This window comes from Chloroflexus sp., assembly GCF_056331925.1.
Genome location: NZ_JBWGQH010000003.1, coordinates 29,615 through 87,285 on the forward strand (window position 1 = coordinate 29,615; position 57,671 = coordinate 87,285).

The window sequence follows — 57,671 nt, forward strand, 5'->3', positions numbered from 1 at the left end:
GGATGCTCGCCAAGCCAAGGGTGGTCTGAATTATGCCGATGCCCAAAACGCTTTGCGTCCTTTGCGCCCTTCGCGCCTGGATGCTCGCCAAGCCAAGGGTGGTCTGAATTATGCCGATGCCCAAAACGCTTTGCGTCCTTTGCGCCCTTCGCGCCTTTGCGTTTACTCCCTCTGCGTCTTTACTCGCTTTGCGTCTGAGTGATAAGCCGTGCGGCATTTGACTACCGCACTCCAGATTCCAGCCAACGTGACTTTGTCACTGATCGACGCTGGCCGTTTGGCTATAGTAGTAATAGGCATAACAGGAATACTATGACGAGGAGGAAAGCAATGACACCAAATATGGGGAATGTTGACCGGATCGCGCGCGTCGTTATTGCGCTTCTGTTCATTGTGATGATCGTGACCGGTGTGTTGTCGGGTGCGCTGGCATGGATCGGCGGTATTCTCGCTATCGTCTTCCTCGTCACCAGTGCAATTGGTTTCTGCCCACTCTATTTGCCGTTCGGCATCAAAACACGCTAATCTTGCTGCGATCCCGTGAGCGGCGCGAGGCAACTATCGCCTCGCGCTATTTTTTTTGATTAGAGGTGCGTAGTTCGGTAACGGTATGGTCTCCTATGGTTCGGGGGCTGATCGATGGAAGGTTATCGGTTCACCTCAAGCGCATCGACAAAGACTGTGAATAGCCGTGGATGATGACTTCAGATGTTCATTATCTTTGTCAAGCCGATCCACAACTGCTTCACAATTGCCTTCTAAAGTAGAAGTTAAGAAGAACACAGCATGACAGAGGTGGGATATGAAGCAAACCAATCAAAACTGGCGCAATTTTCTTATCGACGGTGTGATGTTTGTCGCCTTATCTGATCGCGACTGCACCACGCTTTAACAATCCGCTTTGGTAGCAGCACAGATCGAAGAGGTGACGTAATGAAACGATTGGACGAATCCTGATTATTGTGGGTGTGGCGGTGTTGGTGGCGATGGGATTTAACTGGCTGCGGGTGAATAATCTGTTGCCGGTGACGCAGATGGTGAGTCGTGAAGAGGGGTTTCGTGGGCGTGAACGTGGTGAGTTCGTATTCGGTGGAGAGCAGGGTGGCAGGGAGTTCGTCGGGCGCAGCGAGCACCACATCGACGAAGTGCCGTCGTTGGCTCATATAACCGATATGGGTGAGGTGCTGATCAAGATCGTAGTTATTACCATTATTGTGGTGCTCATTGACCGAATCAACCGGTTCGTCAAACGTCGCCGGCGTCCGGTGGAGGCCACACCATAAATTGTGTGGGGTGAACAACCATCACCACCGCATTATGCTGCGGCCCTCCCGTTATGCTGAAGCCGTCGCCACAAACCAACCGGATAGCCAACCATCTTGGCCGCGTCGCCGACCAGCCGGATCAGGGGGACCAATGCCAGCGCGAAGAGCCTTTCGCCGAGCGGTCGGCCGCGGAGCTTCGACCAAAGTCGGCGATAAGGACCACGGGTATACGCAGCGACCCCTAGCCCGATCAACGCTCCAATCGGTGCTCGTAGGCGCGGTTGGTTTAGGGCAATCCCCATTAGCCCACTGAGCGTCAGATAGACGGCGTATCGCAGCGCGTGACGTTGTGACCACAACCCGGCCCGACCATCTCCGCGAGCGTAGAGGTAATACTGGCGAATAAAGGCTCGGAGGGTGGAACGCGGTGCAAAGTGTACCACCGCTTCTGGGACAAAAACGCGGCGAAAGCCGGCGCGCTCAACGGCCAAATCGAAGAGCAGGTCTTCGCAGTGGCTGGCCCATTCGGGAAAGCCGCCTACTGCTTCCCATACCTCTTTGCGAAAAGCCATTGATTTACCGAAGGGTAAGAATGCGAGCGGATCGATCTCGCTGCTGCGACGATAGTTGGTTTCGCCTAGGACAAGCGCAAACAGTGAGCTCGGCGTGGGATGGAAGAAGCCGCCAACCAGATCGGCGTCGCCGGTTTCGAGCGGGGCGATAATGCGGGCGAGCCAGTGCGGATCGAGGATCAGACCGGCATCGGTACTGGCGATGAGCAAACCTCGTGCGTGACGTATCGCGTTGTTCCGCCCTGAGGAAATATTGTGTCCGCCACGAACCAGTTTGATCCGAGGGTAGCGCGCAGCGTAGGCGGCAACGATGGCCGGTGTCTCATCAACACTCTGGCAATCATTAATCACGATCTCGTCGGCAGCGCGTGTCTGCATTAACATTGAATCAAGCAGCGCGGCAATGTTATCGGCTTCGTCACGCACGGTGCAGATAATCGAAACGGTGTGTTGTTGCATAGGTGCCACAAAGTAAAGCCTTCTGGTACAATACCATTGAGCACACCAGGAACGTATTGTACCAGATGAGGTTGTCATGACGAATCTGTACGGATTTGAGCTACTGCGCGATGAATTCATCCCCGAACTCAATACACGCGCTCGTTTGTATCGTCATATCAAGACCGGCGCTGAACTGCTCTCGCTGGAAAATGACGATGAGAATAAATGCTTCGGTATCACCTTTCGGACTCCACCCCGCGACTCGACCGGCATTGCCCACATTCTCGAACACTCGGTCCTCTGTGGCTCGCGTAAGTATCCGGTTAAAGACCCATTTTTTACCTTGGTGAAGGGATCGGTGCATACCTTCCTCAACGCCATGACCTACCCGGATAAAACAACCTATCCGGTTGCGAGCACCAATTTGAAAGACTTCTACAATCTGGTCGATGTCTATCTCGATGCAGTCTTCTTCCCACGTATCACGCCCGAAGTACTCAAGCAAGAGGGTTGGCACTTCGAACTGCCGGCGCCCGATGCACCGCTCACCATTAAGGGCGTGGTCTACAACGAGATGAAGGGCGCCTACTCGTCGCCCGATGGGATGCTCTATCGCTACTCGCAGCAGTCGCTCTTCCCCGATACAACGTATGGCCATTCATCGGGAGGCGATCCTCTGGCGATCCCTGATCTAACGTATGAAGCGTTTAAGCGCTTTCACGAGACTTTGTATCATCCTTCCAATGCGCGTATCTTCTTCTACGGCGATGATCCGGTAGAGGAGCGATTGCGCAAACTCGATGAGTATCTGAGCCAGTTCGAGCGCATCGATCCACCCTCTCAGATCGAAAAGCAGCCCCGTTTCAGCGAGCCACGTGTCTTGGAGTATACCTTTAGTGCTGCCGATGAGTCCCAGCAAAAGGGCATGGTGATGCTCAATTGGCTCCTCGATGATAATCGCGATCCGACCGAGCTGATGGCGCGCGAGTTGTTGGGCTACATTTTGCTGGGGAATGCAGCAGCGCCGTTGCGCAAGGCGCTGATCGATTCCGGGTTAGGCGAAGAGGTCATTGGCGGGTATGAAAGTGATTTGCTGCAACAGACCTTTTCGGTTGGAATGAAAGGGATCGATCCGGCAAATGCAGGGCAGGTTGAAGAGCTGATCCTGCGTACCCTCAACGAACTTGCCGAGCAAGGGATCGATACCGAGACGATAGCAGCAGCCTTTAATACCTTTGAGTTTAGCCTGCGCGAAAACAACACCGGTAGCTTTCCGCGTGGTTTGGTGTTGATGCTGCGCGCGCTGAGTACATGGCTCTATGATGATGACCCGATTGCACCGTTGCGCTTTGAGGCTCCACTGGCGGCAGTGCAGACTGCCGTAAAGAACGGCGACCATCTCTTTGAGCGTATGATCCGTGAGCTGCTGCTCAACAATCCACACCGGACGCGCGTGACTTTACGCCCTGACCCCGAACATGCTGCCCGTTTGGCCGCTGCCGAGCAGGCCCGGATTGACGCCTTCGCCGCGACCCTCGATGAGGCCAAGCGCGTGGCGCTGGTCGCCGAGACGCAGGCGCTCGTCGAATGGCAGCAGACGCCCGATCCGCCAGAGGCGTTGGCGACGATTCCGACCCTGCGTTTGTCAGATCTCGACCGGACGATCAAGCGGATTCCGACCGATATTGATGAGCGAGGTGGCGTAACGCTTCTGCGTCACAATCTATTTACCAACGGCATCGTTTATCTCGATCTGGCTTTTGATCTGCGTGCCTTACCACCGCACTTACTGCCCTACGTGCCACTCTTTGCCCGTGCCCTCACCGAAATGGGTACGGCCACCTCCGATTTTGTCCGTTTACTCCAGCGCATCGGGCGTGAGACCGGCGGGATCGCCGCTGCGCCGATGACGGCAACCGACCTTGTTTCGGGGCAGCCGGTTGGTCGGTTGATGGTCCGTGGCAAAAGTACGCTCGGCCAAGCCGGCGAGCTATTCCGCTTGCTCAGCGAGATTCTGTTAACGGTGAATCTCGATAACTGTGAGCGCTTCAGGCAGATCGTTCTGCGCTCACGGGCCAACCGCGAGTCGTCACTCATACCAGCAGGCAATGCGTATGCTCGCCAACGTCTTGCTGCACGGTTTGCTCCGGCGGAATGGGCCGAGGAACAAATGAGTGGGGTTTCCGCCATTTTCTTCTTGCGCGAGCTTGAGCAGCGTGTGCAGCACGATTGGCCAAGTGTGTTGGCCGACCTTGAAGCGGTGCGGACGGTACTGATCAATCGGCACGGGTTGGTGGCGAACCTGACCCTTGATGCCAGTGGGCAAGAGATGATCATGCCGATGCTGACGGCATTTCTTGCCGAACTTCCTGATGTGCCCTATACGCCGGTGCAGTGGTCGGTAAGTAGTGTTGACGGTGGTGAGGGGTTGATCATTCCGGCACAGGTGAATTACGTTGCCAAAGGGGTAAATCTCCATGCCTACGGCGTTCGGCCCGGTGGCTCGGCGATGGTGGTGTTGCGCCACCTGCGCATCGACTACCTGCTCGACCGCATCCGTATTCAGGGTGGGGCGTATGGTGCCGGCGGTAGTTACGACCGCAGCACCGGCCTGTTCATTACTACCTCGTACCGTGACCCCAATCTCTTGCGCACGCTCGATGTGTACGACGAGATGGCGACCTTCTTGCGTGAAACGGCGCTCGATCCGGCGACGGTCGAACGGGCGATTATCGGCACTATTGGCGATATGGATGCCTACCAGTTGCCGGATGCCAAGGGATACACCGCGCTGGTGCGCTACCTGACCAGCGTGAGCGACGAGTATCGCCAGCAGATTCGTGATGAAGTGTTGGCGACCACCCCGGCCGATTTTGTTGCCTTCGCCGAAGCTGCCGCAGCGTTGCGTGATCACGGTCACGTTGCGGTGTTGGGTTCCGCCGAGGCGATCGAAGCGGCCAACCGTGAACGACCCGGTCTGTTGAACCCGGTCAAGGTTTTGTGACACTATTATGCGTAGTCCGGTTACATCTCTGCATTGTGGCAGCGGAGCTAGACGCTAGGCTTTACAAAGGTACATTTTAGGGTGTCATTAAACTCACCGAACCTTTTAGGTGTATAGGGCAAGTGGCAAAGCTGCACGGTGTCACCGTCACGACACGGTAACAAAACAATGGGAGTACGAGGGGCGATTGATGCCGGTTGTACGAACGGACCGCAATCGTCGCTGTCCCTGCGCACGGGCGATGAGCGACGTGAGCGATGGGGCATAGTGAAGCTACGGCGAACCGCTCCGGGACGCACCTCGGTATCGCGGATCGCTCCTTCCCCACAGAGCTGTCGGTGTTCGGTCGATGGCATAACGAACGAAACGCGCACGGTGCATAGTCGAACCTGGACGTGCCTGGCGTGTAGCGCTGTTCGTGGTCTGGACCACACCCCAGCGCGCAATCGCAAACGGCTGGCAACTGCACCTGCCCTCCCTATGACGAGTCTGACCGATAGCAGGGAGAGGTGGGTGCTCTCGGCAGCAGCAACGTGGCGGTTGTCAGCGACGATTGCTTTGTGCAATCGGGGCAGGAACAGGCCGTCGCGCATGTTCTGGATGGCAGAAAACTATGAGTAACCTGGATCCAACTAATGCGATAGGTGTGCTCGCCTATGAAGCGACCATTGCCCAGCTGCAAGCGGCTATGGATAGCGGCGCGATCAGCGCTGAAGCCTTGACGATGGCCTGTCTCGAACGTATTGAAGCGCTTAATCGGGCGGGACCGTGTCTTAATGCGGTAATCGAGATCAGCCCGTCAGCACTCAAAACGGCGATTTCCCTCGATACCGAGCGTAATGCGCAAGGGCCACGCAGTCCATTACACGGCATTCCAATCCTCCTGAAAGACAACATTGACACGCTCGATGATACCGCCACAACGGCCGGTTCGTTGGCCCTACTCGGTTCGCGACCGGCAACCGAGGCGACGGTTGCGTCTCGGTTACGGGCTGCGGGGGCGGTGATTTTGGGCAAAGCGAACATGAGCGAATGGGCCAACTTCCGCAGCACCGCATCCTCAAGTGGGTGGAGTGCGCGCGGCGGGCAGGCACGTAATCCGTATGTTCTCTCGCGTAGCCCCTGTGGGTCAAGCTCAGGCTCGGCAATTGCCGTCGCTGCCAGTATGTGTGTGGTCGCTATCGGTACCGAGACTGATGGCTCGATTTCGTGCCCGTCGGCGTTGTGCGGAGTGGTGGGGATTAAGCCGACGGTAGGGCTGACCAGTCGTGCCGGGGTTATTCCGATCAGCTTTACGCAGGATACCGTCGGGCCACATGCCCGTTGTGTCGCCGATGCCGCCACGGTGCTAGGTATCATTGCCGGGCCTGACCCGCGTGATCCGGCGACAGCAGCAGCGGCCGACCATGTTCGCCCCGACTACCGCACCTGTTTACAAGCCGATGCGTTGTGCGGGGCACGGATTGGCGTGCTGCGCAGCGAACGCTTTGCCGGCTTTGGTCGTCACGTTGAACAGGCCTTTGCGAACGCATTGACTGCGATGATTGATGCCGGCGCGCATATCGTTGATCCGGTAACGTTACCTAATGAACTGCTCGCTTTTAGTGAGGCCGAATTGACGGTGCTCATTTACGAGTTCAAAGATACGCTCAACCGGTATCTTGCCTCTCGTGTACCCGATCCGCAGGCTACCGCTCCGCCACCGCGTTCGCTGGCCGAACTGATTGCCTTCAATGAGCGGTATGCCGAGCACGAATTGCGGTTCTTTGGTCAAGAGCTGTTGTTGCAAGCAGCAGCAGTCGGTGATCTGAATGATCTGGCGTATCAGCAGGCGTTAGCCGCTAGTCGTGATACTGTGCGGCAGGCGCTCGATACCGTACTTTACGAAAAGCAGCTTGATGCGTTGGTTGCGCCGGCCACAGGTTTGGCCTGGCCGATTGATCTCATTGCCGGTGATCGCTATCCCGGCGGCAGCAGCTCGCTCGCTGCGCGAGCTGGCTACCCGATGGTTACGGTGCCGGCAGGGATGGCATTTGGTTTGCCTATCGCTATCAATTTCATCGGTGGAGCGTGGTCAGAACCAATGCTGATCAGATTAGCGTATGCCTTTGAGCAGGCAACTCGTTGGCGTCATCCACCAACGTATCGGCTGTGGCTCGAAGGAGACAATGAGCTGCCTACGGTGACCGCATAGTACTCGCCTTAGTATAGGGCGCAGCATCGCGTGGTGTGCTACCGGACGATGCCGTCGGCATGCCACGGTATCCCTCCTTTTCGACAAAACTGTTGCGATGAGTCCTATTGACGTTCCCGCGTATTAGATGTACAATGTGCATCCGGTTGAGCCAATCGACCGGGTCATTCGCGCCCCCCGTTACGTTTGGGTTACGGGTTTCGCGTTTCGGGAAGGCACCCGACACACGTAACACGCAACACCGAACGCCGAGCGGAAAGCGCCGTTGTCGCGACAAGTGTCGCCTTGGATGGGAGACGGCGTCGGGTGGGCTAGTGTGAGGCAGTATGGACGGCGCATACAACATACGCGCGATTCAGCGCTTCCCAAACTGCACACATGCATGCCGCGTATTGGTGCGCATCGCCTGCTAGCCGCGCCCGAGTGACGCTGCGCACTCCTGCTCCCCCGGCCACTGCATCAGGTGCAGGGCCTTTTTTGATCCCCAAGTGCTGAATCGCTTGCTAGCCAAGGGTTGATCGTTACCGTGGTTGCGGTGACGGTAGTCGCTGTGTGTCAATGATCTTGCCCGCGAACGGTGGGAGAGGGCTCGTCTTATCGTGTGTTCGCTTTGCGGGTTATCGCCCGCTGCTATGATGGAGGAATGTGGTACAGTTGAAGACGCTAACTTTTGCCGACCTGATTACACAGCAGACCGGCTTTGCCGGTGAGGGCCGCCTGACCGATTTCGTGAGCCGCTACGACGGTGAGCTCTACTTCGGCGATCGTCTCAACTTAAACCGGTTGGTGCACCAACACGGTGCGCCGCTGGAAGTGGTGTACACCCCGCAGATTACCATGCAGGTGCAGCGTATGCTCAACTGGGCTGCGCAAGCACGTAGTGCAACCGAGTATCCAGCAGTATTTCACTATGCCTATGCCACGAAAGCTAATTTTGCTGCTGAGGCTGTTCAAACAGCGCTGGCTGCCGGTGCTCACTACGAAACCTCCGCAACGACCGATCTGATTATTGCCCATGGCCTCTGGCGGCAAGGAATCTTGCCCCGTGATCGATTTATCTTTTGCAATGGCTCGAAAGAGCCGGCCTACCGTGAAGCAATCCGCAATATCCGTCTCGACGGTTGCGAGACGGTAATCCCAGTTCTCGATGATCTTGCCGAACTGCGTGATCTACTGGATACGCCGGTGCCACTCCAGTTTGGCGTGCGCGAGCGGGCGGCCGGTAATCGCGATGGGCGTCACCCCGGCAATGACCGGTTCGGTCTTACGGCAGCCGAGATCGAACAGGCTGCCGATCTTATCGCCGATACTCATCACACGTTGGTGCTGTACCACGCCATGGTTGGTAGCCAGATCGAAGACGAAGACCATTTTCTAAATACATTGCGTGCCTCGGTGGAACATTACTGCCGTCTGCGTCGGCGTGTGCCAACCTTGCGCTACTTCAATTTCGGCGGTGGGATGCCAACAGCGGGGTATCAATTAACCTTCAGCTTCGATTACCGGCGCTTTCTGAGCCGGCTGATGATCACCGTGCGTGACCTCTGTGCTGAATATGGCGTACCGACCCCTGAGTTGATCGGTGAGTTTGGGCGCTATACAGTCGCGACGCACAGTGCCTATTTGGTAGAAGTCGGTGCTGTCAAAGCTGGACAAGCAGGTCAACCTGATTGGTATCTGGTCAACGGTTCGCTGATGGTGATGCTCCCTGACACACTCTTTGTCAGCGGACAAGAGTTCGTGATCTTGCCGTTAACCGATTGGGACAAGCCGATACGTCCGGTGCGGCTAGCCGGTCGGCGTACCTGCGATAGCGACGATATCTATCCACGGCCCGAACAACCACCCCTCTGGTTGCCGACGACCGATGGTGGTCTGATCTTGGCGATCTTCGGGATTGGGGCGTATCAGCAGATGATTGCGGGACGTGGTGGTGCGCACCATTGCCTTACTCCAGAAGCGGCACGTTTCATCGTCGAAGAGCGGAACGGTCGGCTCAGCTCACGTCTCACCCCACAGCAAGATCAGGTGACGATTATGCGGTTGCTCGGGTATCGTCCGCAACCGACAGCGCTGCCGGCACCGTTGCCGTTCCGTCAGCCGGTGCGTCCGGCGGTGTTACCGGCTCGACGGCGGGTCCGCGAACGGGCATTATTGGTGTAGCAGTCGTCACAGTTACAATTGTCGGTGGGTCGAAAGGAATATTTCGGCCCACCTTTTTTTGTTGCTTCGGTACTTTTGAATAAGCAGGTTTATTTCACAGCTCCTGTGGCACGGTGTGTTTATACTACAAAAATAGTAAGCATGTCACTGCGCCTACCGCTACCGAATGCGGTAGCGGGTACACGAGTTGTAATTTTCACCCTAGCCAAAATCGCGTTGTGAGTGGTACAATGAATAAGCTGTAATGTACGGAGTTGATCGGTGTCTCCAATAATGTCAAAGAGGATGGTCCTATGAATATTTTAGTTGTTGATGATGATGTTCCAAGCGCCAAACTAACCTCTTACGTTCTCGAAGAGGCAGGCTACCGTGTCCTGCGCGCACATGATGCGACCAGCATTATGCAGATGATCGAGCAGCACAATCCTGACCTCATCCTGCTTGACATTATGATGCCCAAGATCGACGGCTTCGATGTCTGTCGGCAGATCCGGCGCAGCTCTGAAGTACCGATCATCTTCCTCTCAGCGCGTTCGCAACTGCAGGATCGCGTCATGGGGTTGCAAATCGGGGGCGATGATTATTTGGTCAAACCTTACGAACCGTCGGAGTTGCTGGCCCGTGTAGAAGCGGTATTGCGGCGGCGGAATGCCGATGTGCTCAACACCTCAACCCGCCTCAGCCAAGGTGATATTACACTCGATCCCGTCGAGCATAAGGTTATCTTTACCGATGGACGCACGGTTGAACTGACTCCCCTCGAATTTCGCCTCCTCTATTATCTGATGAAAAATGCGGGGCGGATTTTGAATGTCTCCCAAATTCTCAGTAAAGTCTGGGGCTACGACTACGAAGGTGAAAGCAACTTGGTGGCCGTGTACATTCGCCGTCTCCGCACCAAAATCGAGGAAAATCCCAACAATCCCCGCCATGTGATCACCGTTCGCAATCTTGGTTACAAGTTTGAGCCATAAGGTAAGAGTAGTTTGACTGACACCATGTGGTCTAATACCGAACGACTACAAACATTCCTTCGTCGTCTCCTACCGTTACCGGCATTAGGTTTAGGCTGGATACTCACACAACTCGAATTCTCATCGCTGCTATGGTGGGGCATCATCGCATATGGGGTGTTTACTATCGTCTGGTTACGGTTGCTCCGCCAAGAGCGCCTGAATGCCGGGCGGCTCTTGATCGGTGCGGCAATTGGTGATCTGCTAACAATTATCTGGTTTGTCAGCGTAGCCGGTTTAACGCCAGCACTGGTTATTGTGCAAGGTGTTGGTGCTCTACGTGCATGGCGTTACCGGTTTGTTTCATTTTGGCCGGCATTGATCCCGATTCTGATCGGGGTTGGGTTTGTGCCATCTGTAACTGCTCCACTCGTGGCCGTCTCGCCGAAAACCCTCTTTTCGTTTGGCAGTGTCTTGCTAAGCGGGCTCATGTTGATCGCTGTGCTCTTTGTGGGCAATCGGCGTAATCAGGCGGCGCGCGAATGGCGGATACGTTACGACCAGCTCCGGCGTGAGCAGAAGCAACAAGTGACCAATCTCGAGGCCGCGAACAACGATCTGCGTGATCGTTTACGGCGAATGGAGGCCTTAGGCGAAAGCCTGCGGGCAATTAGTAGTTTGCTGAGCCTTGATGATGTCTTACGCCAGATTCTTGATTCACTCAGCTATATGGTGGGGTTGCAGCGGATTGACGATGCTGCGTTGAGTCTGATCCATGGCGACGCGCTCGAACATCGAGTATTATATGCCGATCGCCATACCACCGATTGGGCGGATTCCTTGGCACAAGCTGTGATGACCAATAAGTGTACCGTCTCGATTGATCTGCACGAAATAGGCCTGTGCCCAGAGTGGGTGACCCTGACCGCCCACAATTTCCGCTCAGCCCTAAGTGTCCCCCTCTTTGATCCAGATCAACCCAATTGTGTGCGTGGTGCGTTGAGTATTGTGAGCCGGCAAGAAGGGGCTTTCTCACCAAGCGAAGAACGCCATCTGATATCGTTTAGCATTCAGGCGATGATCGCTATTCGCAATGCCGAGCTGCACGTCCAATTGAGTAAACAACGTGCTATGTTGAGTGCTGTCTTGCACGACATGGCCGATGGCTTGATCGTCTATGACGATCACGGCGAGATCTATCTCGACAATGCAGTTGCGCGGCGTGCGCTCCAGTACAGTGCCGAACATCAAGGTATACTTCACACCCGACTCGCTGCATTTGCTACTCAGTTGTTCCAACGCGGCGAGTCACTGAGTGAGGAAGTAGAAGTAAAAGACGCTGATGGTGCGCAAGCGCGGTATTATCGGATCCAAGGTACCCTTGTCAATCCATCATCGGAGACGCGCCTGGCAGTCGTTGTGCTGCATGATATTACCGATCAGAAATTACGGGAACAGCAACGACGCGACTTCATGGCGAAGGTATCGCATGAATTGCGAAATCCATTACATACATTGCAAGGTTTTCTGAATCTGTTTATCAAGGAGAGTAATAAGGTCAGTAATCTTAATGAACGACAAACTGAGCTGTTGCAAGAAGTCAACGATAGCGTTAATGTGCTCAAGAAGCGCATCATCGACTTGATCGAATTAAATCGCTTAGAAAGAGGTCAGTTTACTATCACTCCGATGCGCACAAATATCATTGATATTATTATTACCAGTTGTATCCAACAACGACCGAAAGCGCTAGAATACGAAGTTGAGCTGATCACAGATATACCGGATCAGTTACCGCAGGTTATTGTCGATGCAGATCGGATCAGGCAGGTCTTGACCAATTTGATCGAAAATGCAACGAAGGCAACACCACGAGGTGGAAAAATCATTGTGAGTGCAGAACAACAGCAGGATAAGATTCTGATTCACGTTACCGATACCGGTAAGGGTATTGCGCCTGAGTATTGGGATAAGATTTTTGCCCCCTTTTATAGCAGGGGCAATGGTATGTTGGTCGGTGAAAATATGGGTGTTGGTTTGACGATTTGTAGACAGTTAGTCGAGGCGCATGGTGGTAAGATCTGGGTTGCGTATAGTGAGGTTGGGAAAGGGACACGTTTCTCGTTTTCCTTGCCGCTAGAACATGAACGTAGTTTTGGTAGTACCGCCTCGTCGTAATCTTTGCTTGAACGGTGGAAACGGACCGTTGGCGTAGGTGTCGAGCTATACGTAATGGCGTTCTCCTCTGACAAAATTGTTACATGAATAAACGGTTACAATGTGCTACACTTTTTGCAGACTGATTTTGAGCGCATCAAAACCGGTAAATCGCAAGAAATCGGCAAGATGGTATCTCACAAATGGTTTCGTTGTTACCGTTCTTGTTCACACAGCTTCTGTATCGGAACGATATGATGGTTGCCTAAAACATCATTCGGGACAGGAGAGTCGGTGTGAAAGTTGCTATTATTGCACTACCTAGCACACACGACAACCATCTACCACCGTTAACTGTTGCGTATGTAGCGGCAATGCTTGAGCAGCGCCGTGCGATTGTACGGATCTACGACCGTGCCCTCGATCCGCAAGGGAGTTGGGAGGATATTCAGCGCCGTCTCCAGACCTTCCAGCCGCAGCGCGTGATCGTTGCCGGTGACGATACGAACGCTATCGAGCAGGCTGTTAGTCAGCTTCACCAGACCTACCCCGATATGTTACCGCTCTTCGTGCGCCGGACCGGGAGTGAAGCGATCGCAGCCGTGACCAGTGTGCTTGCATGGTTTGACGGGACAAATCACTCGGCTGAGGTGTCGGCTGATGAGCTGGCCTACCCGGCTCGTCATCTCCTTTCGCTTGAACACTATGCATTACGTGCGCCAGGTAGCGAAGTACAAACACCGGTCGTGATTGGTTGGCGCTTCCACGGACGTTGGTATCTTCGTGAGCCACGACAGATCGCTCAGGAGCTACGCACGCTGAGTGAAGAGCTAGGTATTCGCCACGTTCTGTTTTATGAACCGGAACTGACCCTTGATACGCAATGGTTCGCGGAATTTGTTGACTACCTCGCCCGTGCCAATCTGCCGGTTAAATGGCAAGCTACTGTATCGATAGTTCAGCTCAGTGAAGAGCAGATTCGGCATCTGGAACTAGCCGGTTGCGAGGCACTCACCTTTGTATTGACGGCGACGAGCGTCTTTGATTCGGCAAAGAGTCGTGCCCAGGTGCGTAAACTGATCGCAGCTATCCGCGAGCAGGGCATCTATACTCACGCGACGGTGTTGCTTGAGCCGCCATACGAATCGATCGGTCGTCTTGTTGATGTTGCGGCAACACTGGGTCTTAACGATGCCTCGTTTCAGCTTATGCAAACGCTCCGGGTCGGCAATGATGAGCAGGAAATTCAAAACTTTGCTCGTCAGCGCTATAACGAGGGCCGTACTCGCCAACGACTGATTGAACGGTTTGGCCCGGCGCTCGGAGGGCTGCTCTGGCAATTGCGGGTTCAGCATCTGGCCAAAGAGTGACGGTGTAGATGGCTATCCTCGTTGTTCCTCGGTACAATCCAACCCAATGTCGAGTGCGCGTACCGAATGGGTCAAGGCTCCTACCGAGATGTAATCAACACCGGTTTCAGCAATCGCGCGCACTGTCTGTAAAGTGACGCCACCGCTGGCTTCGGTTTTCGCCCGTCCACCAACCGCCTGTACCGCTGCTCTGAGCTGGTCGAGTGGCATGTTGTCGAGCAGGATCAGATCGGCTCCGGCTTCAGCAGCAATAATGGCATCGGTCACGCACTCTACCTCAACTTCGAGCCGCACCATTGGCCCGATCTGAGCGCGTACACGGGCGATAGCAGTCGCCAGATCAACCCCGTGTGCGGCAAGGATCGCCAGATGATTATCTTTCAGCATCACGCCATCGTAGAGACCGAAGCGGTGATTACGACCACCCCCCATTCGTACTGCATACTTTTCGAGCACGCGCAGACCGGGGGTTGTTTTGCGGGTGTCAATGATCTGTGCGCGGGTACCGGCGATAGCCGCCACATAGTGGGCGGTAAGGGTGGCGATCCCGCTTAGCCGTTGCAGCAGATTGAGGGCCACCCGTTCCCCACTGAGAATCGAACGGGCCGATCCGGTGAGGGTTGCAACTGTTGTGCCGGCGGAGACGGGGGTGCCGTCGGTGATATGGCACGTGACCCGTACCGTCGGATCGAGCTGGCGGAAGACTGCCGCAACGAGGGGTAAGCCGGCAATAACACCGGCTTCGCGCGTCACAATGTAGGCTGTGGTTGTGATATTGGCCGGAATAGCAGCCAGTGTGGTAATGTCGCCGTTACCAATGTCTTCAGCGAGCGCTTGGCTGACAATGGTGTCGATCAGGTGAAGTGGTATATCCATAATCTATCCTTGCGTCTCAAGCTATGCCGTCTTCCGTTTTCCGAATTCGCTACATCATCGCGACTTGGGGGATGGCTCGCTCATCGTTGCTCCGCTCTGGCGGTGGTGCAATGGTTGCGGCAAAGCACGGTGGTGTGCGACGGCGAAGGATGGTGTGTCTACGCCAAGCTTCATCGCTCTGGGGGTAATCTTGGCGAAAATGACCACCGCGACTTTCGGTGCGGAGCAGGGCTGAAGCCACGATCAGACGTGCAGTCAGTCCAGCATTCACTGCGGTGATCGCTTCGGGATCGAACGGATCGGCGATCATTGGCCACGCCTCTAATTCGATCAATGCCTGACGTAACGTATCGCCATGGCGCAGGGGACCGGCAGCACGCATGATCGTTGCCAAGTGTGCCCGCCACGCTACCGGTACTGCTGTAGTTGTCAGATTCACCGGAAGAGGATCGGGCAACGGCAACGGTATGCGGCGCCACGTTGCTGCTACTTCACCGGCTCGCCGCCCAAACACCAGACATTCGAGTAACGAATTACTTGCCAGCCGGTTCGCGCCGTGTACACCGGTACAAGCCACTTCGCCGGCAGCAAACAAACCGGGGAGATTCGTTGCACCGTTGAGGTCGGTGCGAACCCCGCCCATCAGATAGTGTGCTGCCGGTGTAACCGGGATCGGATCGCGCACCGGGTCGATCCCATCGGCGCGCAAGCGGGCAACAATCGTAGGAAAATGGTGCTCGATACGGTCGGCGGGGAGATGGGTCAGATCGAGCAAGACATAATCACACCCCTCGGCTTGCATCGCTGCCATAATTCCGCGCGTCACTACATCACGGGGGGCCAGTTCGGCACGCGGATCGTAGTCGGGCATAAAGCGCCGGCCTGACGGTGTATAGAGACGGCCCCCTTCACCGCGTGCGGCTTCGGTAATAAGGAAGCCATGCCCATCACGGGTACGATAAACGGTAGGGTGAAACTGCACAAACTCCATATCGGCGACTTCTGCGCCGGCACGGTAAGCTAACGCGATGCCTTCACCAAGCGCAATCGGTTGGTTACTGGTGAGGCCGTACAAGGCGCCGGCCCCGCCGGTTGCCAACACTGTAGCTGCGGCCAGCACCCGCCACCACGTACCATCAGCCAGTCTGACGAGGGCGCCAACCACGCGCTTCCCGGCGGTGAGCAACTCTATTGCTTGGGCTTGTTCACGCACGATAATTCGAGGGGTGGCTCGTACTCGGTCGATTAAAATGCGCGTTACTGCCCAGCCGGTTGCATCACCAACATGAACGATGCGCCGACGGGAGTGACCGCCTTCTAGCCCCAACGCAAACCGATCGGCGTCGCGCTCGAAGGGTACACCGAGAGCGGCTAATTCACGCATTAACGTCGGCGCCTCGTGGGCGAGCGTCGTCACCGCGGCCACATCACACAACCCGGCGCCGGCAGTCAGCGTATCGGCAATGTGGAGATGTGGTGAGTCGGTGGGATCGAGGGCAGCAGCGATCCCTCCTTGTGCCCACGCTGAATTACTTTCGGGCAACGTCCCGCGGGCCAAGACGAGAACCCGTGCGCCGACTGCTGCTGCCGCTAACGCTGCTGTGAGACCGGCAGCACCGGCGCCAATCACCAACACGTCAAACTGTCGATCACAGGCAGGGGGCATGAACGATACTGCACTGCGTGGGGCTGGGATGGGATCCATAGAGTACTCCGCAGCTCGTGTATACATAACGCCATCAACACGGTCATAGCGCCAACATCCGTTCGATAGCCACCCGTGCTCGCTCAGCAATCTCTGGTGGTACCTTCACCGGTTCACGTAAATCGCGCAAGCTATTGCGCACTTTTTCCAGCGTGATCAGTTTCATATAGCGACAACTGATCGAATCGTCAATCGGGACAAACTGCTTGTTGGGATTGGCCTTACGCATGCGGTGTAAAACACCGATCTCGGTCGCAACTACAAAACGGCTGGCCGATGATCGGTTGACGTAGGCAATCATGCCTTCGGTTGAGAGAATATGGGTACCACGCTGATCAATCGCGCCACTGGCCAGATAGTCCATGGCACTGCTCACACAACCGCATTCAGGGTGAATGAGGAATTCGGCATCGGGCATCGCTGCTCGCTTCTGTTCGATCATATCAGGGCGAATAGCGGCATGCACATGGCACTCGCCAGCCCAAATCTTAAGCGGGCGCCCGGTCTTTTGGCGCAAGTAACTGCCGAGAAACATGTCGGGCAGAAAAAGAATGGTCTTGTCGGCGGGGATAGCATTGATCACACGCTCGGCGTTGCCTGAGGTGCAGCAATAGTCACTCTCGGCCTTCACGGCAGCACTGGTATTGACATAACTAACAATAACTGCCCCTGGATTTGCCGCTTTCCACGCGCGTAACTGCTCGACCGTAATCGAGTCGGCCAGCGAACAACCGGCATTGGCGTCAGGGATCAGGACCGTGCGTTGTGGGTTGAGAATCGCTGCCGTTTCGGCCATGAAGTAGACGCCGCATACTACAATGACATCAGCATTGGTGCGCGCTGCGGCCTGTGCCATACCGAGCGAGTCGCCGACATAGTCGGCGATCTCCTGGATTTCGCCGTACTCGTAGTTGTGGGCCAAAATGATGGCATTGCGCTGACGGCGTAGGTCGTTGATCTCTGCGATGAGGGTAGCGGCGGTGTCGCCGGTAGTTTCGTACAGTTGGCCGAGCATGGGTCTTTCCTTAGTTAGTGTTATTATTACACTTTATAGCAAGTGTGACGAGTATACACCTCCACCGAGATATTGTCAAGAGGTCACTAAAAAATTTTTTATCGAGTCGCTCATTTTACCCTCTTCTTTTTTTACCTCTTTCGCTGCACAATAAGGTTATCACGCACCAGTTTGGCAAAGCGTAACTATAAACCAATCTCCGGCGACAAAACGTTTAGAATAGAAGATGCTTGCTTCCCGTTCGCCGGAGTAACCTATGGAAGTCGCTATGACCGGTTCGTTGATCAAATGGCGTGACCTGATGAACTATCTCGATCCTCATCAGGCTGCCGAACTTGCTGCTACCGGCACGCTACCGGCATCGGTGCGTGCGCACATTGGGCAGAGTTTGCGGACCCAGCTCATTGCGTATGCAGCGTACATTCCGGCTCAAATCGTGCAACGCCAACTCATCAACCCGCAGCCCGGTCGTACTACCGGCGCGTTTTGGAAAGGTTCGCTGCTTTTTGCCGATCTTTCCGGCTTTACCGCGTTGTCAGAGCGTCTGTCGGTATTAGGCCGGCAGGGTGCCGAAGAGGTATCGGCGGTTGTCAGCCGGCTGTTTGACACACTCTTGTACGAAGTCCGCACACGTAATGGCGCTTTGCTTAAGTTTGGTGGCGATGCGTTGACCGTTTTCTTTGATGCTACTACCTTGGGTGATCAACATACCATCGCTGCTTGCGCTACCGCATTGGCGATGCAAGCACGGATGGAGGAGTTTACCAACCTAAAGACACGCGCCGGTCCGTTTACCCTTCGACTCCGGGTTGGTGTGCATTCCGGTCAGGTGTTCGCCGCTGAAGTCGGTGATCAGAGCCATATCGAATTGGTCGTGACCGGTTCGGAAGTGAATCGAGTTGCATTGGCGCAAGAGATTGCTGCGCCGGGTGAAGTGGTCATTACCGAACAGACGTTACGTTTGTTGGATTCCTATCAGGTCGAAGCGCGGAGCAAGGGTTTTTATCGTCTGTTGAGCTTAGCTGCTACCACCAGCTCGATCTCGGCGCCGTTACCGTTACCGTTAGCGGGGCCAAACGATCTGGCGACACTCAATCGCTTGGCGTGCCAATTGGCTGCGCTCCAACCATACCTAGTCCATCGCTTACCGCGTCGCTTTCTCGATCCGGCTGCGGGTGAATTGGGTGAGTTTCGTCCGGTGACGGTGCTCTTTGCCAACGTCTATGCTTTTTCGATCTATCTGAATACGTTGCAGCTCGAACCGGAACGGGCTGCTGCCGTGTTCAACGCTTATTACCAACGGGCCCAGGCGGTTGTCCATCGTTATGATGGTATCGTCAACAAAGTCGATATGTACACCCACGGTGATAAGCTGATGGTATTGTTCGGCGCACCGACTGCCCATGAAGATGATCCAACGCGGGCAGTCCGGTGTGCGCTCGAATTGCGTGAGGCGTTGTCTGAAGCGAATCAAGAGATTGCCAAATTGCTGGGTACGGCGGTACCACCGCTCACTCAGAAGATTGGTATTAATACCGGCACGGTCTTTGCCGGGCGGGTTGGTGGCGCAACCCGCTATGAGTATACCGTAATGGGTCCGGCAGTGAATTTGGCGGCTCGGTTGATGGCAGCAGCGCCCACAGATGCCATCTATCTGTCGTCTAGCACCCAAACCGCAGTTGAGGGGCAGTTTGTCCTCGAACCGGGGACATCGTTGCAACTACGTCACCATATCTTGCCGCTGTGGGGGATACACGGCAGTTTGTCCTCGAACCGGGGACATCGTTGCAACTTAAGGGTTTTAACGAGCCGGTGATACCGGTACGGGTGGTACGGATCGCGGCAGTTGCCACACGTCAGAATGATGCAAACCTTGCCGTAGCACCGCTCATCGGTCGTGATCGTGAGATGGCTGCAATGTTGGTTGCAGCACGTGCTGCCTTGAAAGGTCGTGGTACCACGATTGCTGTGGTTGGTGAAGCCGGTGCGGGGAAGTCGCGATTGGCGGAGGAGGTTATTCAACAACTAGTGATTGCCTCAACTGAGCAACACGTAACCAAAGAGGAAGTACCACCATTCACCATTCTGTTTGGGGATTGCCAGAGTTACGAGCAGCGTATGCCCTACGCGGCGATCCGCAACCCTATCTTGAGTGCGTTAGGGCTCGATTTACGGACTGCGCCTGAACAGTTGGTTACCGACATTACGGTGCGTGTTAAGCGGCTTGTACCGGCGCTCAGCCGATTTATCCCGCTGTTACGCGATGCGTTGGGTGTGCCGTTACCCGAGACGACGCTGACCGCTGGCTTGTCACCTCAACAGCGCCATGACCGACTCCAAGAATTACTGGTCGAGATACTCCCGGCAACGGCAGCCCGTGAGCCGTTGTTACTCGTTCTCGAAAATTGCCATTGGGCGGATACGGCTTCGCTGGAGGTGCTCGAACGGTTGAGCAAGATGCTCGCGGGACGAACGTTAGCTTTGGTGGTGACGTACCGACCCGAAATGGTCATGCCAATGCCATGGGATGCGTTACCGGGGACGGTGCGTATTGAGCTGAGCGAGTTGTCTGCTGATGATAGCTACCGGTTGCTGGCCGCCTTGCTTGACGGTACCCCACAACGGCTGCTGAAGTTCCGATCCAGCTCTCGACCGTGACCGAATTGCCCCTCGTTGGCGAAAGCGAACCGAACGGTAGCATCACGCCACCTGGTGTTACCTGGTGTTACTGCGCAATCCATTGCCATCGGCCGTACTGATAGCTGGCGTCAACCGATTGAGGGTGTGATCGCGTCATCGAGTGATATTGATTATTTTGCTTTCACTATCGATGCGCCCGGCTCATTGGTTACGGTGACGTTGACGAATTTACAAGCCGATTACGACCTCGTTTTTGGTGGCGGAGTCGATCCTGTGACCGGACAGGGAGGTGCTACTGAGAGTTTTGAGTTCGATCTTGGGAAAAGCGGCCTGGAAGATGTGACGCAAATCGGCGGGCAGATCACCTCGATCGGCGGGCAGATTACGTCAATTGGCGGACAGATCACTTCGATCGGTGGGCAGATTACGTCAATTGGCGGGCAGATCACTTCGATCGGTGGGCAGATTACGTCAATCGGCGGGCAGATTACCTCGATCAGCGTTAATCCGGGAACACGCGACGAACAGATCGAAACCATCGTCTGGCACCCGGGGCGCTATTTTGTCGCGGTTGCACCGGCAAGTGCCGGTGAGACGAGTCCTGTTCCCTACCAACTGACGATTACGCTCAATCGAAGTACGCTCCAATCGCTCGGACCGGCTCCTCACGTTCAGGTCCTCACCGATGTGCCCGATCCTGAGGTGACCACCCTTTATATTATCAATTCTGCCCGAATGCAAGAGGTTTATCCAGATGAGTTAAGCAACATTCTGGCGATAGATGATTCCCTTCAGTTCTATACGAGCCCCGCAACATTGGTGTGGAGTAGTAACGAAACTCCACTGATTGAAGAAAAAGGGTTTGTGATCGACTTGGCCGATCTCACCGTTGTCACGGGCAGTGGTGCGACGCTGAAACCTCGCCGCGGGGCAGGTCGAACAACGCATGGCCGATCTCACCGTTGTCACGGGCAGTGGTGCGACTCCGTTTAGCCAATTGTTACAGGATTCGGTTCAGACTAATAACCAGCGTAACCCACTGTATGCCAACTATCTCGCCAGCATTATCGACCATGTGATCGAGGCGATGATCGATCCAACAGGCAATGGTCGTTCGGGTGAGGTACGGGTAGGCTACCAGATTTCTGTAGACAACAATGTCGAACCCAGTGATGAGAATGTGCAAACAACACCGTATCCTAACGTGCGCAACATTGTGCTGATCGGGAGTGATGAGATTATCCCGTTTTTCCGCTTGCCCGATCTGACGACGATTGCGAACGAGGCCGATTATCTAAAGTATTTAGAGACGATTGATCCGAATAGTGGCGGGAATAGCCTTATTTCACCCGATAATCCCTTGGGTGCCGCCCTTCGTAACCGTATGCTCCTCAGTGATAATCCCTACGGTACCGACCGACCCTACCGCTTCTACGGCTTTCCACTGTTTATCCCAGACTTAGCGGTTGGCCGGATTGTGGAACGGCCTACGGAGATTGTCGATTTTTTGCGTCGGAATGTACCGGGGTGGGATGACTCCATCGATCTACGGGCCGATTCGTTCTATACGCCAACACTTTCGCTAACCGGGTATGATTTCTTAATCGACGGGGCGACGGCAATTGCCAATACTATCGGCCAAGCGACGACAGATAGTGTTGCCAAGCGACTGTTAATTACGAATACGTGGAATCGAACCGCGTTTGAGAATGCGTGGCTTGAACAACCACTTGACGCGACCGGCTTCTTCACTACGCCGCTCGACGTTTATTCCCGTACCCAAACGGTACTGAGTTCATTGAATGCCCACTTCGACCATTGGCAGCTTCTTCCAGCGGTCAGGAGTGGTACCAATCCCGACTTTCCCGCCGAGCGCATCCTGGCAGTGCAGTACAGCAGTAGCGGACCGACTTCGTCGTGCGATTATTACCCATCGCTATGCCCTGGCTTTTTCTACAATACTATCTACTATTCGATCGGTTGCCATAGCGGTTACAACGTACCGTCCAATGCGATCCTCCAATCACCAGCGACGATCCCGGTCAGTCGGTATACTGCCGACTTTCCCCAAGCCTTCAACCGGCATGCCGGTAACTGGATCGGTAACACCGGCTACGGCTATGGCACACTCGACGGAGTTGATTACAGTGAGCGACTGGCGGTGTTATTGACGCAAGAGTTGCTGCGGAATGAGACACGTCCCGATTCGGCTGCTCCTGAAGGTTTCACTTACGTTGGCCGCAGTATTGGTGAAGCGTTGGTCAATGCTAAAATCCGCTATCTACGGACATCGTTTGGCTTGAACGCTTACGATTACAAGATACTGTCAATAACTACCCTTTATGGCTTACCGTGGAAGCGGCTCTTCGTTGATAACCCATTGAATGCGCCGGTTGAAGACCTCAATGCCGAACGTCCGGTTGACGACCGCACGGCACCAGAGCCAATCGGTAGCAGTCAGTTGACCCGTACTATTACATTTACGATCAATTACGATCCAAACTATCTCCAACCCACGCGTACCGGTTCAGTCGTCCGCCTCCGCGCGAGCAATGTGACGATTAGCGATACCTTCTTGCTTAACAGTACCTTTAACATCACACCTACCGTTACCGTCTTTGACTATAACCAGATCGGGATGCCGAGTTTACCTGCCTTTGCATACGATATTACAGCGCTTTCGGGGAGTGATGATGATGATGATAACCGCGTACCGTTAGTGGTGCGAGATGTGATTTTCCTCGGTGGACAGTACAATACGGTTGACAACTTTAACCCGACTGTCACCCAAATTGTGACCGAGACGTTTGACCCGCTCATCACGACCACCATCGAACCCGACTTTAGTGCCGGCATCGGTTTCTGGCTACCAGACCGGTTTTTTGGTCATAGCCGCCTCGGTGATGGTGCAGGCCAGCGTGATACGTTGATTAGCACAGCCGCCGTCTTTCGCACTACCGACGGTGTCACCGGTACATTGCGCACCTATACTCAGCTCGTCTTTCAAGTCATCTATACCGATCCGGCAGCATCTGGTGCTGAGACGGCACTTGCCGATCAGAATCCGCCGGTGATCGAGCGGGTACGTATCGCCGGTCAAGATATTATTCCGCAAAATGTATCGACACCGATTGAAGTCGTGATCAGCGATCCTGATCACCCGACCAACCCGCAAGTAACGGTGACGGCCGTCTACCTTGCTGACGATAATGTGACGTGGACACCGCTAACCTTCACCCAAGACACTACCGATGGGCGTCTCTGGCGCGCATTGGTGCCGCGCAATTGGCCGGATGTTCACTTGATCATCACAGCAGGAGACCAAGCTGGTAACTCGGTGATGTACACGGCCAAGGGATTACTTGCGCCACCGACGTACCAGGTCATGTTGCCAGTTGTTATCCGCTCTAGTGCGAGTTCATCAGGCTTGCTGCCGTGTAGCATGACAATTGTCAACGAGAATTGCACAAATTCATAGGGCGAGCAACCGGCAGCGGGTGGGTCGCGATAACGTTCACGACCGTAAATGCTCGCGTGCCCACAAAGCGGCTTGAGTCCGGTCGCGCACGGCGAGTTTGGCGAAGATCACACTGAGATGGTTTTTGACGGTCCCAATACTCAGTGCGAGTGCTTCGCCAATCTCTTGATTCGTGTAGCCTTGTGCCAGTAGGCGAAGAATGTCTCGTTCGCGAGGGGTCAGTGCGATGGACGGTTCGGCTGAGGGGCTAGGGAGCGAAGCGGACGGTGTCGCCAATTGGCTAAGACGTGGTAAGAGTTGGGCTGTGATTTGCGGATGGATGAGCGCACCGCCGGCAGCAACGGTACGGATGCTATCGGCTAATACGCGATGATCAACATCTTTGAGGAGGTAGCCGCGGGCGCCGGCGGCAATCGACTGTAACACACGTTCATCATCTGGGAAGGTCGTGAGCATAATGACTGCCGGGCGTGGGCCGCGCGCGCTCAGATGTCGGGTTGCTTCAACCCCATCCATCTCCGGCATCATCACATCCATTAATACAATATCCGGATCGAGCTTGGCGACGAGGTTGAGCGCCTCACGGCCATTGCCGGCCTGCCCGACGACTTCAATATCCGGCTTGCGCGCCAATAACGTCGCAATACCGGTGCGAATCAACGCTTGATCATCAACAATGAGCACCCGGATTGCCATCGCTATTCCTCACCTTCGTAGGGTAACACCAGCCGTAGTCGCCAGCCACCTTCGGCGAGTGGTCCCGCCTCTAACCCGCCGCCAAGGGCCTCGGCCCGTTCACGCAGACCTAATAGACCAAAACTGCCATTTCCCAAATCAACAGGGGGTAATACTTGGTGTGGACGGTTATCGTTGGTGACGGTGACTACCACGTAACCGTCGGCTGCACGCACCTGGACATGCATGGTGGCAGCGTGGGCGTGTTTGCAGGCGTTGGTCAACCCCTCTTGCACCGTGCGGTAGATACAATGTGCTACCTGTGCCGATAATTGCGCCAAATCGCCTTCGATGTCGATAGTCACGGTAGCCTGGGTGCTCTGTGCGCACTGTTGGGTTAGCCGGTGTAGCGCTGGGACTAGCGTTGCCGGTTGAAACGGTAGCTCAGCGTCGGCCACTGCTAACAAACTGCGCCATGCGCTATGCAACAATTCGCGACTGTTCGCTAAATGGTCACGTGCCTTAGCCGGATCTTCGCCGGCCAGTTCGGTGGCGAGTTGCAGTTCAAGATTCATTAACACGAGTTTGGAGCCGAGATCGTCGTGTACTTCACGGGCAAGACGCGAACGTTCGGCGGCGATGGTAATCCGCTGCACCTCGTCAGTTTGCTGTTTTATTTCGGTTTCAAGCAACTGAACCTGTTGTTCGACCTGCTGGCGACGACGTAATTGGCGTCGAGCCAACAGCAACGGGCCACTGACGAGCATTACCGCCACCAATAAGCTCATAATAGTCGTAGAGTCGCGAAAGCTTGGCTGGACGTAGCCGATCATCATTAGTAACGGGAGCCATATTCCGCTGAAGAAGAGCAGTTGCCACCGTGAGAGGCGACTGGTCATCTGCCAAGCGACCAACAACAGTCCCCACAATAGGGGAAGCAAGTTGGTAAGGGCGGCCATGAGGGTAATCGTAATTGTTTGTACTACCAGGCCGATCTGAATAAAGATGGAGCGGCGGACGTACTGTGTGTAGGCATTGGTGACGATCAACAGACCGCCTAATACCACGAGCCAAAGCAGTATAGGTAGCGAGGGAGGCCGGGATTGGAGGAATACCAGCCCTAACGATAGGCCCACAAAGAGCGATGGCAGTAACCAAGCCAGTATATTATTAGGCAGCGACGAGATCAGCACTTCATCGAACGCCCCGGCCAGCATTCTATACGGTGTCGGTTTCGTGTCATTTGGGACGTAGCGTAGGGCCTGTACGGTCGCCCGTAATCGGGCAATCGCCGTTGCCGTTGCTGTTCGTGGTACATCGAGTGCGGTTTGTAAGCGGTTGAGGTTCGATTGTGCCATCGCCAAGGCTGTGGTCAGCCCTTGCTCTGCATAGACCAATGTCTGCTGTACCTCGCCGGTGAGCCAGTTCAACAGCCGCTGACGCTCTTCCCGTGCGACACGCTGCTGTATATCGCGTAATAATGTCGATAGCGCCGTATAGTGTTGCTGCATCTGTTGGAGCTTCTGCTGCACCTGCTCGCTACGATGAACGTGGCGCGCATAGATAAACGCTGCAATAATGGCGCAAACCGCGGGAAAGGCAATCGCAAGGTTGCTTTGTAGCCAGATCAATATATCGTTCGAGAGTTGATAGCGTACAATTGCCCAAATGATCCACACACTCACCGCCATCAATGTCCACAACCATGGTCTGAAGAGGATGATTCCCTGTAGGACGAGCACGAGATAGATATAGTCGATCAATGGTGCGGCAGTGAGTAGTTGGGCACATGCAGTGGCGGCCAATTCAATGGCGATCAGCGTTAATCGCCCGCCAACCTTCAGCAGTCGGAGCGGTGTCAGCCACGCCAAACCGAGCATTACGCCAAGACACGTTGACATCCCGGCCAATCGTGACCAGTCGTTGCGCAACGTTGCATCACCGACCGTGCTGAGCGCAGCGATCAGGGTTACTATTGAGAGCAGACCGAGAAACGCGAGCGCAGTCCGTTGGTAGCGAATCATAGCTTGAATAGTGACAGTCGACGTGATCCCACATGTAGAGTGTATCATATCGGGCAAACGGTGTGATCGCATGGAGAACGAGCATGTTTGTCGGTGGCGCAACAAGATAAGGAGGAGCTATTGTGGTGTGTCCACGACCACTGTGAGATAACTGTTCGTGCTTATCGTGCCAGTGCTCGGCGGACTGCGGATGCAACATCAAGAATACCGGCTCCGGTGCCATTCCCTGCACCACACCGGTCGCTATCGTCGAAGGGATAGGGACGAGCAGTATCGCGGAGTATCTGCTCGGTCGCGTCAATGTTTCCAATCAGAGCAGGATTTGCTGACCAGAGGAGGGCCACTGCTCCGGCTACGTGTGGTCCGGCCATTGAAGTGCCGCTAGCTCGGTGATAGCTGTTGTTAGGAAACGCCGATAACACCTCTACCCCCGGTGCGAGTAGGTCGGGTTTAGGGCGGAGGCTACCATCACTGACAACCGGACCGACACTGCTGAATGGCGCCAGGCGGCCCTCGTTATTCACAGCGCCGACCGTCATCACTTCGGCGTAGATGGCAAGAGGGGAGTTGACTGAACTGCATGCCGGGCCATCATTGCCGGCACTAGCAACCACGAAGACGCCAGCGGTACGGAGCGCACGGACGGCCGGTTGGAGTGATGTGGACGTGCAGCCTTCGAGGTCTTGCGGGCAGCCCCATGAATTGTTGAGAATGTGCGCACCTCGTGTCGGGTTGCCGTCGCGGAAAGGGTCGCCGCCCGGTGGGTACGGCGCAAAGAGGAATTGCATGCAGTCGAGATAGCGCGGTGCGTTACCAATGTTGCGGGCCAGATTGACGCACCCGATCCATTGCGCATCCGGTGCTACCCCGACCCGATTTCCCAAGATTGTCGCGAGAGTGTGGGTACCGTGCCCATTGTGATCATACGGTGCTTCTGCACCCGTCCACGGATCGAGCCAATGATAAGCGTGGATGACTCCGTTTTCTGTCTGACCAGCATACGCATCGCTCAATTCAGGATGTTCAGCATCGACCCCCGAATCGGCTTGGCCGATGAGAATGCCGGCGCCACGCACTCCTAATGCCCAGGCCTCCGGTACACCGATAACGGTGAGATTGGTGGGTGTTTCATCAGGTGATGGTTCGTCGCCACGCGCTGTTTGGAGTGGTAGCGGTAACGGGCGTAAAAATGGTGATGGCATCACCTCGGCCACTTCGGGCCGGTTTGCCAACCAAAGACGCAGTGGGAGATCGCCTTCAATTTCTAAGGCGTTGACGAGATAGTAGGGTGTGTAGCGCACACCTAAGCTGTCAAGCGCTGCTCGAAGATCGGCTTGCGTTGCGATGGCATGATCGGTTAGACGGCGATACACAGCGCTGCGGCGGGTTTGGTAATCGGTGATGGTCGTGAGGTCGCTCACATCTGCTTGATCGCGCAACACCACGAACCAGCGATCCCCCGCCGGTGTTGCTCGTCCACCCCCGATGAGCAGCGTCAGCCCGGCCACTGCCACAAGTGCTGCACCGGCGGTGTGGAGAAGACGATTGGGGAGAAAAAGGGCTAATGGTATGACCAGTAAGGCCAGTAATGCCTGCCCAAGAGCGGCCAGCAAGGCTAGATGAAACCCCTCGGGGAAGCTACCAAACAATAACAATGGCACTAATGCGTCGGAGTCCGTCAGGACGAGTGGCACCCCAAAAAAGAAGAGACCAAAGAGGGCCGAGAGGGGAACGATAGCTTTCACATCGACGTGCCGCCCAATTGCCAACCATAACCAGCCCCCGACCGGTGCGCAACAGCAGAATAACAGGGCTGCACCGTTCGGGCCGAGCGCACGACTTAGCACAAGCAGGAGGAGACTGAGCGCAGCCCCTTCGCCGAGCCAGACCCTCATCGGTACCTCACCGTGTACCCAACTGAGCGGTGGTCGCCATGCGAGTAATTGACCGCCAGCCCAGCCTATCGTCGCACCGAGTGTTAAGGCGAGACCTACGTCGACCCACGAACCGGGCGTGCCGATAGCTAGCCACGGCAACGCGAGGAAGGCCCCTGCATTGAAGAGGATTGGAGTTGTCTGCCATTGTAGCGGACGACGTATCAGCCATGCCAAAACCAGTGTGTAGATCAGGCTTAGTCCGAGTTGAGTAACCATCAGCAGTTGGCTCTCGGCAGAGGGAATCATAATGGTCAGTGCCAGGGTTGCCGGTAATGGTAAGGCAGCCAACCAGCGCACTGCTGCTGTACGCACAGCTCCGCTGCCGATCCAGACCCACAGCCCACATACCGCGGCACCGATAACCACGCTAATCCAGATGACGATCATGCGCCCTGTATCGCCGCTGGCGAAGAGGGTTACGCCGATTTCCACCAGTCGCAAGATGGCATTTATGCCTAATCCAATGCCGAGAATCGCCGTCAGTGCGCAGCCTTTGGCCCATGAGATGCTACTGCGGGGAGGCGTACTGTCGAATGGTATGGTCATAATCCGTGTTATACTTTCTATAGATAGCAATGTCGCAATGTCGTCTCCTAACCTGCGCGCAGGAGGAACCTCTTATCATGCAATCGCTCTCAGGCGTAACTACGTCTTATGATACCATCACTGATACACCGGACGATGTACTCTTCCCCCAAGACAAACCGGGTCACGAGTGTGGGGTGTTCGGTATCGTTGCTGCCGATGCGGATGTTGCCCGGTTGACCTTTTTTGGTCTCTACGCCCTCCAACATCGCGGCCAAGAGAGCGCCGGTATCGCAGTAAGTAATGGTCGTAGTATTCGCTACTATAAAAACATGGGTCTTGTTGCCCAAGTTTTCGATGAAGATAAACTACGACCACTCAGTGGCTATTTGGCCATCGGCCATACACGCTACTCGACCACCGGTTCGTCGAAACTTGAAAATGCGCAACCGTTTGTCGTCGAGAGTGCGTTGGGGCCATTGGCCGTCGGCCACAACGGTAATCTGACCAATGCTGCTTCACTGCGTCGCGAACTCCTCCAACGTGGTGTGGGTCTAACCAGCAGTAGCGATAGCGAGGTGATCACCCAAATGCTGGCGGGTGGCGAGGGGCGCACGTGGGAAGAGAAGCTCAAAGTGTTTATGGTGCGCGCCCAAGGTGCCTACTGTCTGACCGTGCTGACCCGTGATGCGCTCTACGCCGTGCGTGATCCGTGGGGTCTGCATCCGCTCTGTCTCGGTCGGTTGGGTGAACAGGGGTGGGTGGTTGCCTCGGAAAGCTGTGCGCTTGGTACGATTGGGGCCGAGTTGGTGCGTGAGATAGAGCCGGGTGAAATCCTCAAAATCACTCTCGACGGCCCGCAGGTGATCTCACACCAGCCCTCGCCGCGGATTGCAGCTTGTCTGTTTGAATACATCTACTTTGCCCGCCCTGATAGCGTATTGCACGGAAAGGTGCTTCATGCCATGCGTGTGGCACAAGGGCGCGAATTGGCCCGGGAAGCGCCGTGTGATGCCGACGTGGTGATTGCCGTGCCCGATAGTGCAACACCGGCTGCTATCGGCTATGCCCAAGAGTCGGGCATTCCCTACTCGGAGGGTTTGATCAAGAACCGTTATATCGGTCGTACCTTCATCCAACCCGACGACCGGCTGCGTAAGTTGGGTATCGCGCTTAAGTTTAATGCACTCTCCGATAATCTGGCCGGTAAACGGGTCGTTCTGGTTGATGATAGTATTGTGCGCGGCAATACCAGCGGCCCGATTGTTCGGATGCTCCGTGAGGCGGGAGCAAGTGAAGTACACGTGCGTGTTTCATCTCCGCCGATCCGTCATCCGTGCTTCCTCGGTGTTGATATGGCTACCTACCCAGAACTGATCGCACACCGGATGTCGATTGAAGGTATTTGCCAGCATCTCGGTGCTGATAGTCTAGCTTATCTGAGCCTTGAGGGTTTGATCCGCTCGACCGGTCGTGACCCGGCGACTTTCTGTACCGGCTGTTTTACCGGCCACTATCCGGTTGAGATTGAGCCGGTTGATAAAGAGGTGTTCGAGTTGCGGTGAACACCAATTCTGTAGTTGCTGCACCTTAGGCCTTTTAGGGAGTACCTTACGTTGTTTCGTGTTCCTTCAGTGATTTTTGCTGTTAAAGAGTTACTTTTGTAAGCATCTCCTTATTTATCGGCATACCCCTCGGTTTGGCTGCCTCCTGTAAGTGATGTACCGCCAATTGTATCGATGGCCGATGCCACACCCTCGCTCCCGCACTTGACCGTTCCCTCACTTTCGGCTATCTTTATCGCACTATGCATCGCTTGTTGCTGATTGTGCTGATCTGCCTAACGGCTTGCACGGCCCCATTGCCGCCGGTGACTCCGTCACCACCGCCGCTAACCCCAACGGTCATTGGCTCCCAACCGCCAACTGCGACCGTCCTATCGACACCACTTCCCACCGTCTTCCCAACGATCACGCCAACACAGCCACCGGTTGTGCCCCCCACACCTGCCCCTGCCGTCCATCCGCTGTTCGATCCCCAACGGCTCAGTTACGATTACCAATTTAGTGGGCCTGAGATTCAAGCGTTTCTAGAAGCACGTAATAGTCCGCTGGCTACCATCCGCACGGTGGTCGGTGGGCGCAGCCATTCGTTTACCGATGTGTTGGTCGTGTTGAGCAATTTGTACAGTATCAGTCCCCGTCTGTTGCTTAGCCTGATGGAACTACAGAGTGGTCTGCTCAGTACTCCTAATCCGAGTGATGGGCAGTTGGTGTGGGCTGCCGGCTTTCGCGGCGATAACGGCATCCGGCGAGGGTTGTTTAACCAGTTGCGCTGGCTGACCCGCGAGCTGCGGGCAGCTTTGCGTGATTACGCTCTGCTTGGTCCGACCGAGTTACCACCGTTGACCTTTGCCGATGGGAGTCAGATCGGAGCGCCAACCGATCTTAGTCGGTATGTGCTCAGTCGAGCGCTCGCCCCGACGACTACTCCGGATCGGCTCGATGGGTTACTCTGGGCGGTAGCCCCGACCTATCAGCGTCTGTTCGATCTTGATCCGCGTCTTGCCCCGCTCGACTGGCCACCGCCGGCAGCACCGTTTCTCTCGCGTCCGGCAGAACATAACGTGCCTGTGACCTCGTTTTTCGACCACGATACTCCATTTTTGCGGGCTAACGGTTCGTTGCATACCTACTGGGGCCGGGCCGAAACCGATCGTGCGTTTGCCTACGATGGACATACCGGTTGGGATTATGCTATGGGACCACCCGATCGGGTACTGGCCGCTGCACCTGGTCGGGTTGTCTTTGCCGGCTATTCCGATGATGGGTGTGCAACGCCGGCGGGTGCGGTGATTATTGAGCACGGTAACGGGTACCGAACACTGTATTGGCATCTGGAACGCGTCTTGGTGACGTCCGGTGATGTCGTGGAACGTGGTGCGGTGATCGGTATTGCCGGCGATACCGGTTGTGCGCGTGGTGCGCATCTGCACTTTCAGGTTCAGTATCTAGGCCGTGATGTCGATCCATACGGTTGGTGCGGTGCCGATCCTGATCCGTGGGCTGTGAATCCGGTGGGTCAGATCAGCGTTTGGCTATGGGCTGATATGCCCTCGCCCTGTGGATCGCCGTCGCCAAACGTGATCGTCGTTGATGACGGCGATCCTGGTTTTCGCACGAGTGGTGAATGGCAAACGATAGCGATGGGCTACGGCGGGAGCGCGCAGTTTGCTCCGTCGCAATTGGCAGTTAGCACGTCACGTCCGTGGCGGATGAGTGATTTCGCTGCACCGCGCGTCGCAGTCTGGCAACCGGAACTACCTACCGCCGGCACCTATCGGGTATTGGCGTATGTGCCATTTGCCCTCAACGGCTACGATGACTCACGAGAGGCGCGGTTTCTCATCCGTCACCACGATGGTGAAACGGTAGTGACGGTTGATCTAGAAGCTGAGCGGAATTGGTGGGCCGATTTAGGAGTGTATCAATTCGATCCAACAAGCACACCGTTAGTCGCCACCGGAACGCTGGCCGGTGATCGTCGGCGAGGGATCTGGGCAGATGCAATCGCCTTTGTACCGGTAACTGATCCTACGACGCGCTAAAGATCAGGTCACGTCGTTTGAAGGCGTAGTGCGCCAGTCCGAGAAATGCGAGCAAGAGAGACCACTGGGCAAGTAGATTCGACCACGCCGTGATATTCGAGAAGGTACGGGTAATACTCAGGTGGTAGCCGTACATCACCGGCACGAGCGGGCTACTCAGTATCGTCTGTACTGCCCGTAGCACGTCGACCAATACAGGACTCAGTTCGGCGATTTGGTTGATGACAGGACCACTAATCACGTTACTCGACAAAGCAACGGCTACCAGGGCTAAGATAAAGAGGCGCCACCCGGTTGACGCTACCAATGGTGATAGCAGTAGAATGAGTGCTGCGCCAAGGCACATATTGAGGAAAAGGGGTAAGGTGGCAAGGATCCAGCCTATCAGATCAAGGTCAATTGCCCGATTGAGGATGGCAACGAGTAGGCTGAGCATACCGTACATTGTCGTTGCGACCGTAACTGACGTGAAAAACACCCCCAGTAAATAAGCGATACGACTAACATTGTGGGCCAAGACGATGTACCCCTGAGGGCGGTCAACCAGCCCGATGATAAAACCGGTGGTGATCATTGCCATCAGTGGTCCAAACAATCCAAGCACGGTAAACAGATAGCCGGCATTCATCGGGGTATCGGTCGGGCGAAGCAAAGCTGCATAGCAGGCAACCGTCGCCACCAGTTCAAAAAAGATCCGACCAGAGCGTAAGTACTCAAGCAAGTTAAACCGAACTAATCGCGTTGCTTGTACGAGTGTATACTTCATTGTTTACCGTCCTTAGAACGGGTGGAATTGATACTACCAATTTGTAAGAGACGTTTAAGCATCGGGTCTATCTCATCAGTTGGTGGTGGTTGTGGCGTGTCACGGAGCGAGATCCGCGTTACGGGAGATGCCACTAGGTTGTCTGTTGGTTGACCGCTAACGGTATGCAAATAGATCTGCATCAAACGACTCATTTGTGGTTCCAGTACGTTGATGGAGATTTTCGCTTCCAGGAGGATTTGCAGTACCTTTGCTTGTAGCTCAGATGTATGTGGGCTAATCAGTACGGTGTGTTCGTTGGTTTGCACCTCTGGCCCGATCATTTCAAGCCGTTGGCGCAGCGCTAGATCGAGTGGTCCCGTCTGAATGACCATACTGCCGGGGATTTGACGTACCTCAGGTACGTTAACTTCGAGCATTATTTTGCCCTCGGTGAGGATACCGACGCGGTCGCAAAGGTATTCCACTTCGGCCAGTCGGTGGGTGCAGAGCAAGACCGTGTGACCGCGCTGTCGCACATCCTTGAGAAGGGTGAGCAATTCCTGCTGACCATCGAGATCAAGCCCGCTGGTCGGTTCGTCGATCAGTAACAAGTCAGGGTCGGTTAACAGGGCTTGGGCGATGCCGAGCCGTTGCAACATCCCCTTCGGGAACGTGCGCAGATAACGATGGGCCATTGCGGTTAGGCCGGTTAATTCGAGCAGCTCGTCGATACGCTGATGCAAGCGTTTAGGCGGAATACCGTCGAATTGGCCGAGAAAGGTGAGGTATTCAAGGGCTGTGTAGTGTGTATGGTAACGCTGACGTTCGGGAACATATCCGATGAAGCGGCGTTGTGCTTCGAGATCTGCGCTGCCAAGCACGCGAATGCGCCCACTATCGGGATGCAAAAATCCTAATAAAAGATGGATGAGGGTTGATTTGCCGGCGCCATTCGGACCGATCAATCCGTAGACTTCACCGGCGACCACGCGCAGATTGACTCCGCGTAATACCGAGACATGACCGTAACGCTTTGTGAGACCTTCAACTACGATGACTTCGGTCATGATGATGCTCCAAAAGTGATCGCCGTTGTGACTTGGCTACCGAATCTCAGGTATTGCTATTTTATCTTAACACTATCACTGCCAACAAGGCTGTACTGCCGGCCCAACCCAGTGTAAAGCGCAGTGCGACCGGTACGCTAAAACGGGGTACACGGCCTTGTAGCCAGCGTAGGCTGAGAATCGTGACCACACTCCCCGCAATGATCGTCACTGCCGCTACCCACGCCGGCACGCTGGCGAGTGATAAACCTGCTTGCCAGACGACCGTAATCAGCGCCGCGGCTACCAGGTCACGGGCGAAGGTTATAGCAGCAGCCGTCTTGGCCGACTGCCCTTCGACAATACCGTGCGGACCGAGTGACGGTTCTGGACCGAATGGCCCCCAATTGATCGCTGCCGGGAGGCTCAGGAGGCCGCTCACCAACACCAGCCCATGCCCGGCAAGCGCTGCCCCGGTCAGTGTATTGTCGTTGCTAAAGCCTATCGCTGCTACGCCCCACAGTAATGCGCGACCGAGCAGGCTGATCTGCGCCTCGCGCATAGCAGCACGAACGATACGAGGAGTTCCCGCCGTTAAGGTCGGCCACAGTGGCAGCCATGCCGCTACCTCGAGCAAGGCCCACGCCCCTAACCAGCCAAATGCGTGTGGCGACGGATGCCACGGCCACGGTAGACCGGTAAGCCCACCGGCAACGCAGAAGAGCGTGGCGAGTGCCATCCAACCGGGTCGATCGGTTGCGAAGCGTAATTGGCCGTTGGTTGGTAGTTGCCATGTGGTGAGTGCGCGATACCCGATCCATAGCCCAAACGTCCACAAACCACCCGGATAGATCAAGAGTGCTAGCAACTCAGCTATCCACATAAACGGTCCAGACCCTTTCATTGTGCAGTATGCGCCCATGGGTCATGGCGCGAACGGGTAGTATCCTATCGGCATTCGTACAATCGCCCCGTTCTCTTCGTCTATCATAACCTGGGTGCCATGACCGTCGAACAGCACTATGAGGCCGACAGCACCGCTAAACTACGCACTGCGGCTTCGATAGTTGGTAAGAGTAGGTTGGGAAAGAGACCGATCACAATGATAACAACCAGCAATACCCCGATAAGCCCACCGACCCCTATCGGTTCGCCAACGTGACGCGGTGGCACTAACCGGTTCAGGTCAGATTCCTCAAGTAGTGGAGGTTCAGTGGTTGGTGATGATTCACGTGTCCCCAGCAAATACTGGATCGTCAACTGTACCAGTGTGAGAGCGGCAAGTGCCATCGCTGTTGCCAAAACCAGTACTTCGATCCAGTTGATGGCCGCGGCCGCCTGTAATGCAAGGAGATAGCTCGTGCCGCCCGGAAACGGGAACCATCCGATGAGTGCCAGCCCACCACCGAGTAAACCCGCGCCGGCCATCGGGCGCTGCCAAAACAGGTCACTGCGTGTTGTTGCCGCTAATTGTCCGTCGGGATATTCGATCAGCGCTAAACTGAGGAGGACTGCGGTTACGCCTAATGCCAGGTTGATACTGCCTAAGATAGCCCCGCTCAGACCGGGCAGTGACAATGAGGCAAAACTGTAGAAGATGATTCCACAGTGTCCTGCGATAAGGTAAGCGATTCGACCACGTAGTGACCCCGCGGTTAACGCCAAAGCACTCGCAAGTACGGCACTGATTGCAGCCCCGGTGCGCAAGACGTTGAGCGCCTGCCCACCTTCAAAGATCAGCGTGGGAAAACTTTGGAGGGTAAGCAGGAAGATGAGGAGACTGGCCGGCGCCGGTAGTGCGATCAACAAGATACTGGCTAGAGAACCGCTATATGAGACGAGATCAACCAGCCATGAATGAAATGGAGTCAATGCCATCCGCAACGCAAAACCGGCAGCCAACAGTGCCAAAATGAAACGGGCCGGTGAGATTCGTCCCGGCAGTTCGCCCGGTCGAAAGATGTCGGTGAGCACATATGCGATGTAGAGCAAAATCCCGCTGACAACCATCAGAACCAGATATTTAAGTGCCGCCGCTAAGACTTGCCGACTCACCAAAACCCCCGCACCGACCGGCAGATCGACAATCGCCAGCACGGTGGTGAGACCAATTGAAACGAGCACGAGTGCGGTGACAAACGAGTCTTGCATGACTAGAATGGCGATGGTCTGCCCGATCGTAAGCAAACCAATCGCGCTGAGATTTTCCCCGTGAGGCAGGATCAGCGCAGTGATAAGGGTGACGATGCCCACTCCAAGAAAGAGAAAGAGGAAAATCTGATGTAATGGGCTGAGGAGTAATGTCACGCCCAACACCCGGATCGGATCGTCAACCCGCACTTGCACCGCGAGCAAGAGTTCGGTTATCAGGGTGCCGATAGCCAATCCGATGGCGATCCGCGATCGACGGCGCAAGAGGAAGGTGGTGAACGCCATACTGATGGGGAAGAAGATGAGTAGTAGGTACAGCATGGTTATCCGCGGAAGAGTTCGCTGATGGCGAGTGTCTTGAGGCGACCGTAGACCAAGCCGGCAAGATATGCAATGGCTAAGGCGAGTAAGATTTGCACCGTACTGAGGAGTGATAGCGGTACAATCTTCAAGCCACTTGCCGCCGGTGCGCTGATCACGGTGCTGTAGAGCAGATCGATGCCGCTGGTGCAGAGTAACATTCCTAGCCCAATCTTCAAGACATCGCTTGCCGTGGCAATGGTTAAGACGCCACTGAGGGCGAGCCAGTACCACGCGAAATCGAGGACCGGGCTAGGAGCGATTGGGTAGATAAGTGGTAAGAGGATACTTGTGCCAAGCGCTGCCAGGCCTGATCCAAAAGGTAGCATATAATCGATGAGTCGAAACGTTTCGGTTGAGCGTTGGCGAGCTGCTGCCCGCAAGGCGCGTCGTAGCTCCGCTTGCCCGAATTCGTCAAGGTCTTCGAGGCCGTAGTCACGAGAAAAGGTCAGTGCTGTTACGGCAAGAATTGAAGTGGCGCAAAGGCCGGTCAGCACTTTTATCACGGCTAGTGAACTCAGCCCAAACTGACCAAGATCAGGTGGAATAAACGGTTGTTGGTTCAGCAAACCGGCTAGTGCAATATAATTCAAGAGTAACAGCCCAACAGTGAGCCGCCAGTCGCGTAGCAACAAGATACCACCTGCTGAGATGCTAAGCAGTATGATCCAAATATCAATCGTCATATCGTTCCTGCTCACTGTGCCATCAACACGAGGATAGCAATCAGTGCAACAATCACGCCAAACAGATAGTAGCGCTGCTCGAAGATGATCATCGCTGTATGCAGCAGAGTCGCTACTCGATCAAGGCCGCGCCCGATCAGAGTCAACATGGTGCGCGCGTTGGCAATTTCGACCGGCCAACCGAGTACCTTACCCATACCTTGCCACGTTGGAATGACTGCCTCACCGGGGTTGAGCGACGGTGACGAGACTGCGTGCCGCGCGAGAAACCACCCACCAATCCCGATAGCCAGAGCGAGTCCGACAAATGGCCATGCAATCGGCTCAGCGGGCAAGATTGGCGGAGCAAAGGGTGACCAACTGAGCCAGAGCGGCCACGCTAGCCACGGCGCTATGCCCGCTAGCACCAGTGGTGCGAGTATAAGAACGCCAAGGATCTGTTCGCGACCGCGTTCGTTGACACCGGCACGGCCGTACCAACAGCGAAAGAGGAGCGGGAGACCGGCCGCCAACCCTATCACTGCTGCCGCAATCAGGGGTGGTATGGCCCACGCAAGTCGGGTGACCAGTGCTTCGCTCAGCCAGCGCCAACCCCAGAAGCTCCAACTGACGGGGAAGCCGGTAGCCGTTGCCGTAATCACCATCCAGAGCACTCCGGTGAGTGGTAAGCGAATCTGCGCCGGTGTACCATCAAGCGTATCGCTGCTTTGATGCCGTTCGATCGCGGCTACCACCAAACCGCCGGTCACCGCATGAAGTGGTATGACCAACAACAACGCCGATGCGGCTAAGCCGGCCAGTGGATCGTTGATTGCTGAAGCGCAGACCACCAAGCCTGCCTGCATTGCCCCTTGCCAAAAGACGAGTTCGCGGCCCGATGTTGACCGTAATGCGCCGAACGCAGCACCCAATGCTCCGAGCGTACCGGCAGCCGCGAGCACTGCACTCGCCAGATCGGGCAGCGGCGGTAATTGGGGTAAGATGCGCACGATAAAACCTAAACCAATCGATGGTAAGACTACGCCAACGGTCAATGCGCCGATCAATGGCGGTGCGCCGACCGCATCGAGGCGTGTACCGGCAAACGGTGGTGCTCCGGCGAGGGCTAAGGCGCCGATGATGGCAATTACCACAATCACCGGCGCCGGTAAGGTATCTGGTGGTTGGAGGGCCATCGTCGTGATCAGACTACTTGCCGCCACGACGGCCACAGCTCCGGCGATGAGATAGCCCGGTAAGCGATCTGGTTCATACTGCATACTAGCAGCGAGTAAACTTCCATGCACTGATACCACCGCTAGTACCCAACTCAGTGGGGTAAAAAAACTCAGCGGGGGAATAGTCCAACTCAATAACGCTGCCGCCAGACTGATGAGAAGCCAGCCAAATAATGCCCCCAAACCGATTGTTGACGGCGGAGCCGTCAAGGCAAGCGCCAGTAACCCAACGGTTCCACTCAGCAAGATGGCAACGACGATTGCCCGCTCGCTGAGGGCAACCGCTGATGGTAAAGTTAGTGGGATTGCTCCGATAGTCAGCAACGGGTCGGTCGGAGCCAAAACTACTGGGTCAAGTGCAACGCCGACGGTTGCTAGTCCTGCGGCCAACGCAGCAAATAATCCCATCCGGCGGGTAAGACCGGTTGTGGTCAGTAAAAAACACATTACCGCTGCCGCTAACAGGCCGATCAGACCGATTGTGACACCCATGAAACTTCTATCCGTGGATTATGGCGACGGTGCAGATCGGTGTCCCTCTCTGTCGTCTCGACGAACGTTACAATGGTAGATGCTCGCGTCCAATCGCAGAGGTTGCTGCGCGCCAGCACGCAGTACAAGGATCGGTCGAGATAGCGATCAGCAAGGTATCATCCACTGCGGCGTTTTGCAAGAGCGTGCGGGCCAGTAACCGATCTAGTTGTGGCGCAATCCCGATCTCCACCGTCGTCAATCGTTGACCATCACTGCGCACAGTATAGCGCAACGGTCCGCGTGGTGCTTCAACGGTTGCCGTCCCTTCACCTAACCTCAGCGTAAATGCGGTGTACGTTTCTCCAATGGGTAGGTTATGCAACCAACGTGCTGCCAATCGCAAGGATTCAATTGCTTCAATTAATAAGACTACTGCTCGGGCATGGACATCACCACCTTGTTCGACGACCAGAGCCGGTGTGAGTACGGTATAACCGGCGTAAGGCGCATCGATGCGTTGATCGGTTGCGATGTCGCTGGCTCGTCCTAATGGACCGGCTAGACCAAATTGCCGGGCAGCGTCGGTGGTGAGTACGCCGATGTCTACCATTCGCGCTACCAACGTGCGTCGCGGAATGGTTTGCTCGGCAAGTTCAATCATATGTGGTAGTAGCTCGTTGATAGCTCGTTCGGTGTCAGCTAAGCGTGCTTCGTCGAGCGGTTCGGCTAATCCACCCGGCCGGATATACGCAGCCTCGTGGTGGCCCAAGAGCGCCAACAGGATTGAACGAATCCGGGTTTCCAGTTGACTTAGGCGTGTTGCACTGTTCAGGCCTAAGGCGGCTATAAGAGCCGCCAACGTATTCATATGCGATGCTGCACGTTCAAGTTCGGCTACTATAACCCGTATCGCTTGCGCCCGTAATGGTGCTGTGATCTCGGCTAGTGCTTCGAGCGCCAAACTCAGCGCAAAGGTGTGGGCAACACTGCAATACGGACAGACTCGTGCTGCTGCCCGTACTGCACTCTCTACGCTACCTTGGAGAAGACGTTGGGCATACGCGCCATCACCGGTAGCCGGTCGGTATTCAACATCACGAATGTATTCACCCTCGACCGTAAGCGTAAGCTGCTCGCTGTGCCATGCTCCGGCGACGGGATGTAGGGTTAGTTGATATTTCAAGCACCCTCCTCTCTGTCGCACCGCATTATACCACTTGCACAGTGCTTCTTGGTAACTACCTACTCCATTGCGTAAACGAGGATGATCTGCAACCCAACGTTCAATCCACCTTCTATTCCACCCGTTGATCCACCCTCGGTTGGTATGTTTGTGCTTTGTGCTGTGGTACAGTGTATGTGCGCTGAGCTGACCTCCAGCGCCCCGATTAACACCTGACACTTGTCGGCTTTGGCAAATGTTCAGGTGTTTTTGAGTCTCATACAGATATTGATGGAGGGCTAACAATGTTGTTCTGTCTTGACGCTACGCATCGACTACCCAATACGTATGCGATGATGACATACAAACGTGAAAGTGATAATCCTGTACAGTATCGTCTCTTTGTCGCCGATCAGGCACTGCGGATTATCTTCGATGGGGCAAAACCTTGGAGTGGGCATGTGTTGCGGCCCGCTGATGGCCTAGAGGCGTATTTCAGTAATCGTGAAGGTCTTGAACATGTGCTTGAGGGATTAATCGGCCGGCGGGCTTGGGCACAGTATCGTCAACAAGTGGTGACGCTGCTCGATCAGTTTCTGGTGCATTGAGCATTCCACACAATGGAGCGTTCTCGTTTTGGTATAGTATGGTGGGGTGAGGAACGCCCTCCCCCCTTCTGCTTTCGTAACGGGCAAGGCAGTATCCCGTCAACTAGTATTCTGTTTCCTGTCCCAGCCGGATACGCGGATCGAGGAACGCATAGAGCAGATCGGCCACAAGGTTTGCTACCGCAAAGATCATGACGGTAACCATTGCAACTGCTTGGAGCAAGATCAGATCTCGGCGGTCGATGGCGAACGTGAGCAAACGACCGATGCCGGGATAGTTGTACACATTTTCCACTACGATTAATCCGCTGATCAACCAGCCAAAGCTGATCGCAATCACCGTGATTGTAGGTAGGAGAGCATTGCGTAAAACGTGACGGCTTAAGATCGATAGCGGAGCGAGACCCTTGAGCATAGCAGTGCGGACATACTCTTGCTCTAATTCGGTGATAACCCCGGTGCGCGTAAGGCGGGCAATATAGGCGAGCAAAACGAGCGTAGCGGTAATAGCGGGCAAGATCAGTTGGGGAACAATATCGAGCAGAGTTGCATCGGGCCGAATGGAGGAATTGGCAGGCAGCCACCGTAGACGGAATGCGAAAATGTCGATCAGCAATAAGCCGGTGACGAACTCCGGTAAACCGGTCACGGCTAGGGTCGCGACACTAATCATCGTATCGTCGGGTTTTCCGGCCCGCCAACCGGCCCAAACTCCCAGTCCAATACCGAGGGGTAAGGCGAGGGCGAGGGTAACACCGGCAAGGAGTAGTGAATTGCCTAGCCGCTCAAGCACGAGAGGACGAATCGGCTGGCGCGTACTGTACGAGATACCCCAATCACCGCTGAAAAAGCCGCGTAGCCAATCGAGATACTGAATGGGCAATGGGCGGTCGAGGCCTAGTTCGGCGCGTAGTCTGGCGAGGGCTGCCTCGCCGGCTTCGCGTCCTAACAATACCCGTGCCACATCGCCGGGTAAGAGCCGGCAGATGAGAAAGATGATCAACGAACTGATCAGAAACGTCACTCCGAGTAAAACTATTCGCCGAATCAGATAACGAACCATACGTCGTATAACCAGATTAACGCTCAATCAATTCAGGTTGCTGAGTAGCCCGTAACGTTTCTAATGGAATATGACAGCGAATCCGATGACCATTACCGGCATCACGCCAGGGTGGCGGCGTACTCACGCAGATTTCGCCAATCGCACGCGGGCAGCGGGGCTGGAACGGACAACCGTGTTCCGGTATGGTCGTCTCTGCTTCACCGATGCGAATGCCATGTGGCTCGGTTGCGGCGAGGAGTGCTTCGGTATAAGGATGCAACGGTGGGGCCAACACTGCATGGATCGGGCCATGCTCGATAATGTGCCCGCGGTACATCACCACGACATCGTCGGCCAAGTAGCTCACGACGGCCAAGTCATGGGTGATGAAGAGATAAGCAATGCCGGTTTGAGTTTTCACTTCGGCGAGAAGGTTGAGCACTGCCGCCTGCACCGATACATCAAGGGCCGAGACTGCTTCATCAAGCACGAGTATGTCGGGGGTTGCTGCTAACGCACGGGCGATCGCGACGCGCTGTTTCTCACCACCGCTCAGTTGGGCAGGGCGGCGTGTGGCATACTCAGGCGGAAGTTTCACCAACCGTAAGAGATCGGGAACCCGACGATGAGCCGTCTGTAGATCCATCCCCCCTAACCGGATTAACGGTCGGCTGAGTGTCTCACCAATTGTGAGGGCCGGGTTGAGCGCCTCTTGCGGGTTTTGCAGAACCATCTGCAAGCGTCGTAGTTGCTCGCGTGTTCGCTGCTGGATCAGCGGGGCGAGTGGTATGTCGAGCAGTTCGATGCTGCCTCCCGATGGAGGAGTTAATCCGATGATGCAGCGGGCCAGTGTTGTTTTGCCACTGCCACTCTCACCAACAATACCGAGCGTGCGATTGCGATGGATGGTGAGATCGACGCCGGCCAAGGCAACGACATTCGGCGTCTTATTGATCCGAAACAGATCGGTGAGGGTACGATGTTGGATCATCGTTTTCGTGAGATTGACCGTGGTCAAGAGTGGCTCATTGCCGGTACTCGGTGATGGTATGGTAAACGATGGATTATCCGATTCAGCAGTCATGTGTGACCAGTAGTGGCAGCGCGTCGCGTGATCGTCGGTCAGTGCGATCAGCGGTGGTCGTTCTTGCCAGCATCGAGTATCGGCCAACGGGCAGCGTGGGGCAAAGACACATCCTGTCGTTAGCTCACCGGGTTGCGGAATCGATCCTTCAATCGGTTGCAATGGATGTTGATCGTAGCGCAAGCCCGGTCGCGGTAGGCTCCGTAGTAAGGCTTGCGTGTAGGGATGGCGGGGCTGGGAAAACAACGCTGCTGTCGGTGCAATTTCAACTACTTCACCGGCGTACAGCACCGCTGTGCGTGTCGCGATGCGGGCTACCAGACCGAGATTGTGCGAGATGAATAAGGAAACCGGTTGCCGTTCACGGATCAGTTCCGCCAGTAGGTCGACCACAGCCGCTTCCGTGGTGACATCAAGGCTGGTTGTCGGTTCATCGAGCACCAGGAGGCGGGGGGTACCGTGCAACGCCATCGCAATCATTACCCGTTGCTGCATACCACCGCTCAGCTCATGCGGATAGCTGCGCATGACGCGCTTGGGGTCGTTAATCTGCACGCGCGTCAAGAGGGAAATGGCCTGCTGTTCGGCTTCTCGCCGATTACCGCCAATTGCTTCAATCAACTGTGCCCCGATATGCAGCGTTGGATTAAGTGCCGCTAGCGGGTTTTGTGGCACCAGTCGCAGTGAGTGTTTCCAGAGAGCACGTAACGCGGATCCTTCCATTTGGGAGAGATCGATGCCATCGAGCAACACCCGACCACTACTGACCTGACCGTTCGCCGGCAAAGTGCGTAAGAGGGCTAACCCAAGCGTGCTTTTCCCACTACCACTCTCGCCGACGATGCCGATGACTTCACCGGCGGCAGCGGTGAAATTCACGTCGCGCACGACCGGTAGCATGCGTCCATTGGTGTGGTAGACCACTGAAAGCTGCTGAACTTCGAGGGTAGATATTGTCATGGATGTATCGTGGTAGATCACAAACCATCAGGTATTCAGTGCTCGCCGCACCCCTTCAGCCATCAGGTTCACTCCGATCACCAAAAGGGCAATAGCTGTTGCCGGCACGTACAGCGACCAAGGGGCGAGAACAGCTTCGTTACGAGCTTCAAGAACCATCAGACCCCAATCAGGGTGTGGTGGCTGTACCCCGATTCCAAGAAAACCGAGCGACGCCACCAAAAAAATTGCGTATGAAAAGCGTAGTGCTGCCTCGACGGCGAGAGTTGGGGCAACCAGGGGCAACAATTCGCGCCACAGAATATAACTCAGCCGCTCGTTGCGCATACGGGCCGCTTCGATAAAACCACGCGGTTTGAGCGACAGGACGACACTACGCACCACTCGGGCGACAATGGGAGTGTAGACAACAACGATGACGAGCAGGACACCGGTACGTGATGGTCCCACAGCGCCGAGCAGGAGCAGTGCCAGTAATAGGGCAGGCAGAGCAAGGATCCCGTCGAATAAGCGGAATACTAACTCTTCGATCCAACCGCCGAGGTAGGTGGTGCTGACTCCAATGAGTGTACCCAATACCACGGCAAGCGCTGTACCACCACCGGCCAACGCCAAAATATCGCGTGCTCCATACACCACGCGACTGAACAGATCGCGACCGAGGCGGTCGGTGCCGAAGAGATGGTTAAGTGATGGTGGTTGGCGGATAGCGTTACTATGTTGTTTGGTTGGACTGTACGGTGCAATGATCGGGCCAAAGAGCGCCAGCACGAGAAAAGTTATCACAATGATGGTACCGGCCGCAGTTGCCGGATCGGCAAAGAAGGCACGGCCAACCTGTCGAACGTTCATAGCTCTTGTCACAACTGCCTGGAAAATGGACTATCATCGTCGCACAGGCATGCTGTGTGACGATGGGTTCGTGTCTAAACAGCAATACTTGCCAAATCGGTGCGACCGGGAAAAGCTTTCGCGACATATCCGCGCAGACCCTCGCGGTGCGCACTAAGCTGAGCAAAGAAATAGGGAATAATAATCGGCCCGCGTTCGATCAGAATCCGCTGGATCTCCCGATACGCTCGTACACGTTCGTCCTCGTTGAGCGTGGTGCGGGCAAGAGCTGCGAGTGCATCGAATTCGGCATCGCTAAAGTGGCTCTCGTTCCAAATTGCTCCGCTGACCAGCATCACATCGAGATAGAATTGTGGTACCGGACGTGAACCCCAGCCGGTAATCCCGAGATCGACTTCGAGCCACCGATCATCGCCATAGTACACACTTTCGGGTTCGACGATCACGTTAACATCAATCCCGGCTTCAGCCCACTGCTCCTTCAGCACCACTGCCAGATCAGGTCGGTCACCTGAATCGGGTACGTGGAGATCGAGCTGCAAGCCATCACGATAACCGGCCGTTTCGAGTAACGCGCGGGCTGCCGCCGGATCGCGCGGTGGCAACGGTGTCTCTTCCGAATAGTACGCGCTAAAGAGCGGTCCGATCGGGCTATCGCGTCCAACAGCACCCAACCCGGCCTTCACCTGTTGGAAGATAGCTTGCCGGTCGGTAGCCAGTTTGAGCGCACGGATCACCTCTAGTTTATTACCCGGTTCACGGTCAGATCGTAATCGCACCAGATCAAAACCGTTGGTTGGCGTTTGTACGGTCACAATGCCGGCGGTTTGTTGCAGCGTTTGGAATAACGGCGTTGACATCCGCAGCACCAGATCGACCTGCCCGCCACGCAATGCATCAACGGCCGCTGCTTGATCGGCAAAGAAGATAATCTCTAGCGCAGAGACGAGAGGCTTACCGGCCTGAAAATAGGGTATGGCTGCAACCAGATCGATCCGATTCTCGGTGCGATATTCGACGACCTTGAAGGGGCCGGTCCCATTAAACGACGTTGCTGCATTTGTCGTTCCGGCACGCAGAATGAGGGCGTGATTATCGGATAGATCGTAGAGGAAGAAGGGGTTAGGTTCTGATAAGGTAAAAACAACCGTAGTTTCGTTTTCCTCGGCGATATCGGCAATATTGGCATAGAGATCGGCAGTTGGCAATTGGAGAGCGGGGTCGCGCAGGCGATTAAACGTCCATACCACATCGGCGGCGGTCAGGCGACTGCCGTCGTGGAATGTTACCCCGTCGTGAAGGGTGAAGCGATAGCGCAAACCATCATCGCTAACCGTCCACTCACGGGCAAGGCGAGGTGTAATGGTATTGTTGGCATCGATATCGACCAGGTAATCATACACATGATTCAAAACCAGGATTTCGGCATCGGAAGAGGCGAATGCCGGGTCGAGTTGTACGGGAATCTCGGTAGCGACACGCAAACGACCACCAGCTCCGGTAGGAGTCGGTGAAGATTGAACAGGTGTGGGTGTGGATGAGGAGTTGCTACATGCTACTATTGCGGTTGCTCCTGCCGAGAGACCAAGTGCCAGCCCAAGCCGTAAAAAAGCGCGCCGGCTCATGCGTCCGGCCAATACCTCAGATCGGGCCATTTGCAATATCTGTAATCGTTCATCTGATCCATGCATTGAGGTTCCTTTCTGTGTAAAGTGAGGTCGCTTCGTCTAAACACATCTCATAGTGCGGAGCCTGCCGGTCGTTCTATCTTACCACCCCCATGTACCCGGCCCGCCTTTAAATGGCCCGACAATGTCAGAGGTGATCCAACCGCCGTAAAACCCGCCCGGTTGTGGAGTGACCAACTCATCGTCGACGTAGCAGGCATCCATCGGGCCGGCGTAGAACGCGAGGTACCCGCGGAGGGGGGTAAACGCCGGTGTTGGATCGGGATACGACCATGCAGCTTCACGCGCAATCCGTTCGCCGACCACGACATCGTAATACATAGCTACACCCTTAAATTCGCAAAAAGAACGAGCGGGATTAGGCCGCAGAAACGTCATTTGCACATCTGCTGGCGGCACGTAGTAAACAGGTGGATGGCTCGTCTCAAGCACTCGTAGTGCTCGCCGACTATCAACAAGGGTGATACCGGCAAAAACAACCCGGATTCGGCGTGTAGTCGGTTCCAGACGGGGTGGTCGCGGGTAATCCCACACCGATTCTTGGCCGGGTCCCGGTGGAATACGTCGTGCCATAGCAAACCTCGTGTGGTATCGGAATTGGACTAGTTGCACTATACCATGATTTTGCCAGTTTATTCGTGTGATGAAAAGCTAAGGGATGAATGAGCACTGAAACCTTAGGTAGGGGGATCGAGAACATATTGACGTGCGGCACACCGGTGTACATCATCGAAAGGAATGTACAGTTGAAACATGAGATTTCTGCTCTGCGCGCATCAAAATGGTGCGTCTAGCGGTATACTAATAGGGAGAAAACTACGCCCCTCTTGCAATAGTCGTACACTTGTGCTATTATAGCACATATGTACGGGGTAGGCAACGGCGTTGACAGCACCATCCCCATCGATTAGAGTAGCAAGAGGAGAACACGTGTGAGTACGAACAATGGAGGAGCGCCCGCGATGGCAATTACCCCGGAAAAAGAAAAGGCACTCGCGGCAGCGATGGCGCAGATCGATCGCAAATTCGGTAAAGGCTCCATCATGAAGATGGGGGAGGTTGGGAGTCGGCTGGCTATCGAAGCTATTCCCACCGGTTCGATTGCACTGGACATTGCGCTTGGCATTGGTGGGTTACCGCGTGGGCGTGTGATCGAGATCTTTGGCCCCGAGAGCAGCGGCAAAACCACTCTTGCCCAACACATCATCGCCGAAGCACAAAAGATGGGCGGAGTAGGTGCTTTCATCGACGCCGAGCATGCCTTTGATCCAGTGTACGCTGCCCGTTGTGGTGTTAACATCAGTGATCTGTTGGTATCACAACCCGACACCGGTGAACAGGCACTCGAAATCTGTGAAATGCTGGTTCGCTCGAATGCGGTCGACGTGATCGTGATCGACTCGGTTGCCGCCCTCGTGCCACGGGCCGAAATCGAGGGCGACATGGGCGACTCGATGCCCGGTATGCAGGCGCGTCTGATGAGTCAAGCCTTGCGTAAGCTCTCCGGTGCCATCAGTAAGAGTCGTACTGTCGTCATTTTTATCAACCAGTTGCGGATGAAGATCGGTGTCATGTTCGGTTCACCGGAAACTACTACCGGTGGTCAGGCACTGAAGTTTTACGCATCGGTACGGCTTGATATTCGGCGGATTGAAACGCTCAAACAAGGCCAGGAGGCGATCGGCTCACGAGTTCGCGTCAAGGTGATCAAAAACAAAGTCGCCCCTCCCTTCCGGCAGGCTGAATTCGATATTCTGGCAAACGAAGGTATCTCGCGCGAGGGTAACATCATCGATATCGGTACCGAGTTGGGGATCATCCGCAAGAGCGGCGCATGGTTCTACCTCGGCGAGGATCGGCTTGGCCAAGGGCGCGAAAATGTGCGCGAGTTTCTCAAGAATAATCCGGCGCTGACTGATGAAATCGAGCGCCTGATTAAAGCGCAAGCGTTAACTAATCCGTCCGCGATCGCACCGAGTGCCGATATTGGCGATGACGATGGTGTCTTTGAGGAGTAGGTAATACCATAGGAATGTGGAGTACCGTTCTCATAACGGTGCTCCGATTCTGCCTCATTGTGACGTGCCCGTCATTACAGACAGCGCTATGCCCACCGGTACCATTACTGCTATTCGTCAACAAACGAACGATCCACAGCGTGTTACTATTTTTATTGACGGCGAGTTTGCCCTTGGCATCAGCCTCAATACCCTTGTACGTGAGCGTTTGGCAGTTGGGGTTGTCGTTGATGAGGAGGGTTGGCAGCGACTAGTTACCAGCGAACAGGCCGATCAAGCGTTGCAGAAGGCTTTACAGCAACTTGAACGACGTCCGCGTTCTACTGTTGAGCTTTACCGCTATTTGCAACGCAAGGGTTTTGGCGAAGAGGTATGTGCTCAGACTATTGCGCGCTTGCAAGAGTTGGGTCTACTTAATGATATTGACTTTGCTGCACGTTGGATCGCTAACCGTCGCGCTTTGCGGCCACGCGGTGAGCGTGTGTTACGTGCTGAGTTGCGTCAGAAGGGAATTGACCCGGAAGTTATCGAGACAGCGTTGGCCGCGGAAGATGATGGAGTTGGTGAGCGTGAACGGGCTATCTCCGTTGCCCGCTCTGTCTTAGCACGCTATGCAGCTCTCACCGATTGGGCCGTCTTTCAACGCCGACTCGGTGGCTACTTGCTGCGACGAGGCTTTACCGGCGAGATTGTTCGCCCTATTCTCGAATTGCTTTGGCGTGAATTGCACCCGTCAGATGAGGTTCCGGAGTGAGTTTGGGGCAAAGAATCGTGCTGGCCTGATTACAGTCGTCCTTGTGGTGAGCGCAGACTCGCGCTGAGGTCGTTAAACCCCATTCGCTGTTGTTGTACTGCAATCTTTAGATGAAGACGTAGACGAACGTTTGGTCTGCGCTCCGTTGTTCATAAAGGCTTAGGCAGTAGAACGCGATGATGTGATGTGCATGAGCATACGGGCGGGCCGGTGGGCAAGATGGCGTAGGTGGGTGGTGCCCGGCACAGCGTGGGGAAATGAACGTGTGCAGTTGGGTGTTCGATGCCCGGCACGCCAAGCGGGCGGGCCGGTGGACAGGATAGCGTAGGTGGCGACCAGTACGATGCATAGCATAAATCGGGAATACCACAGAGAGTTTGCCTCACGGGCACAAGTTCGTCATCATAAGGAACGCGACAATGGCAGAAGTACAATATCTAGGTCATGCATGCTTTCGTTTGCGTGGTCGCGATGGTACTATCGTTTGTGATCCCTACCATCGCTCGATTGGTTTTGACCTTGGTCGTCCAACAGCGACAATTGTGACTATAAGTCACCACCATCCCGATCACAATAATGCTGCGGCGGTACGTCCGCTGCGTGATCGGGTGTTCGTCGTCGATGGTCCCGGTGAGTATGAGATTGGCGGTGTATTGATTACCGGTGTGCGAACCTCTCACGATAACGTCAAAGGCACTGAGCGTGGCTTTAACACGGTCTATATTATTCATCTTGATGATCTCGTCTTCTGCCACCTTGGCGATCTCGGTCACGAATTGACAACCGGTCAACTTGAGGAGATCGGCTCAAACGTTGATGTATTATTTGTACCGGTTGGTGGTGGGGAGACCATTGGGCCGGCTGCGGCAAGTAATGTGATTAGCCAGATCGAGCCGCGTTTTGTGATACCGATGCATTATGCAATGGGACAAGTTGATTTCGACCCACCGCTGGCTCCGCTCGAGAAGTTTGTCAGTGAAATGGGGCTGAAAGAGTATACGCCAGAGGAGAAGCTGGTTATCAATGCCAACGCATTACCCGCCGACGACGAGCAGACACGGATTGTAATATTACGTCCGATGAACGGTTAGTGCGCTCTCTATTCCATGTGGTATACTTAATGGTTGAAGTGCAAAAACAGGTGGCAACTGGCAGCCACTGCATGTAGGTGAGGTAATTCTTACATATTCATCGTCTGCGATTGTGAAGCATGCAATCGTTTTTAGGACAAGATAAACCGCTACCAGTGTGGGTCGGTTCAACCCGAAGGTTGACCGACCCACAAATTCTTTAGGGTGGGGAGAACTTCTGCTATGACGAAGTACATTTTTGTAACCGGCGGCGTTGTTTCTTCAGTTGGTAAAGGCATTGGGGTAGCTTCGATTGGCCGTTTACTCAAAAGCCGTGGCTTTTCAGTATCGGTGATGAAACTCGACCCGTACTTGAATGTCGATCCCGGTACGATGTCGCCGTATCAACACGGTGAAGTGTTCGTCACTGCCGATGGCGCCGAGACCGACCTCGATCTCGGTCACTATGAACGGTTTATCGATGTTAATCTCAGTCGTCTCAGTAATGTTACTACCGGCCAGATTTATTCGGCGGTGATTGCTAAAGAGCGACGCGGTGATTATTTAGGCGGGACGATTCAGGTCATTCCTCACATCACCAACGAAATCAAAGCGCGGATCGGTGCATTGGCTCGCAGCAGCCAAGCCGATGTGGTGATTGTTGAGATCGGTGGGACAGTTGGTGATATTGAGAGTTTACCCTTTCTTGAAGCGATCCGCCAAATGCGTAAAGATGTCGGGCGTGACAATATTCTTTACATTCACGTAACGTTATTGCCTCATATCAGCACTGGTGAGCTAAAAACGAAACCGACCCAGCACTCGGTCATGGCACTGCGCAACGTCGGTATTAGTGCCGATGTGATCCTGTGTCGGGCAGATCGTCCGATTGATGATGATATTCGTGAGAAGATAGCATTTTTTGCCGATGTTGATGTGCGGGCGGTGATACCGGTACCAACTGTCGATTCGATTTATGAAGTACCGCTGGTCCTTGAAGATATGGGGCTAGGTGATTATCTGGTTGAGCGGTTGGGCTTGCCGGCCACACCACCCGATCTCGAAGACTGGCGATCGTTGGTGGCGCGGATTCGCCAAGAGAAGCGTCGTTTGCCTATTGCCCTCGTCGGTAAATATGTTGAATTACATGATGCCTATATCAGCGTTGTAGAAGCGTTACATCACGCCGGCATCGAACAATTAATCGATGTTGATATTCGCTGGATTGCTGCTGAAGATGTCGAGCGTGAGGGACCGGCTCGCCTGCTATCGGGTGTATACGGCATCCTCGTGCCGGGTGGATTCGGTGAACGTGGGATCGAGGGTAAGATTGCTGCCGCCGATTATGCGCGTGTGCATGGCATTCCGTATCTCGGTTTGTGTTTGGGGATGCAGTGTGCAACCATCGCCTTTGCCCGACACGTCTTGGGTACGCACGATGTGAATAGCACCGAGTTCGATCCACAAACTACGCATCCGGTCATCGATCTGATGCCGGATCAGCGTGATATTACCGAGAAGGGTGGCACAATGCGGTTAGGGCTATATCCGTGCGATTTGGTGCCGGGCACTCGGGCCTATGCCGCCTATGGATGTGATCGGGTTGAGGAGCGCCATCGTCACCGCTTCGAGTTTAACAACCGCTATCGCGCCATCTTAGAATCGGCTGGTCTTGTGATTAGTGGCCTCTCGCCGGATCGGCAGTTGGTTGAGATCATCGAATTGCGCGATCATCCGTGGTACGTCGCAAGCCAATTCCATCCCGAGTTTCAGTCGCGTCCGGGTCAGCCGCATCCTCTCTTCCGTGGATTCATTGCCGCTGCGGCACAGACCTTGCTGGCCGGTGAAGCACGCCAGTTGCCATTGGTGGAGAGTGCCTCGTCATAACTCGGTAGCAACGGGCATTGCGCAGTATCCTGCGACACTCGTTGCCATGTAGGGTTTTGTGGTGGAGGTGTAGGTAGTATACAGCTAGCTACATCTCCTTCTAGTTCCCCTCATTGACGGGACAGATACTATTCCCCACCTTACCTCATCTCACCCATGTCAGCTCCTAGGCCATGTACATAGCCGGCGCCAACCGGCTCCACAGTGTCTTTACAATTTACGCAATTTTCCGCGCATCTTTTTGTCATCTCGTGCGGTTTATATATGAGCACACGTTTTGAACCGCCGAGGTGTTCCATGCGTCTTGTGAACTTGCTCCTTCTCCTCGTTATGCTCACCGCTTGTTCGGCACCACTGACGAATGCGCCGGCGCTGCCTTTACCCGGTGCAACACCGATGCACGATAGGCCACCACAGGGGAAATTAACGAGTCCACTGATCCCACGTCTCTGGCTCGTCACCGATCCGTCGGCAGTACTGTTGACCGCACGGGCTAACAGCGTTAGCCCTGAACCGCCGACGGAGCCATTTCGAGGACTAGCCGTGACATCTTCGGCCGAATGGCTAAAGAAACTACTAGCGTTGATTGCCCAGGATGGTGTGACGCCCAATCGGGCTGCTCGCGAATTAATGTTGGTATCGGTTGCTTTGAACGATGCCATGATCATCGGGCAAGAGGCCGGTACCGTCGAACCGGTCGATCAACCGGCGCTGCTCGCCGGTGCTGCTTGGTCTGTCTTGCGCTACCTTCATCCGCAGCACAGCGATCTGATCGACCAGTACGTGCAAGAGGCACGTTGGCAGAGTTTATGGTTACGCGATCCGGCTTCGCCAGAGCGACTCGAATACAGTTTTCAAATCGGGCGTGTTGTGGGTGATGAGATCGTAGCGTGGGCCAAGCAGGATGGTAGTGACGCTTTTGTCGAGGTGTTATTACCGATGACGGGTGGCTGGCAGACGGATAAATTGCCACTTGATCCGCATTGGGGTGCGGTGAAAACGGTAGCTTTGCCTGCCGGCGATACCATCATCCTTCCGCCGCCACCAGCGTGGGATAGCGATCAGATGGAGGAGGAGCGTAAGGTTTTTTACAGCGCCCAACAGGCGATTACCGATAAGCATCGGGAATTGGCCTGGCATTGGCATGCAGACATTGGCACGGTCACCCCTGCTGGGATCTGGTTTAAGACGGCAATTACAACAGCTCTTCTGAGTAATCTCGATCAGATGCAGATAACGTCGTTATTCGCTCATCTGGGGGTAGCAATGCATGACACGACGGTAGCGTGTTGGAACAACAAGTATCGCTACGGTTTTATTCGTCCAGAGCAATGGATGGCAACGCTCGATCCTTCGTGGCAACCAGAGCTACCGACACCACCGCATCCCTCGTATCCGTCAGGTCATGCTTCTGTAAGTTCGGCAGCCGCGTCTATCCTGATCGCTGCCTTTCCGCAACATCGTGAGGTGTTTGCCCAATTTGCCGACGATGCGACGCGCTCGCGGATTGTTGGTGGTGTGCATTGGGTGATAGATGGATCGCAAGGAATGGCATTAGGACGTGATGTGGTTAATTATGTGCTCACCCGCTAACATTTGAGAGGAGTTGAACAATGAGGCTTCGTCGGCAGATTGTATTCATTGTACTGGTTGGCTTGCTCGGGTCTGTTAGCTTAATTCCACATCGGGTCGTTGCTCAATCCTCTACTCTGGGACCATTGATGTATCTTAGCAATTACATAGACCGGTTTGGTGAAGTGTTGGTTGACTTTGCCAATCTTCCGCCAACGACACAAGAATTACGTTGGCGTTGGAATGAACGACCAACTGATGACGATGCGTGGGAAGAGTTACCGGTTGGGAACGGTTTTGCACATCAATATGTATCACCACCACCAGATACCGGCAACCCCTTATGTCAGCACCACACATTCTATGCTGAGTTACGCAAGCAGGATGGGAGTACGTTTGTGTTGAGTTCGCCGTTCGCGATCGATCGGTCGGTTGACGTAGAGGTTGATCTCTTATGGTCATCGCGTGCGATGGTTGGTTATACCAATGGAGATACCATTAAGATCAAGGTACTCGACGATCAAGAATGTACCGGTATTATGTCGGCGGGTATAACCAGTGATATGGTGGTGGGTTATAATATTCCCCTTACTGATGAATACTATACGTACAGGCTACCTTTCAACGAAGGACCAATAACGATCTATTTTGAATTTGTTGACAGAGCAAATAATCTTGAGTTCCGTCAAATTGAGATCATTCGCGACACTACACCACCCATAATATCCGCAATTGCAGCAACGATTGCGCCAGCCGATCAAGGTCATCAGTTGACCATTACCGGGCAATTTACCGATACCTATGCTCAACTCCCGTGGGCGATTGAATGGCAATTTATCGATCACACAGGAGTGTCAATCGGCGATCCGGTGTTCCATATCCTGCGCGAAAGTGAAGTGCTATTACCGGAAACAGTGCGTCTTGCCACCGCTGCAACGCCGTTCCAAATCACTATCGGCGTTGAAACTATCCCCACTCAAGCTGCTGGTATCAGTTTTAAGCTCTTCGATCGGGCCGGTAATGGTCAAACCAGCGAACCGATGATGTTTACTACCCCGCCGACGGTACACACCGTGTACGTACCTCTTGTCGGTCGTTAATTCCGCTCGTTTGTGCAAACTGAATGTACTCACCGGTGACACCGATTGGTGTCGCCTTGGGTGAGTGCATGCATCGAACTACCATAAGGAGCTGCTATGACTGCTCTTACTCGCTGCCACCGATCTGTATACCGATGTATCAGTTGGATACTTGTTATTATCTTCGCGATCATACCGTTGCTGACATTACCGGTATCTGTTGAAGCCCAAACCGATGGTCGTGGTTTTGCGAGTGCCGTTGCGTGTTTGAACGGAGATGTAGCCATTGCTACCACCTGTTTCGCCGACACGATCTTTGCACCGGTGCCGGCTAGCGATCCGGCCCTTGTGCGCGTGACGCTCAGTGGTGCTAAACAACCGCTCGCGTCGATTGGGACGAGACAGGGTGGTTATGGTCAGCGAATAGCGCGCCATAGTGGTATTGGTTCGGTATACGGCTTAGCTTATGACGATGGCTCCATCAGTGGCGTTCGGCGGTTATTTGCTGCCGCGTTTACCCGACGCTTTACCAGTTTTGGTCCTTTGGGTGTTGGGGGAGTATATGAGTATCGGTTTGATGATGGGCAGTGGTATGAGTCGTTTACCGTACCAAATACAGGTCGTGATCGTCCGAGCGGCGATCAGAATGATATGGCAATTCTAGAGGATGTTGGAAAAACCGGTCTCGGCGATATGGAAATTAGTCCTGATGGGACTACATTGTACATTATGAATCTCGCTACTCGTCAGATTGAGCGCTACGATGTTACTCAACCTACTCCACAACGCCTTGAACCATTATCGATCAAGTATTCAATGATCACATCAAATCGGCAAACGTTAAACAATTTACGTCCCTTTGCCCTAGAATTTGCTCCTACACCTGATTCGGCTACCGGTAATCCGCGCTTATTTATCGGTATCACCGATACGGCTTCACCAAACGGAGAACCAAATGCGTATGTCTTAGAATGGATCGTTCATACAGACAATTGGCAACGTGTGATCGCACAACCACTTATAACTTCTATTTTTAACGAGCGATTCCACAATTCAACGTATCTCTGGGCGATTCAGATAAGGAAAGCGAAAGAAAACATTACTGGATGGAATGCATGGAATGAACAACTTGAGAAACTTCAAATCTATAATCCTTCACGCGCTATTTTTCATGCGCAGCCTTTTCTGACCGATATTGAATTTAGCCCTAATGGGCAGGAATTACGACTGGGATTGCGTGATCGGGTTGGTGATCTTACCTTCTTCGGGCCACCACCGACAGGTCACTATACGGCGATTGCACAAGGTGACACACTTAATTATCGGTTTGTCAACGGGTATTGGCAACTTGAACAATTGAATAGTCTGCGGAAAGATCAAGTAAATATTAATGATCCACAGCAGTTGTATATTGCTCATCGTGCCGACTGGCTGAATGACCATCTCCACAGCTATCCTGGTGATCGTCCAGCCCATGTCGAAAATCATATGGGTAGCATATTGGCCATCCCCTCCCCCAGTGGCTACGAACAGATTGTGGTTACTTCGCTACTAGGGAGTAATTCGTCAGGGCTGATGGCCTATCGAAGGGATCAACCACATCCCTTCCGTGCAATTACCCTTATTCCGCCCGGTAGTAACAAATCAACGGCATTAGGTGATCTTGAACTACTCTGCACATACGCCTTTATCAGCGGTCAACTTTGGCATGATGTCAACGGTAATGGCATTCGAGAAGCTACTGAGCCGCCACTCAACAGTGTAACACTGCAGGTGATGGCACCCGATCAATCAACTCCATTGGGTGAAGTAGTAACCGATAACAGTGGAAGCTATACCATTGCTGTGCCGCCTAACCGTGCATTGCATGTACGAGTCGCGCCTGCCGAATTTGCTCCCGGTCGCTCGTTGGCCGGTATGGTCTATGCACCGGTGAATGTCGGTGGAGATGATACACGCGATAGTGATGCACATCCGACCTTTGGAGTGGTTGAGTTTGCCGGACGGCATACCGGTAATGGGGTAACCGGTACTGCTTTGCCATTACCGCTGCGGGAAGAACTGATTCGTAACGTTGATATTGGTTTAACACGCCGGTTCCAACCTGCCGTGATCGGTGATCGAGTGTGGCTAGATCAGAATCAGAACGGTCTGCAAGACAATAATGAAGCCGGTGTTGCCGGTGTGTCATTGCGGCTCGAACGATTACCCGGCTCGGCTCCACAAGTCACTTCCTATCCGCGAACGACATTTAGCGATGTTCAAGGATACTACTCGTTTGCTGGTCTCGAACCAGGAAGCTACCGGGTGTTTGTGACCTTGCCTGATGGTCACGCTTTTGCGCCTCTAGCCATCGGTGGTGATCCGCAGCGGGATAGTGATATTGATGCACGAACGAACTTTAGTTCAGTGATCTTGCTGGGACATGGGGAGGTGCGTACTGAGATCGATGTTGGCTTGGTCCGATTGCAAACACAAATGGATCTGAGCATCGATTTGCGTGCTCCCACCATAGCGGTAGTTGGTGATGAACTTCAGTACACGATGACCTATCGCCATACCGGTGATCGTGTCGCCAATAATGTCGTTATTCAGCTCGAGATGCCTGT

The 57,671-nt window shown here is 54.7% G+C and carries 42 protein-coding genes (1 of these 42 cut by a window edge); 23 read left to right on the plus strand and 19 right to left on the minus strand.

Features of this window, described 5'->3' with window-relative positions:
• The 3 genes from AC01ZF_RS02420 to AC01ZF_RS02430 all read left to right on the plus strand — a co-directional run.
• Positions 1–202 (plus strand): hypothetical protein (locus AC01ZF_RS02420; protein WP_476575083.1); only part of this gene is annotated, 202 nt, incomplete at its 5' end.
• Positions 203–330: 128 nt separating this feature from the next.
• Positions 331–525 (plus strand): YgaP family membrane protein, encoded by a 195-nt coding sequence (locus AC01ZF_RS02425; protein WP_424677592.1) that lies wholly within the window; start codon positions 331–333, stop codon positions 523–525.
• A gap of 437 nt (positions 526–962) precedes the next feature.
• On the plus strand, positions 963–1,283 hold the full coding sequence (locus AC01ZF_RS02430) for a hypothetical protein (protein ID WP_424677591.1): 321 nt from the start codon (positions 963–965) through the stop codon (positions 1,281–1,283).
• A 32-nt stretch (positions 1,284–1,315) separates the two neighbouring features.
• On the opposite strand, the gene AC01ZF_RS02435 is transcribed toward AC01ZF_RS02430, so the two are convergent.
• Positions 1,316–2,296 carry a glycosyltransferase gene (locus AC01ZF_RS02435; protein WP_476575084.1) on the minus strand — a complete coding sequence of 327 codons (981 nt, stop codon included), beginning with the start codon at positions 2,294–2,296 and terminating at the stop codon, positions 1,316–1,318.
• Positions 2,297–2,372: 76 nt separating this feature from the next.
• Between AC01ZF_RS02435 and AC01ZF_RS02440 the strand changes: the two genes are divergently transcribed.
• The 6 genes from AC01ZF_RS02440 to AC01ZF_RS02465 all read left to right on the plus strand — a co-directional run bounded on the left by AC01ZF_RS02440 (position 2,373) and on the right by AC01ZF_RS02465 (position 14,119).
• Entirely contained in the window at positions 2,373–5,282 is a 2,910-nt protein-coding gene (locus AC01ZF_RS02440) for an insulinase family protein (protein ID WP_428113016.1), read from the plus strand.
• Positions 5,283–5,895: 613 nt separating this feature from the next.
• Positions 5,896–7,476, plus strand: coding sequence for an amidase (locus AC01ZF_RS02445; RefSeq protein WP_424677359.1), 1,581 nt, complete (start codon positions 5,896–5,898; stop codon positions 7,474–7,476).
• A 645-nt stretch (positions 7,477–8,121) separates the two neighbouring features.
• Complete coding sequence (locus tag AC01ZF_RS02450) at positions 8,122–9,639, plus strand: type III PLP-dependent enzyme domain-containing protein (RefSeq protein ID WP_428113018.1); 1,518 nt, start codon at positions 8,122–8,124, stop codon at positions 9,637–9,639.
• A 293-nt stretch (positions 9,640–9,932) separates the two neighbouring features.
• Positions 9,933–10,613 (plus strand): response regulator transcription factor, encoded by a 681-nt coding sequence (locus tag AC01ZF_RS02455; protein WP_424677357.1) that lies wholly within the window; start codon positions 9,933–9,935, stop codon positions 10,611–10,613.
• Between the two features lie 12 nt (positions 10,614–10,625).
• Positions 10,626–12,770, plus strand: a complete 2,145-nt coding sequence (locus AC01ZF_RS02460) for an ATP-binding protein (RefSeq protein ID WP_424677356.1) — start codon at positions 10,626–10,628, stop codon at positions 12,768–12,770.
• Between the two features lie 275 nt (positions 12,771–13,045).
• Complete coding sequence (locus tag AC01ZF_RS02465) at positions 13,046–14,119, plus strand: radical SAM protein (RefSeq protein WP_424677355.1); 1,074 nt, start codon at positions 13,046–13,048, stop codon at positions 14,117–14,119.
• A gap of 12 nt (positions 14,120–14,131) precedes the next feature.
• Here AC01ZF_RS02465 and nadC read toward each other — a convergent pair whose 3' ends face one another.
• The 3 genes from nadC to nadA are packed head-to-tail and all read right to left on the minus strand — an operon-like array spanning position 14,132 to position 17,715.
• The gene (gene nadC, locus AC01ZF_RS02470) at positions 14,132–14,995 is read right to left on the minus strand and encodes a carboxylating nicotinate-nucleotide diphosphorylase (RefSeq protein ID WP_424677354.1); all 864 of its coding nucleotides are present in this window, start codon (positions 14,993–14,995) and stop codon (positions 14,132–14,134) included.
• Positions 14,996–15,044: 49 nt separating this feature from the next.
• Positions 15,045–16,700 (minus strand): L-aspartate oxidase, encoded by a 1,656-nt coding sequence (gene nadB, locus AC01ZF_RS02475; RefSeq protein ID WP_476575085.1) that lies wholly within the window; start codon positions 16,698–16,700, stop codon positions 15,045–15,047.
• 43 nt (positions 16,701–16,743) lie between these two features.
• Entirely contained in the window at positions 16,744–17,715 is a 972-nt protein-coding gene (gene nadA, locus AC01ZF_RS02480) for a quinolinate synthase NadA (protein WP_424677046.1), read from the minus strand.
• Between the two features lie 256 nt (positions 17,716–17,971).
• Here nadA and AC01ZF_RS02485 point away from each other — a divergent pair, with 256 nt between their 5' ends.
• The 4 genes from AC01ZF_RS02485 to AC01ZF_RS02500 all read left to right on the plus strand — a co-directional run bounded on the left by AC01ZF_RS02485 (position 17,972) and on the right by AC01ZF_RS02500 (position 23,833).
• The gene (locus AC01ZF_RS02485) at positions 17,972–19,531 is read left to right on the plus strand and encodes an adenylate/guanylate cyclase domain-containing protein (RefSeq protein ID WP_476575086.1); all 1,560 of its coding nucleotides are present in this window, start codon (positions 17,972–17,974) and stop codon (positions 19,529–19,531) included.
• A complete protein-coding gene (locus tag AC01ZF_RS02490; protein ID WP_476575087.1) occupies positions 19,501–20,373 on the plus strand; it encodes an AAA family ATPase in 873 nt (290 codons plus the stop codon). Before AC01ZF_RS02485 ends, AC01ZF_RS02490 begins: the two co-directional genes overlap by 31 nt.
• A 126-nt stretch (positions 20,374–20,499) precedes the next feature.
• Positions 20,500–21,348 carry a hypothetical protein gene (locus tag AC01ZF_RS02495; protein WP_476575088.1) on the plus strand — a complete coding sequence of 283 codons (849 nt, stop codon included), beginning with the start codon at positions 20,500–20,502 and terminating at the stop codon, positions 21,346–21,348.
• A complete protein-coding gene (locus tag AC01ZF_RS02500; protein ID WP_428131427.1) occupies positions 21,302–23,833 on the plus strand; it encodes a peptidase in 2,532 nt (843 codons plus the stop codon). The genes AC01ZF_RS02495 and AC01ZF_RS02500 overlap by 47 nt, the downstream gene beginning before the upstream one ends.
• Positions 23,834–23,869: 36 nt before the next feature.
• Here the strand turns inward: AC01ZF_RS02500 and AC01ZF_RS02505 are convergent, their stop codons facing one another.
• From AC01ZF_RS02505 to AC01ZF_RS02515, 3 genes are all read right to left on the minus strand, one after another.
• Positions 23,870–24,529 (minus strand): response regulator, encoded by a 660-nt coding sequence (locus tag AC01ZF_RS02505; RefSeq protein ID WP_424677042.1) that lies wholly within the window; start codon positions 24,527–24,529, stop codon positions 23,870–23,872.
• Positions 24,530–24,531: 2 nt separating this feature from the next.
• Positions 24,532–26,532: a sensor histidine kinase gene (locus AC01ZF_RS02510; protein ID WP_476575089.1), complete on the minus strand. Its 2,001-nt coding sequence runs from the start codon at positions 26,530–26,532 to the stop codon at positions 24,532–24,534.
• Positions 26,533–26,693: 161 nt separating this feature from the next.
• Entirely contained in the window at positions 26,694–29,015 is a 2,322-nt protein-coding gene (locus AC01ZF_RS02515) for a S8 family serine peptidase (RefSeq protein ID WP_424677040.1), read from the minus strand.
• A 77-nt stretch (positions 29,016–29,092) separates the two neighbouring features.
• Here AC01ZF_RS02515 and purF point away from each other — a divergent pair, with 77 nt between their 5' ends.
• The gene (purF, locus tag AC01ZF_RS02520) at positions 29,093–30,559 is read left to right on the plus strand and encodes an amidophosphoribosyltransferase (RefSeq protein ID WP_424677039.1); all 1,467 of its coding nucleotides are present in this window, start codon (positions 29,093–29,095) and stop codon (positions 30,557–30,559) included.
• A 242-nt stretch (positions 30,560–30,801) separates the two neighbouring features.
• Entirely contained in the window at positions 30,802–32,601 is a 1,800-nt protein-coding gene (locus AC01ZF_RS02525) for a peptidoglycan DD-metalloendopeptidase family protein (protein WP_424677038.1), read from the plus strand.
• Here AC01ZF_RS02525 and AC01ZF_RS02530 read toward each other — a convergent pair.
• From AC01ZF_RS02530 to AC01ZF_RS02560, 7 genes are all read right to left on the minus strand, one after another.
• On the minus strand, positions 32,588–33,367 hold the full coding sequence (locus tag AC01ZF_RS02530) for a hypothetical protein (protein ID WP_428131432.1): 780 nt from the start codon (positions 33,365–33,367) through the stop codon (positions 32,588–32,590). The genes AC01ZF_RS02525 and AC01ZF_RS02530 overlap by 14 nt on opposite strands.
• Complete coding sequence (locus AC01ZF_RS02535; protein ID WP_424677036.1) at positions 33,364–34,416, minus strand: ABC transporter ATP-binding protein; 1,053 nt, start codon at positions 34,414–34,416, stop codon at positions 33,364–33,366. The genes AC01ZF_RS02530 and AC01ZF_RS02535 overlap by 4 nt, the downstream gene beginning before the upstream one ends.
• A gap of 61 nt (positions 34,417–34,477) precedes the next feature.
• Positions 34,478–35,299, minus strand: a complete 822-nt coding sequence (locus AC01ZF_RS02540; protein ID WP_476575090.1) for a hypothetical protein — start codon at positions 35,297–35,299, stop codon at positions 34,478–34,480.
• Positions 35,300–35,415: 116 nt separating this feature from the next.
• The gene (locus AC01ZF_RS02545) at positions 35,416–36,867 is read right to left on the minus strand and encodes a proton-conducting transporter transmembrane domain-containing protein (RefSeq protein ID WP_424677034.1); all 1,452 of its coding nucleotides are present in this window, start codon (positions 36,865–36,867) and stop codon (positions 35,416–35,418) included.
• Positions 36,868–36,869: 2 nt separating this feature from the next.
• Positions 36,870–37,592 (minus strand): hypothetical protein, encoded by a 723-nt coding sequence (locus tag AC01ZF_RS02550; RefSeq protein WP_428112660.1) that lies wholly within the window; start codon positions 37,590–37,592, stop codon positions 36,870–36,872.
• 11 nt (positions 37,593–37,603) lie between these two features.
• Complete coding sequence (locus AC01ZF_RS02555) at positions 37,604–39,301, minus strand: hypothetical protein (protein ID WP_428112662.1); 1,698 nt, start codon at positions 39,299–39,301, stop codon at positions 37,604–37,606.
• Positions 39,302–39,368: 67 nt separating this feature from the next.
• On the minus strand, positions 39,369–40,466 hold the full coding sequence (locus AC01ZF_RS02560; RefSeq protein WP_424676584.1) for an NADH-quinone oxidoreductase subunit D-related protein: 1,098 nt from the start codon (positions 40,464–40,466) through the stop codon (positions 39,369–39,371).
• A 284-nt stretch (positions 40,467–40,750) separates the two neighbouring features.
• On the opposite strand from AC01ZF_RS02560, the gene AC01ZF_RS02565 reads away from it, so the two are divergent.
• Positions 40,751–41,053, plus strand: a complete 303-nt coding sequence (locus AC01ZF_RS02565; protein WP_424676585.1) for a hypothetical protein — start codon at positions 40,751–40,753, stop codon at positions 41,051–41,053.
• Positions 41,054–41,156: 103 nt separating this feature from the next.
• Here the strand turns inward: AC01ZF_RS02565 and AC01ZF_RS02570 are convergent, their stop codons facing one another.
• The 5 genes from AC01ZF_RS02570 to AC01ZF_RS02590 form a co-directional block, all read right to left on the minus strand.
• Positions 41,157–42,116, minus strand: a complete 960-nt coding sequence (locus AC01ZF_RS02570; RefSeq protein ID WP_424676586.1) for an ABC transporter permease — start codon at positions 42,114–42,116, stop codon at positions 41,157–41,159.
• A gap of 16 nt (positions 42,117–42,132) precedes the next feature.
• The gene (locus tag AC01ZF_RS02575; protein ID WP_424676587.1) at positions 42,133–44,142 is read right to left on the minus strand and encodes an ABC transporter ATP-binding protein; all 2,010 of its coding nucleotides are present in this window, start codon (positions 44,140–44,142) and stop codon (positions 42,133–42,135) included.
• Between the two features lie 27 nt (positions 44,143–44,169).
• Complete coding sequence (locus tag AC01ZF_RS02580; protein WP_476575091.1) at positions 44,170–44,994, minus strand: ABC transporter permease; 825 nt, start codon at positions 44,992–44,994, stop codon at positions 44,170–44,172.
• 74 nt (positions 44,995–45,068) lie between these two features.
• Entirely contained in the window at positions 45,069–46,685 is a 1,617-nt protein-coding gene (locus AC01ZF_RS02585; protein WP_424676589.1) for an ABC transporter substrate-binding protein, read from the minus strand.
• Positions 46,686–46,763: 78 nt separating this feature from the next.
• Complete coding sequence (locus AC01ZF_RS02590; RefSeq protein ID WP_424676590.1) at positions 46,764–47,255, minus strand: DUF427 domain-containing protein; 492 nt, start codon at positions 47,253–47,255, stop codon at positions 46,764–46,766.
• A 389-nt stretch (positions 47,256–47,644) separates the two neighbouring features.
• On the opposite strand from AC01ZF_RS02590, the gene recA reads away from it, so the two are divergent.
• The 7 genes from recA to AC01ZF_RS02625 all read left to right on the plus strand — a co-directional run.
• The gene (recA, locus tag AC01ZF_RS02595; RefSeq protein ID WP_428131510.1) at positions 47,645–48,700 is read left to right on the plus strand and encodes a recombinase RecA; all 1,056 of its coding nucleotides are present in this window, start codon (positions 47,645–47,647) and stop codon (positions 48,698–48,700) included.
• A gap of 88 nt (positions 48,701–48,788) precedes the next feature.
• Positions 48,789–49,454 (plus strand): regulatory protein RecX, encoded by a 666-nt coding sequence (locus tag AC01ZF_RS02600; RefSeq protein WP_424676592.1) that lies wholly within the window; start codon positions 48,789–48,791, stop codon positions 49,452–49,454.
• Positions 49,455–49,873: 419 nt separating this feature from the next.
• The gene (locus AC01ZF_RS02605; RefSeq protein ID WP_424676593.1) at positions 49,874–50,545 is read left to right on the plus strand and encodes an MBL fold metallo-hydrolase; all 672 of its coding nucleotides are present in this window, start codon (positions 49,874–49,876) and stop codon (positions 50,543–50,545) included.
• A 222-nt stretch (positions 50,546–50,767) separates the two neighbouring features.
• Entirely contained in the window at positions 50,768–52,411 is a 1,644-nt protein-coding gene (locus AC01ZF_RS02610; RefSeq protein WP_424676594.1) for a CTP synthase, read from the plus strand.
• Positions 52,412–52,708: 297 nt separating this feature from the next.
• Positions 52,709–54,004, plus strand: a complete 1,296-nt coding sequence (locus AC01ZF_RS02615) for a vanadium-dependent haloperoxidase (protein WP_424676595.1) — start codon at positions 52,709–52,711, stop codon at positions 54,002–54,004.
• A gap of 20 nt (positions 54,005–54,024) precedes the next feature.
• On the plus strand, positions 54,025–55,083 hold the full coding sequence (locus AC01ZF_RS02620) for a hypothetical protein (RefSeq protein ID WP_424676596.1): 1,059 nt from the start codon (positions 54,025–54,027) through the stop codon (positions 55,081–55,083).
• A gap of 96 nt (positions 55,084–55,179) precedes the next feature.
• On the plus strand, positions 55,180–57,671 hold the 5' portion of the coding sequence (locus AC01ZF_RS02625; protein ID WP_428112664.1) for an SdrD B-like domain-containing protein. Its footprint extends 2,068 nt past the window's final position; the window shows 2,492 of its 4,560 coding nt (coding positions 1–2,492); it begins with the start codon at positions 55,180–55,182; its stop codon lies off the right edge, out of view.

Coding starts and splice junctions, on each gene's coding strand:
- AC01ZF_RS02425 (WP_424677592.1), top strand. CDS start 331: ATGACACCAAATATGGGGAATGTTGACCGGATCGCGCGCGTCGTTATT.
- AC01ZF_RS02435 (WP_476575084.1), bottom strand. CDS start 2,296: ATGCAACAACACACCGTTTCGATTATCTGCACCGTGCGTGACGAAGCC.
- AC01ZF_RS02440 (WP_428113016.1), top strand. CDS start 2,373: ATGACGAATCTGTACGGATTTGAGCTACTGCGCGATGAATTCATCCCC.
- AC01ZF_RS02445 (WP_424677359.1), top strand. CDS start 5,896: ATGAGTAACCTGGATCCAACTAATGCGATAGGTGTGCTCGCCTATGAA.
- AC01ZF_RS02455 (WP_424677357.1), top strand. CDS start 9,933: ATGAATATTTTAGTTGTTGATGATGATGTTCCAAGCGCCAAACTAACC.
- nadC (WP_424677354.1), bottom strand. CDS start 14,995: ATGGATATACCACTTCACCTGATCGACACCATTGTCAGCCAAGCGCTC.
- nadB (WP_476575085.1), bottom strand. CDS start 16,700: ATGGATCCCATCCCAGCCCCACGCAGTGCAGTATCGTTCATGCCCCCT.
- nadA (WP_424677046.1), bottom strand. CDS start 17,715: ATGCTCGGCCAACTGTACGAAACTACCGGCGACACCGCCGCTACCCTC.
- AC01ZF_RS02485 (WP_476575086.1), top strand. CDS start 17,972: ATGGAAGTCGCTATGACCGGTTCGTTGATCAAATGGCGTGACCTGATG.
- AC01ZF_RS02500 (WP_428131427.1), top strand. CDS start 21,302: ATGGCCGATCTCACCGTTGTCACGGGCAGTGGTGCGACTCCGTTTAGC.
- AC01ZF_RS02505 (WP_424677042.1), bottom strand. CDS start 24,529: ATGGCAATCCGGGTGCTCATTGTTGATGATCAAGCGTTGATTCGCACC.
- AC01ZF_RS02510 (WP_476575089.1), bottom strand. CDS start 26,532: ATGATTCGCTACCAACGGACTGCGCTCGCGTTTCTCGGTCTGCTCTCA.
- AC01ZF_RS02515 (WP_424677040.1), bottom strand. CDS start 29,015: ATGACCATACCATTCGACAGTACGCCTCCCCGCAGTAGCATCTCATGG.
- purF (WP_424677039.1), top strand. CDS start 29,093: ATGCAATCGCTCTCAGGCGTAACTACGTCTTATGATACCATCACTGAT.
- AC01ZF_RS02525 (WP_424677038.1), top strand. CDS start 30,802: ATGCATCGCTTGTTGCTGATTGTGCTGATCTGCCTAACGGCTTGCACG.
- AC01ZF_RS02530 (WP_428131432.1), bottom strand. CDS start 33,367: ATGAAGTATACACTCGTACAAGCAACGCGATTAGTTCGGTTTAACTTG.
- AC01ZF_RS02535 (WP_424677036.1), bottom strand. CDS start 34,416: ATGACCGAAGTCATCGTAGTTGAAGGTCTCACAAAGCGTTACGGTCAT.
- AC01ZF_RS02540 (WP_476575090.1), bottom strand. CDS start 35,299: ATGAAAGGGTCTGGACCGTTTATGTGGATAGCTGAGTTGCTAGCACTC.
- AC01ZF_RS02545 (WP_424677034.1), bottom strand. CDS start 36,867: ATGCTGTACCTACTACTCATCTTCTTCCCCATCAGTATGGCGTTCACC.
- AC01ZF_RS02550 (WP_428112660.1), bottom strand. CDS start 37,592: ATGACGATTGATATTTGGATCATACTGCTTAGCATCTCAGCAGGTGGT.
- AC01ZF_RS02555 (WP_428112662.1), bottom strand. CDS start 39,301: ATGGGTGTCACAATCGGTCTGATCGGCCTGTTAGCGGCAGCGGTAATG.
- AC01ZF_RS02565 (WP_424676585.1), top strand. CDS start 40,751: ATGTTGTTCTGTCTTGACGCTACGCATCGACTACCCAATACGTATGCG.
- AC01ZF_RS02570 (WP_424676586.1), bottom strand. CDS start 42,116: ATGGTTCGTTATCTGATTCGGCGAATAGTTTTACTCGGAGTGACGTTT.
- AC01ZF_RS02575 (WP_424676587.1), bottom strand. CDS start 44,142: ATGACAATATCTACCCTCGAAGTTCAGCAGCTTTCAGTGGTCTACCAC.
- AC01ZF_RS02580 (WP_476575091.1), bottom strand. CDS start 44,994: ATGAACGTTCGACAGGTTGGCCGTGCCTTCTTTGCCGATCCGGCAACT.
- AC01ZF_RS02585 (WP_424676589.1), bottom strand. CDS start 46,685: ATGCATGGATCAGATGAACGATTACAGATATTGCAAATGGCCCGATCT.
- AC01ZF_RS02590 (WP_424676590.1), bottom strand. CDS start 47,255: ATGGCACGACGTATTCCACCGGGACCCGGCCAAGAATCGGTGTGGGAT.
- recA (WP_428131510.1), top strand. CDS start 47,645: ATGGCAATTACCCCGGAAAAAGAAAAGGCACTCGCGGCAGCGATGGCG.
- AC01ZF_RS02600 (WP_424676592.1), top strand. CDS start 48,789: ATGCCCACCGGTACCATTACTGCTATTCGTCAACAAACGAACGATCCA.
- AC01ZF_RS02605 (WP_424676593.1), top strand. CDS start 49,874: ATGGCAGAAGTACAATATCTAGGTCATGCATGCTTTCGTTTGCGTGGT.
- AC01ZF_RS02610 (WP_424676594.1), top strand. CDS start 50,768: ATGACGAAGTACATTTTTGTAACCGGCGGCGTTGTTTCTTCAGTTGGT.
- AC01ZF_RS02615 (WP_424676595.1), top strand. CDS start 52,709: ATGCGTCTTGTGAACTTGCTCCTTCTCCTCGTTATGCTCACCGCTTGT.
- AC01ZF_RS02620 (WP_424676596.1), top strand. CDS start 54,025: ATGAGGCTTCGTCGGCAGATTGTATTCATTGTACTGGTTGGCTTGCTC.